General features: G+C 45.7%; 49 protein-coding genes and 5 tRNA genes (2 of these 54 running past the window's edge). 33 read left to right on the forward strand and 21 right to left on the reverse strand.

From position 1 onward, the window contains the following. On the forward strand, positions 1 to 345 hold the final stretch of the coding sequence (gltX, locus tag DWX33_RS07410) for a glutamate--tRNA ligase (protein WP_036618606.1). 1,173 nt of this gene lie to the left of the window's left edge; only the last 345 of its 1,518 coding nucleotides appear in the window; its start codon lies off the left edge, out of view; it ends in the stop codon at positions 343 to 345. A gap of 2 nt (positions 346 to 347) precedes the next feature. Beyond that, positions 348 to 1,583 (forward strand): 3-deoxy-D-manno-octulosonic acid transferase, encoded by a 1,236-nt coding sequence (locus DWX33_RS07415; protein WP_008778706.1) that lies wholly within the window; start codon positions 348 to 350, stop codon positions 1,581 to 1,583. Positions 1,584 to 1,717: 134 nt separating this feature from the next. Here DWX33_RS07415 and DWX33_RS07420 read toward each other — a convergent pair whose 3' ends face one another. The 6 genes from DWX33_RS07420 to DWX33_RS07445 form a co-directional block, all read right to left on the reverse strand. Continuing rightward, entirely contained in the window at positions 1,718 to 3,121 is a 1,404-nt protein-coding gene (locus DWX33_RS07420; RefSeq protein ID WP_057317395.1) for a C1 family peptidase, read from the reverse strand. A gap of 27 nt (positions 3,122 to 3,148) precedes the next feature. Next, positions 3,149 to 4,267 (reverse strand): carbohydrate-binding family 9-like protein, encoded by a 1,119-nt coding sequence (locus DWX33_RS07425; RefSeq protein WP_057326322.1) that lies wholly within the window; start codon positions 4,265 to 4,267, stop codon positions 3,149 to 3,151. 36 nt (positions 4,268 to 4,303) lie between these two features. Beyond that, complete coding sequence (locus tag DWX33_RS07430) at positions 4,304 to 5,497, reverse strand: serine hydrolase (RefSeq protein WP_087342498.1); 1,194 nt, start codon at positions 5,495 to 5,497, stop codon at positions 4,304 to 4,306. Between the two features lie 157 nt (positions 5,498 to 5,654). Beyond that, on the reverse strand, positions 5,655 to 6,170 hold the full coding sequence (locus DWX33_RS07435) for a gamma carbonic anhydrase family protein (RefSeq protein WP_005854163.1): 516 nt from the start codon (positions 6,168 to 6,170) through the stop codon (positions 5,655 to 5,657). A 10-nt stretch (positions 6,171 to 6,180) separates the two neighbouring features. Beyond that, on the reverse strand, positions 6,181 to 7,968 hold the full coding sequence (locus DWX33_RS07440; protein WP_122380126.1) for an aminopeptidase P family protein: 1,788 nt from the start codon (positions 7,966 to 7,968) through the stop codon (positions 6,181 to 6,183). A 44-nt stretch (positions 7,969 to 8,012) separates the two neighbouring features. Continuing rightward, complete coding sequence (locus DWX33_RS07445) at positions 8,013 to 8,648, reverse strand: HU family DNA-binding protein (RefSeq protein WP_048927694.1); 636 nt, start codon at positions 8,646 to 8,648, stop codon at positions 8,013 to 8,015. A gap of 401 nt (positions 8,649 to 9,049) precedes the next feature. Between DWX33_RS07445 and DWX33_RS07450 the strand changes: the two genes are divergently transcribed. From DWX33_RS07450 to DWX33_RS07555, 22 genes are all read left to right on the forward strand, one after another. Beyond that, on the forward strand, positions 9,050 to 9,907 hold the full coding sequence (locus DWX33_RS07450; RefSeq protein WP_008773678.1) for a hypothetical protein: 858 nt from the start codon (positions 9,050 to 9,052) through the stop codon (positions 9,905 to 9,907). 14 nt (positions 9,908 to 9,921) lie between these two features. Beyond that, the gene (gene mtnA / locus DWX33_RS07455; protein ID WP_122114761.1) at positions 9,922 to 10,959 is read left to right on the forward strand and encodes an S-methyl-5-thioribose-1-phosphate isomerase; all 1,038 of its coding nucleotides are present in this window, start codon (positions 9,922 to 9,924) and stop codon (positions 10,957 to 10,959) included. An 84-nt stretch (positions 10,960 to 11,043) separates the two neighbouring features. Continuing rightward, entirely contained in the window at positions 11,044 to 11,235 is a 192-nt protein-coding gene (gene rpsU, locus DWX33_RS07460; protein ID WP_005854174.1) for a 30S ribosomal protein S21, read from the forward strand. A gap of 73 nt (positions 11,236 to 11,308) precedes the next feature. Further along, entirely contained in the window at positions 11,309 to 12,217 is a 909-nt protein-coding gene (locus tag DWX33_RS07465; RefSeq protein ID WP_121961750.1) for a tyrosine-type recombinase/integrase, read from the forward strand. Continuing rightward, positions 12,207 to 12,506 carry a ribosome hibernation-promoting factor, HPF/YfiA family gene (gene hpf, locus DWX33_RS07470; protein WP_008778704.1) on the forward strand — a complete coding sequence of 100 codons (300 nt, stop codon included), beginning with the start codon at positions 12,207 to 12,209 and terminating at the stop codon, positions 12,504 to 12,506. Before DWX33_RS07465 ends, hpf begins: the two co-directional genes overlap by 11 nt. Positions 12,507 to 12,599: 93 nt before the next feature. Beyond that, positions 12,600 to 12,673, forward strand: a tRNA-Thr gene (locus DWX33_RS07475). A 19-nt stretch (positions 12,674 to 12,692) separates the two neighbouring features. Continuing rightward, a tRNA-Tyr gene (locus tag DWX33_RS07480) sits at positions 12,693 to 12,775 on the forward strand. Between the two features lie 44 nt (positions 12,776 to 12,819). Next, positions 12,820 to 12,892 (forward strand) — tRNA-Gly (locus tag DWX33_RS07485). 10 nt (positions 12,893 to 12,902) lie between these two features. Next, a tRNA-Thr gene (locus DWX33_RS07490) sits at positions 12,903 to 12,974 on the forward strand. Positions 12,975 to 13,023: 49 nt separating this feature from the next. Then, positions 13,024 to 14,211, forward strand: a complete 1,188-nt coding sequence (gene tuf, locus DWX33_RS07495) for an elongation factor Tu (RefSeq protein WP_048927526.1) — start codon at positions 13,024 to 13,026, stop codon at positions 14,209 to 14,211. Positions 14,212 to 14,263: 52 nt separating this feature from the next. Next, positions 14,264 to 14,336 (forward strand) — tRNA-Trp (locus tag DWX33_RS07500). Positions 14,337 to 14,354: 18 nt separating this feature from the next. Continuing rightward, positions 14,355 to 14,549, forward strand: coding sequence for a preprotein translocase subunit SecE (gene secE, locus DWX33_RS07505; RefSeq protein ID WP_005854211.1), 195 nt, complete (start codon positions 14,355 to 14,357; stop codon positions 14,547 to 14,549). Between the two features lie 11 nt (positions 14,550 to 14,560). Beyond that, positions 14,561 to 15,103, forward strand: a complete 543-nt coding sequence (gene nusG / locus DWX33_RS07510) for a transcription termination/antitermination protein NusG (RefSeq protein ID WP_005854213.1) — start codon at positions 14,561 to 14,563, stop codon at positions 15,101 to 15,103. Between the two features lie 67 nt (positions 15,104 to 15,170). After that, entirely contained in the window at positions 15,171 to 15,614 is a 444-nt protein-coding gene (gene rplK, locus DWX33_RS07515) for a 50S ribosomal protein L11 (RefSeq protein ID WP_005867244.1), read from the forward strand. Between the two features lie 15 nt (positions 15,615 to 15,629). Continuing rightward, complete coding sequence (gene rplA, locus DWX33_RS07520; RefSeq protein WP_005854218.1) at positions 15,630 to 16,328, forward strand: 50S ribosomal protein L1; 699 nt, start codon at positions 15,630 to 15,632, stop codon at positions 16,326 to 16,328. Between the two features lie 14 nt (positions 16,329 to 16,342). Beyond that, positions 16,343 to 16,873, forward strand: a complete 531-nt coding sequence (gene rplJ / locus DWX33_RS07525; RefSeq protein WP_057328200.1) for a 50S ribosomal protein L10 — start codon at positions 16,343 to 16,345, stop codon at positions 16,871 to 16,873. A 50-nt stretch (positions 16,874 to 16,923) separates the two neighbouring features. Further along, positions 16,924 to 17,301 carry a 50S ribosomal protein L7/L12 gene (rplL, locus tag DWX33_RS07530; RefSeq protein WP_005854220.1) on the forward strand — a complete coding sequence of 126 codons (378 nt, stop codon included), beginning with the start codon at positions 16,924 to 16,926 and terminating at the stop codon, positions 17,299 to 17,301. A 107-nt stretch (positions 17,302 to 17,408) separates the two neighbouring features. Continuing rightward, positions 17,409 to 21,221: a DNA-directed RNA polymerase subunit beta gene (rpoB, locus tag DWX33_RS07535; RefSeq protein WP_122380127.1), complete on the forward strand. Its 3,813-nt coding sequence runs from the start codon at positions 17,409 to 17,411 to the stop codon at positions 21,219 to 21,221. A gap of 77 nt (positions 21,222 to 21,298) precedes the next feature. Then, on the forward strand, positions 21,299 to 25,594 hold the full coding sequence (rpoC, locus tag DWX33_RS07540; protein ID WP_008779989.1) for a DNA-directed RNA polymerase subunit beta': 4,296 nt from the start codon (positions 21,299 to 21,301) through the stop codon (positions 25,592 to 25,594). Between the two features lie 160 nt (positions 25,595 to 25,754). After that, positions 25,755 to 26,618 (forward strand): endonuclease/exonuclease/phosphatase family protein, encoded by an 864-nt coding sequence (locus DWX33_RS07545; RefSeq protein ID WP_005854223.1) that lies wholly within the window; start codon positions 25,755 to 25,757, stop codon positions 26,616 to 26,618. A 15-nt stretch (positions 26,619 to 26,633) separates the two neighbouring features. Next, on the forward strand, positions 26,634 to 27,518 hold the full coding sequence (locus tag DWX33_RS07550; protein WP_122380128.1) for an AraC family transcriptional regulator: 885 nt from the start codon (positions 26,634 to 26,636) through the stop codon (positions 27,516 to 27,518). Positions 27,519 to 27,880: 362 nt separating this feature from the next. After that, complete coding sequence (locus tag DWX33_RS07555) at positions 27,881 to 28,195, forward strand: DUF3467 domain-containing protein (protein ID WP_005854225.1); 315 nt, start codon at positions 27,881 to 27,883, stop codon at positions 28,193 to 28,195. Positions 28,196 to 28,394: 199 nt separating this feature from the next. On the opposite strand, the gene DWX33_RS07560 is transcribed toward DWX33_RS07555, so the two are convergent. The 8 genes from DWX33_RS07560 to DWX33_RS07595 all read right to left on the reverse strand — a co-directional run bounded on the left by DWX33_RS07560 (position 28,395) and on the right by DWX33_RS07595 (position 36,714). Then, on the reverse strand, positions 28,395 to 29,357 hold the full coding sequence (locus DWX33_RS07560; RefSeq protein WP_122380129.1) for an N-acetylornithine carbamoyltransferase: 963 nt from the start codon (positions 29,355 to 29,357) through the stop codon (positions 28,395 to 28,397). Between the two features lie 79 nt (positions 29,358 to 29,436). Next, a complete protein-coding gene (locus DWX33_RS07565; protein ID WP_005854227.1) occupies positions 29,437 to 30,912 on the reverse strand; it encodes a HAMP domain-containing sensor histidine kinase in 1,476 nt (491 codons plus the stop codon). Between the two features lie 50 nt (positions 30,913 to 30,962). Beyond that, entirely contained in the window at positions 30,963 to 32,210 is a 1,248-nt protein-coding gene (locus DWX33_RS07570; RefSeq protein ID WP_005867252.1) for a glutamate-5-semialdehyde dehydrogenase, read from the reverse strand. Positions 32,211 to 32,215: 5 nt separating this feature from the next. Beyond that, positions 32,216 to 33,289: a glutamate 5-kinase gene (gene proB / locus DWX33_RS07575; RefSeq protein WP_005854230.1), complete on the reverse strand. Its 1,074-nt coding sequence runs from the start codon at positions 33,287 to 33,289 to the stop codon at positions 32,216 to 32,218. A 15-nt stretch (positions 33,290 to 33,304) separates the two neighbouring features. Then, positions 33,305 to 34,960 carry an AMP-binding protein gene (locus DWX33_RS07580; protein ID WP_122380130.1) on the reverse strand — a complete coding sequence of 552 codons (1,656 nt, stop codon included), beginning with the start codon at positions 34,958 to 34,960 and terminating at the stop codon, positions 33,305 to 33,307. A gap of 12 nt (positions 34,961 to 34,972) precedes the next feature. Next, positions 34,973 to 35,527 (reverse strand): helix-turn-helix domain-containing protein, encoded by a 555-nt coding sequence (locus DWX33_RS07585; protein ID WP_005854235.1) that lies wholly within the window; start codon positions 35,525 to 35,527, stop codon positions 34,973 to 34,975. Between the two features lie 183 nt (positions 35,528 to 35,710). After that, complete coding sequence (locus DWX33_RS07590; protein ID WP_005854236.1) at positions 35,711 to 36,364, reverse strand: DUF1349 domain-containing protein; 654 nt, start codon at positions 36,362 to 36,364, stop codon at positions 35,711 to 35,713. Between the two features lie 161 nt (positions 36,365 to 36,525). Continuing rightward, complete coding sequence (locus DWX33_RS07595) at positions 36,526 to 36,714, reverse strand: ferredoxin (RefSeq protein ID WP_005854237.1); 189 nt, start codon at positions 36,712 to 36,714, stop codon at positions 36,526 to 36,528. Positions 36,715 to 36,930: 216 nt separating this feature from the next. Here DWX33_RS07595 and pruA point away from each other — a divergent pair, with 216 nt between their 5' ends. Then, positions 36,931 to 38,562 carry an L-glutamate gamma-semialdehyde dehydrogenase gene (pruA, locus tag DWX33_RS07600; RefSeq protein ID WP_122380131.1) on the forward strand — a complete coding sequence of 544 codons (1,632 nt, stop codon included), beginning with the start codon at positions 36,931 to 36,933 and terminating at the stop codon, positions 38,560 to 38,562. 90 nt (positions 38,563 to 38,652) lie between these two features. Beyond that, positions 38,653 to 39,840: a proline dehydrogenase family protein gene (locus DWX33_RS07605; RefSeq protein ID WP_048927531.1), complete on the forward strand. Its 1,188-nt coding sequence runs from the start codon at positions 38,653 to 38,655 to the stop codon at positions 39,838 to 39,840. A gap of 62 nt (positions 39,841 to 39,902) precedes the next feature. Here DWX33_RS07605 and proC read toward each other — a convergent pair whose 3' ends face one another. Beyond that, on the reverse strand, positions 39,903 to 40,706 hold the full coding sequence (gene proC, locus DWX33_RS07610; RefSeq protein WP_005854240.1) for a pyrroline-5-carboxylate reductase: 804 nt from the start codon (positions 40,704 to 40,706) through the stop codon (positions 39,903 to 39,905). Positions 40,707 to 40,860: 154 nt separating this feature from the next. On the opposite strand from proC, the gene DWX33_RS07615 reads away from it, so the two are divergent. Next, positions 40,861 to 42,078 (forward strand): aminopeptidase C, encoded by a 1,218-nt coding sequence (locus DWX33_RS07615; protein WP_036618522.1) that lies wholly within the window; start codon positions 40,861 to 40,863, stop codon positions 42,076 to 42,078. Positions 42,079 to 42,183: 105 nt separating this feature from the next. Here DWX33_RS07615 and DWX33_RS07620 read toward each other — a convergent pair whose 3' ends face one another. The 3 genes from DWX33_RS07620 to DWX33_RS07630 all read right to left on the reverse strand — a co-directional run bounded on the left by DWX33_RS07620 (position 42,184) and on the right by DWX33_RS07630 (position 47,002). Further along, the gene (locus tag DWX33_RS07620; RefSeq protein WP_057328206.1) at positions 42,184 to 42,792 is read right to left on the reverse strand and encodes a hypothetical protein; all 609 of its coding nucleotides are present in this window, start codon (positions 42,790 to 42,792) and stop codon (positions 42,184 to 42,186) included. 100 nt (positions 42,793 to 42,892) lie between these two features. Further along, positions 42,893 to 44,752 (reverse strand): mechanosensitive ion channel family protein, encoded by a 1,860-nt coding sequence (locus DWX33_RS07625; protein ID WP_122380132.1) that lies wholly within the window; start codon positions 44,750 to 44,752, stop codon positions 42,893 to 42,895. Positions 44,753 to 44,767: 15 nt separating this feature from the next. Beyond that, positions 44,768 to 47,002, reverse strand: coding sequence for a S9 family peptidase (locus DWX33_RS07630; protein ID WP_122380133.1), 2,235 nt, complete (start codon positions 47,000 to 47,002; stop codon positions 44,768 to 44,770). A gap of 129 nt (positions 47,003 to 47,131) precedes the next feature. Here DWX33_RS07630 and DWX33_RS07635 point away from each other — a divergent pair, with 129 nt between their 5' ends. Both DWX33_RS07635 and DWX33_RS07640 read left to right on the forward strand, forming a co-directional pair. Then, complete coding sequence (locus DWX33_RS07635) at positions 47,132 to 47,644, forward strand: FKBP-type peptidyl-prolyl cis-trans isomerase (RefSeq protein WP_122380134.1); 513 nt, start codon at positions 47,132 to 47,134, stop codon at positions 47,642 to 47,644. A 325-nt stretch (positions 47,645 to 47,969) separates the two neighbouring features. Continuing rightward, positions 47,970 to 50,084 carry an outer membrane beta-barrel family protein gene (locus DWX33_RS07640; protein WP_122380156.1) on the forward strand — a complete coding sequence of 705 codons (2,115 nt, stop codon included), beginning with the start codon at positions 47,970 to 47,972 and terminating at the stop codon, positions 50,082 to 50,084. 5 nt (positions 50,085 to 50,089) lie between these two features. Here the strand turns inward: DWX33_RS07640 and DWX33_RS07645 are convergent, their stop codons facing one another. Both DWX33_RS07645 and DWX33_RS07650 read right to left on the reverse strand, forming a co-directional pair. Beyond that, positions 50,090 to 50,677, reverse strand: a complete 588-nt coding sequence (locus DWX33_RS07645) for a phosphoglycerate mutase family protein (protein ID WP_122380135.1) — start codon at positions 50,675 to 50,677, stop codon at positions 50,090 to 50,092. 148 nt (positions 50,678 to 50,825) lie between these two features. After that, positions 50,826 to 53,504, reverse strand: a complete 2,679-nt coding sequence (locus DWX33_RS07650; RefSeq protein WP_005867270.1) for a calcium-translocating P-type ATPase, PMCA-type — start codon at positions 53,502 to 53,504, stop codon at positions 50,826 to 50,828. Positions 53,505 to 53,626: 122 nt separating this feature from the next. Between DWX33_RS07650 and DWX33_RS07655 the strand changes: the two genes are divergently transcribed. The 3 genes from DWX33_RS07655 to DWX33_RS07665 all read left to right on the forward strand — a co-directional run bounded on the left by DWX33_RS07655 (position 53,627) and on the right by DWX33_RS07665 (position 55,565). Beyond that, positions 53,627 to 53,962 carry a DUF6565 domain-containing protein gene (locus DWX33_RS07655; protein ID WP_005867274.1) on the forward strand — a complete coding sequence of 112 codons (336 nt, stop codon included), beginning with the start codon at positions 53,627 to 53,629 and terminating at the stop codon, positions 53,960 to 53,962. Positions 53,963 to 53,981: 19 nt separating this feature from the next. Next, positions 53,982 to 54,956 (forward strand): S9 family peptidase, encoded by a 975-nt coding sequence (locus DWX33_RS07660; RefSeq protein ID WP_005867275.1) that lies wholly within the window; start codon positions 53,982 to 53,984, stop codon positions 54,954 to 54,956. A 114-nt stretch (positions 54,957 to 55,070) separates the two neighbouring features. Further along, a complete protein-coding gene (locus DWX33_RS07665) occupies positions 55,071 to 55,565 on the forward strand; it encodes a DUF4251 domain-containing protein (protein WP_122380136.1) in 495 nt (164 codons plus the stop codon). Here the strand turns inward: DWX33_RS07665 and DWX33_RS07670 are convergent. Beyond that, entirely contained in the window at positions 55,551 to 56,477 is a 927-nt protein-coding gene (locus DWX33_RS07670; RefSeq protein ID WP_009275623.1) for a TIGR01212 family radical SAM protein, read from the reverse strand. The two genes, DWX33_RS07665 and DWX33_RS07670, sit on opposite strands and share 15 nt — an antisense overlap. An 80-nt stretch (positions 56,478 to 56,557) precedes the next feature. Between DWX33_RS07670 and DWX33_RS07675 the strand changes: the two genes are divergently transcribed. Further along, positions 56,558 to 57,671: the 5' portion of a S9 family peptidase gene (locus tag DWX33_RS07675; RefSeq protein ID WP_122380137.1), read on the forward strand. The gene runs 1,061 nt beyond the window's last position; only the first 1,114 of its 2,175 coding nucleotides appear in the window; it begins with the start codon at positions 56,558 to 56,560; its stop codon lies beyond the right edge, outside the window.

The raw sequence follows: 57,671 nt of genomic DNA on the forward strand, positions 1-57,671 counted from the left end.
AATTTCGTGAGTGAGTTATGGGATCTTTGCTCTTTCTTCTTTATCGCCCCGACGGAGTACGATGAGAAAACCCGCAAGAAACGCTGGAAAGAGGATTCCGCTGTTCAATTGGGTGAGTTTATCGAACAACTGCGTGCCCGTGAGCCGTTCGACGTAGAAGGTACCGAGAACGAGTGCAAGGCTTGGATCGAGAGCAAGGGATATCATTTGGGGAATATCATGAACGCCGCCCGTCTGGCCTTGGTTGGCGAGGGTAAGGGCCCCGGTATCTTTGATATCACCGAGGCTTTGGGTAAAGAGGAGTCTATCCGCCGTATCCAACGGGCTATCGAGATATTAAAATAATCATGTACAGTTTAGCAATACATCTCTACGCTTTTGTAGTCGCTTTGATCTCGCCTTTCCATAAAAAGGCGAGACTGATGCGATTCGGGCAATGGAAAACAAATTCCATACTTCGTGAGAAGATCGACCGGAACGCTAAATACATCTGGTTCCATGCCTCCTCGCTGGGCGAGTTCGAGCAAGGGCGCCCTATGATCGAGAAGATCAAGGCGGAACATCCGGAGTATAAGGTGTTGCTGACTTTCTTTTCTCCCTCTGGCTATGAGGTACGGAAGAATTACAAGGGAGCGGACGTGATCTGCTACCTTCCTTTCGATACGCCTTTCCGGGTGAAGAAGTTCCTGAATTTGGCGAACCCGGCGATCGCCATATTTATCAAGTACGAGTTTTGGGGGAACTATTTGCGTGAGTTGCGGAAGCGGGGAATACCGGTTTATATCATTTCCGCTATATTCCGCCCCGACCAGCTATTTTTCCAATGGTTCGGAAAGCCGTACCGGAAGATGCTATCTTATTTTAATCATCTTTTTGTTCAGGACGAGCGTTCGATGAAACTCTTGAACGAGTTCGGTATCACGAATGTGACGGTGACCGGCGATACCCGTTTTGATCGGGTGTTGGATGTCCGTAAGCAAGCTCGTGAGCTTCCGTTTATCAAACGTTTCTTGGAAAGCAAGGAGGGTAAGAGGCCGATCGTGATGGTGGCCGGCAGTTCATGGCCTCAAGACGAGGCGATCTTTATCCCTTATTTCCATGAGCATCCGGAGATGAAGTTGATTATCGCCCCGCATGAGATTCACCGGGAACATCTCCTTTCTATCGAGGCGATGCTAAAACGTCCGTCCGTCCGTCTATCGGAGGCGCATGAGGATGATCTGGCCGATAAGGATTGCTTGATCATCGACAGTTTCGGACTCTTATCTTCCATTTATCGCTATGGACAGATCGCTTATATCGGTGGTGGTTTCGGAGCGGGTATCCACAACACGTTGGAAGCCGCCGTTTATGGGATGCCGGTCTTATTCGGCCCGAGATACCATAAGTTTAAGGAGGCGAAGGATCTGATCGCCGTAGGTGGTGGTTTCTCCATCACAGACGATTCCTCTTTCCGAACGAAGATGGACGAGTTATTGACCGACCCGACAGCCTTGGAAACCTCCGGGCAAGCTGCCGGTGATTTTGTGAAAAACAGTGTAGGAGCGACGGATCAAATCTTGCGGCAAATCCATATCCGTTAATAGATAAAGCCGGGTTTGCTATTCGAGTGATTGTATGCCCAGACTCTTTTGATATAGCAATGGAATACGGATGAGATAGATGTACGGATTGGTAATTGAACGATTCGCGTTGTCTATCTCATCCGTATTTTATTTTAATCCTCTTCAGCGAACATCGGGTCCCAAGCGGGAAGGCGAGTCGGTGTTTGTTTCAAGATCTCTTTTACTTGATCCGTGATGTACTTCTTGTTGACTACCAGACGGAACATATACTCATTAAACCATTGGTCTGTCATGATGAGGTGGCCGGCGTTCGCTCCGGGGCCCCAACTATTCTCAACCATCCATTTCTTCGGCTTTCCATTTGCGTCGAGGTCAACAGCCATCAAGGTCATGGCGTGTGAGGAACCGCTGGCGAATGTTTGGATACGTTGTTTCTTATCCATGCCGAAAGTCGTACCCATCAGTGAACCGTAATCGTAGAAGTTTACATCCAGAATACCTCTGTCACGATCGAAGAACTTGCCCACGTCGCAAGAGAAATACATCATGGTGCTGTCCTTGATGGAAGCGATAGCCATTTGTTTGATATCCTCGATCGGAAGGTTTACGTACGTCCAGTTCTTGCCATCGTAAGCGTGGCGGTCGTAATCGATCTCATACAGCTTATAATAATCGCGGCTCGGATCGTTCATCAACATGACATAGTTGTTTTTCAAATCGTCCCCGATATATTCTTGGAAGAAGGACTGAGGCGTATATTCCTTCGTCTCTACCGGATTCCCTTTAGCGTCTTTGCGAGTCCACGTGAATTTCGTAGGCGGCTCTCCCAAGTTCAATACGAGCATACGGTAAATCGTACCTAGCATCTCTGTTTTCTTTTTCTCCAGATCCGCTACGGTCGTGCCTTTGGTCGTAGACAGGTCGCGAAGTTGCAAGCCGTATTCTTTCAGCTTTAATCCGATCAGGTTGCTCATGCGTCCGGTACTGTTGCTACTGTTGGTCTCTACCATGACCTCGGCGGGAACCACGCCATACTTGGTCAAGATATCGGAGACACCCGTGAACTGCCCTCCGTCTCCGATCGGGTTCTTGAATAACCATTCCACCATCTTGTCGTCCATCGGTTTCAGACGAGTATCGATGATGCCCTGTAAGAAAAGGTTCGCTTTCTCCAATTGATCCCAGAAGAAAGAATAATTCTGGGAGAATTGGAATTCACCCATGTCGTATTTATGGATCGCCTGCGCACGGAATACGTTCAATCCCGTGAAAAGCCAGCAACGGCCCGAGGAACGTTGGTTGGAGATCCCTTTGCTCTCTACCTTATTGGAGAAGTAAGTATCCAAATTGTTCTTGCTCTCCCCATTAACGGCAAGCTTGTTGATATCGTTATTGGTGATCGCGTTACGGATCGCCTTATCGGTCGGCGTTCCTTGATAAGACTGTTTGATTTGCTGCAACATCGTGGGTGAGATGCCTCCACCGCTTTGTTGTCCGTGAGCCGATAGCGTGATGCCTAAAGCCAAGGCCGCTATCCATAAATTGTTTTGTTTCATGATATGTAAGTTGATTAATAAATTATGTTATTTCTTTTTAGGCCATACCAGACCGTCTTGCCGGATATTCCATACCGTACCGTCCGATGTGGGTAGCGATATCTCGTACATAGAAGGTGTCGTATGTATTTCCAGTTGATTGGCGATCTCTTGCGGGCATAGCTCGTTTGCCTTCAAGTCGTTGATGTTATTGGCATAATGCCCGAAGGTCGCGGCGAACTCATTCTGACGGTAATATAAATTACGCAAGATCCATTTCGTCTCCTCCGAAGGATGTTTTACGAAAGGAGTCTCACCTTCTCCCGCAATCTTATCCGATATTTGAACATAACCCCAGTATTCGGGCATATGGATATTGATTACCCCGGTAGGAGCCCATACCCAGTTGTACTCGCGAATCTTATCCTCTCCTTGGATAGGGACTTTCACGTATTTACCGTCTTTCACGTCCGTTGTCCATTCCACACGGGAGAAGTTCACACGGATCTGCTCGCCGATTTCCGGCTTTTCTTTTCCTCTGTCCATTTGGAATACGGAAGTCCAAGGAATGAACACCTCTACGCTCCATGATTTATCCGTGTCTTTCGGGTTATTCAGCGTACCGTCCACATAAACAGCGGATTTCATTCCGGCGAACTCCCAGTTATTCAATACTTGCGGATTATCCCGGTAGGGGCGGGTTAAGAACAAGTCCCATTCCGTACCCAAGGCGTTCACCTCGTACTCTAGATAATTATGGGTGTCGTTCGTAGGATTCAGGAAGATCTCGAAGTCGTTGTCATGGAAGATCACGGCGTCGTGTTCCGTGATGGTCGCCCATACGTGCGGCTCCTCCATAAGGACGGCGAAGTACATTCCGTTATCATCGTAAGTCATCTTGGCCCGGGTCTGGAAGTGAGGGGCCGGGCGTTTGTCTCCTTCGATATCCACGAAGTCGCTGGTCCAAGGTATTGCGTCCCATTCCCCGGGAGAAAGCTTTCCGTCGATCTTGATAGGAGCGGGGGCCTTGTAGCAAACATACGTCGGCGGATTGAACGGTGGTTGCGGCATATACGTGATGTCCGGTTTTTGCGTACTGGGTTTCTGTGCGCAAGAAAGCAATAAGAGTGCCGCCAATGGCGCTGTCGTTAAAATCGTTTTTCTCATGTGCGTTTATTTTTAGATCGTTTGATAAATAGATTCTTATTGAAGTAAGTCCATCGCCGCGTCCAACCATGTATTTATATCGTCCGGATAATGTTGGTCGGCGGTATAAGTATCGCTGCGTTTGTGCCCGAGTCTTACGATCACGGCGTTCTTTTCCGGGAGCGTGAAGACGTATTGCCCCAAGATTCCTCTCATATAAGGGATCTTCATCCCTTTGTAATCGAGAATCCAGTATTGGAATCCGTAACAATGGTTGGGTTTGCCGAGATCCTTATAGACAAGACGGGTATCGGGGCTTGTCGCTTCCGCCAGATAAGCGGGAGAGATCAATTGCTGGCCATCCCATTGACCGTTGTTGAGTAATAATTGTCCGAAGCGGGCGAAATCACGGGCGTTACTGTTGAAACAGCAATAGGCTTTTTCCATGCCGTCCTTCCGGTCGAGGCTCCAAAGGGCGCTTTCCTCGGCGTGCATCGGAGTCCATAGTTTGCGGGATACATAATCGCTGAGTTTCTCCCCGGTAGCCTTCTCCACGATAAAGCCCAGCAGTTGTGTCACGCCGCTTTGGTAGATAAAGTTTACGCCGGGCTCGTCGATCTCTTTCATCCCGAAGGCGATTTCCTGTAGGTCATCGCCATAATACAACTGGGTGGTAGGAGAGAAAGGAGAGCTGTAAGCCTCGTCGAAATCCACGCCGGCGCTCATGGTCAGCAAATGGCGAAGCGTTAGGGCTTTTCCGTCGTATCCCTTGAATTCCGGGAAAAAGTCGCTTACCGGTTGATCGACATTGCGGATAAATCCATCGTCGATAGCACAGCCGATCGCTAACGAGACGATGCTTTTCGCCATCGAGAAGGAATTGCTATGCGATTCCGGGGAATAATCTTCCCAATATTGCTCGAATAGCAGTCGATTGTCTTGGATGATTACATAGGCAACCGTACCCAGTTCCTCAAACCGGGGAAGATAACGCTCTGGAATACTTTTCGTATTGTAAGCTTCCGATAGTTCCCAAGGGCGGGGCGAACCTGCCTGTACGACCCGGTTCTCGAAAATCGGATATTGATCGATCTTGGGTAATAAATGAGTAAGCGCTCTGCGCAAATAATAATTGGAGGGTAACGCTAGATACCCTCCGATTCCTACTATAAAAATAAACACTATCCATCTCACGCTTCGAGACAAATAGTGTTTATTGTTTTGAATTCCTTTATTTGAATTATTTTTCATGTAACCACTTTTTGCCTGAAGGGGTATACGTGTAAATTAAGCCTATTAGGCAAATAATCCCGACAACTCCAAGAAAGATTACTAACTCCATATTATTGTCCCTTTTTTCATAGATACAAATATATGGTTTATAATTCAAATAATCAAATACATGCTATTATTCTTTATACCAAGAAGAATACATATGATAGTTCTTGGCTATCTTTTGGTTGATCTCCTTCGCTTGCTCGGGATCAACCTTCTTGACGAACTTAGCGGGAACTCCGGCGTAGATACTGCCCGGCTCGACGATCGTCTTGCTTAATACTACGGAACCTGCGGCGATGATCGCTCCCTCGCCTACTACGGCGTGATCCAATACCACGGAGCCCATTCCGATCAAGGCGCCATTGCAAATCTTCGCCCCGTGGATCGTTACGTTATGGCCGATGGATACATCATCGCCGATCTCGATCGTCGATTTCTCATATAAGGTGTGAAGGACGGAACCATCCTGTACGTTTACGCCGTTGCCGATGCGAATCGAGTTCACGTCGCCGCGAAGCACGGTGCCAAACCAGATACTGCAACCTTCACCGATCTCTACGTCACCTATAATCGTGGCGTTGTCTGCTAAAAAAGTGTCTTTACCGATCTTCGGGGTAAAGCCACGAACGGATTTAATTAATGCCATTTTTAGTTGTTTAAATTTCTGTTGTTTTCTCTTTCAGCCAAGCTTTCTCCTCCTCGTTCAAGAACGGGCTGATCTTGTCGTAGACCATTTGGTGGTACTTGTTCAGCCAAGCGTGCTCACGGACAGAGAGCATGGGGATGATAATCAAGCTCGTGTCGATGAAACAAAGCGTCAGCGTATCGAATCCTAGGAATTTCCCGAATTCCGTCTCGCTGTCCTCACGTACCAAGATCATGTTCTCCGTACGGATACCGTATTCGCCGGTACGATACATGGCCGGCTCGTCGCTGATCACCATTCCGGGCTTCAAGGTCACCGGGTTCTCCTCCATGCGGATGCTTTGGGGGCCTTCGTGTACGTTTAGGCAATGGCCGATACCGTGACCGGTTCCGTGCAAGTAATTGATTCCGGAATCCCATAGCGCTTTACGGGCAAGGATATCGATCTGGGAACCTCGTGTTCCGGCGGGAAACTTGCTTTTCGCCAAGCTGATCGTACCTTTCAACACACGGGTGAAATCCTTTTTCATCTGCTCCGTCGGCTCTCCAAGGGCGATCGTGCGGGTGATATCCGTCGTACCGTCCAGATATTGTGCGCCGGAATCGATCAAAAGCAATCCTTCCGGTTTCAAGGTCGCGTCCGTCTCCGGCGTAGCGGAGTAATGAACGATCGCTCCATGCTCGGCGTAGCCGCAGATCGTGCCGAAGCTATCCATGATGTATTGCGGTTGTTCCGCACGTAAGGCGGTCAGCTTCTCGGCGGCGCTGATCTCTGTAACTTGGGCTCCTTCCGCCATTTGTTTCTCCAGCCAGATATAGAATTTTGTCAAGGCGACACCATCTTTTACCACGGCGTTTTGGAAGCCCTTGATCTCGGTCTCGTTCTTGATGCTCTTCAAGTGGTTGGCGGGGGAGATCCCTTCCACGATCGTACAGCTTCCCGGGATCGCGTCGTATAAGGAGACGTTCGTCTTGTTCATATCCACGAATACCCGGCTGTTTTCCGGTAGGCGGGATAGATACCTCTGGATCATGGAGTATTCGGCCAGCGTAACCCCTTCTTTCTTCAAATGCTCGGTGATCTCGGCGGTCAGCTTCTCCGGCTTGATGAAAAGCACGCTCTCATCCTCCGATACGAAGGCGTAGCTGACTACGACCGGGTTATAGGTCACGTCCGTACCCCGGATATTGAATGTCCATGCGATCTCGTCTAAGGAGGCGAGGATCAAGCAGTCGGCGCCCTCGCTCCGCAGCTGGTTATTGATTAGGTCTAGTTTCTCGTGCACGGAGGCTCCGCTTAATGCTTCCGGCATCTCGAATATCGGGTTTCCGGGAACGGCGGGACGGTCCTTCCAGATACCCTCGATCAGGTCGGCCGAGGTATCCAGCTTGATTTCTTTACGGCTTAGTTTATTTGCCAAGGCACTCGCTTCGGCGGCGCTATAGGTTTGCCCGTCCAGCCCTACGGCCTGTCCGGCGTGCAATTCATGCAAGAGGAATTCCGTGATAGACGGTGTCTCCGGAAGCGCCAACTTATAGAGTTCGATACCGGAACCTTCCAGTTGGCTGGCCGCTTGCAGGAAATACCGGGAATCGGTCCATAAGCCCGCCTTGTCCGCGGTGACCACGATCGTTCCCGCCGAGCCGGTGAAGCCGGATATCCATTCTCTCGATTTCCAGCGATCGGCCGGATACTCGCTTAGGTGCGGGTCGGAACTGGGTATGATATAAGCGTCAACCTTCTGTTGTCTCATAGCCTCCCGTAGGGCGGCGATACGTTCAGGAATGTTTGTTTTCATCGCATTTTATTTTAGTCAACATTAATACTCGCAAAGTTAATGAATTATTTTGGATTTGTCTCGCCGGAAACCGGCTCTTCTACCTTATAATATAGATGGGAAGTGCCTAGCTTTTCCCACCGCAGTTTCCCTTCCTCTACCAGCCGCCGCAAGTCGAGGGAAGCCTTACTTCTGGAGCATCCGCAGAGCGACATATACTTCTTCTGGTGGATAAAAGGGTTCGTCTCCAGATAACGGAATACCTCTTGCTCGCATTCCTTGGCGGAGGGATACGCGGGATCGCTAACCGTGTACTCGTCACGAAACACCGGCATGGTCTTCAGTCGGTCTCTTAGTTCCTTGGACGATCTGAACTTCACGTCCTTGAAATGGATGGATTCCGCCCGGATCTCATTCTTTTCCATGACGGGCCGGCTTTTCAGTGAGACGCTGAAAGTACCGATCCCCTCTAGCTCCACGTTATAACCGTACATGAGGAAGTCCACCATCATGTCTTGGAAAAGCTGCAAGATCCCTTTCATATCCGCGGGAGAGAAAGAAGACCGGGACTTCGCTCTATTGATGAACTCACCCGTATGTATCGTCCCGCAAGAGACCAAACGAGGATGTAGGGGTAATGACTTCCCGGATTCCTCTGGATTCGGGTTGGGATTTCTGACTAACTTGTAATTTGCTGACATCTGTGCTGTGTTTAAATGGTTATAGATCTTTTGTCCGATTCTTCTAGATCGCTTACTCGTTTCTATAGGCGAGCTTAGCGGTTTCTTCAAGAAGAATTCATCTTTCAACAGCTGTTGCATGATCATGCACCAACTGTTGGACGATCATCTACCATCTGTTGGATGATTGTCCAACGGATGGTAGATGATGAATACTTCAGCTTCAAAGGTACAATATATAAAAGAGAAAAGGGTAAGGATTCCGGATAAAAGAGCTAAAGGTTATGATAAACGTGTATGGGCTCACAGCCTTGTGGTCCACAACCTTGTGAACCGATCCCTTTAAATCAAGTTAAAGATAAGGCACCCAATAGATATCAAGGAATAATTTGCTAACTTTGTAGAAACAAATAAGAAGTGCCATGAGGAATCTGCTTTATCTTTTTGTCTTTGCGGCTCTGCTTCTCGGTTTGAGCGCATGTTCTTCTTATTATTATTCGATGTTGAACTCGAATGACCCCGTCGGGGAGAAGAATGAGAGAGGTGATTTTGTGCAGGAAAACGATACGGTACGTATCTCTTATCGTTTCTGGGGAGAGAACGCCCCGGTTACTATTACCATTTATAATAAATTGGATGAACCCTTGTATGTGGATTGGGGGCGGTCGGCGCTGATTATCGATGACGTGGCTACCACCTACGATCCGAAAGTGGCCTCGGTGAGAGGCGAGAGCTCTAGCGTGGCATCCGGTAGCTCCTTTCATTGGAGCGATAGGAGCAGCAGCGGGTGGAGCTACTCGGAAGGTTCCTTCTCCGGTGATGTGAGTTTGCCGAAGGGCGTTGAGTTTATCCCGCCGCATTCCAAATTAGTCAATACGCCTTTGCAATTAGCCAACTTCCCGTTTAACGAGATCCCGAAGGAAGAGTATGTAAAGGAGCAAATGACAACGAAAGCAAACACCACCGTAAATATCCGAGTGAAGGATTTTACGGAGGAAGATTCTCCGCTGAGATTCCGTAGCTACCTGACGTTGTTCGCCGGAGGGACCAATGGGAAGCCCTTGAAGCATTCCTCTTTTGAGCGGAACTTCTATCTGGCGAAATTGATCAAGGTCGGCGACGTGGCTCCCCAGTATTTCGATGAGGGACAGCAGCAATCCGGCGATTTCTTTTACGTGAAAGAGACTCATGGAGCTACGGCAGGCCTTGTCGTAGGAGCGATAGCGGTTACCGCCGCAGGGGTGGCGATAGAAGCTACGCTGGGTCCCGTGAACTATTAATATATTCATATCGAATGATACAAACTCTATCTGATTTAAAGACCGTGCGTTTCAACGAGCAAGCGGATGGTGTGATCATTTTGGACCAAACTCTGCTGCCGGGTAAGGAAGCGTATCTGACCCTTACCACTGCCGAGGAGATATGGGACGCTATCTATAAATTAAAGGTACGTGGAGCACCTGCTATCGGGGTAGCGGCCGCTTATGGTATCTATGTCTGCGCCCGTCGGATCGATACGGCGGAGAAATCCGTTTTCGTGAATGAGTTTCGGAAGATCAAGGAGTATCTGGCCGGTTCCCGTCCGACGGCGGTGAATCTGGTGGCGGCGCTGAACCGGATGGAGCGGGTATTGGTCGCTCATCCAACCTTGTCTGTCCCGGAATGGAAAGAGCTATTATATAAGGAAGCGATCGCGATCCGGGAGGAAGACGCCGCCGCTTGCCGGCAGATCGGCGAGAACTGTCTGGAGCTACTCCGTCCCGGGATGGGAATCCTTACGCATTGCAACGCCGGACATCTGGCGGTCTCGGAGTATGGCACCGCCTTGGCGCCGATTTATCTGGGGCAGGAGAGAGGCTATGGTTTCAAGGTCTTCGCTGACGAGACCCGTCCTTTGTTGCAAGGCGCCCGGCTCACGGCCTATGAGCTAAGCAGGGCCGGCGTGGACGTGACGCTGATTTGCGATAATATGGCCTCTATCGTCATGCGGAAAGGCTGGGTGCAAGCCGTGATCGTAGGTTGCGACCGTGTAGCCGCCAATGGCGACGTGGCGAATAAGATCGGCACGTCCGGAGTGGCTATCTTGGCCCGGCATTACAAGATCCCCTTCTATGTATTAGGCCCGACATCCACCATCGATAGCTCGTGCCCGGACGGCGATTCCATTGTAATAGAGGAACGTAACCCCGATGAGGTCACCGAGATGTGGTATTCAAGGCGTATGGCCCCGAAAGACGTAAAAGTCTACAACCCCGCCTTCGACATTACTCCCCACGAGCTAATCACGGCTATAATTACGGAGAAAGGCATCTTTTATAAAAATAATCGCTGAAAGTTTTGCTAATCCCGAAACAATCAGTAATTTTGCCGCTCAATTTGAGGATATAAATAATTAAACAATATAACAATTTAAATTATGATCGTAGTTCCATTAAAAGAAGGCGAAAACATCGAGAAGGCGCTTAAGAAATTCAAGAGAAAGTTCGAGAAAACAGGTGTAGTCAAGGAATTGAGAGGCCGTCAGGCTTTCGAGAAACCGTCTGTTACGAAGAGAAAGCAGACTATGCGTGCTATCTACGTACAGCATTTGCAACAAGTAGAAGAATAATTATAGCTTCCGGGCTTGTTTTATTGAATTCTTATTCCTATTTTCGTTGCATGAATGTTGATGCAACGAGAATATGCTGATCGATGACTTTCTAAACTATCTCCGGTATGAGCGGAACTATTCCAATTATACGATTGGTGCCTATTCGAAAGATTTGGACCAATTCCAGAGGTATGTAAGAGAGCATCGAGAAGGTGTATTCGACCCCGGGGAAATCGACTCGGATTTCGTGAGAAGCTGGATCGTCAGTTTGATGGACGAGAAGCTTTCTCCCGTATCGGTAAACCGGAAATTAAGTTCTTTGAAATCTTTTTTTAAGTTTCTCATGAAACGGGGCATTGTCTCCGCGAATCCGTTGAGATTGGTGAACGGTCCGAAAACGAAGAAACCCTTACCTTATTTTATTAAGGATAGCGAGTTGGAGGCGTTGTTGGACGGGGACGGATTTGATGAGGATTTTGAAGGTGTGAGGAATCGGTTGGTCATTGAGATGCTATACGATACCGGGATGCGCCGCTCAGAGTTAATCGGCATACGAAACGTGGATGTGGATTATGAGGCGATGCAGGTCAAGGTAACCGGAAAGCGGAACAAGCAGCGGTTGATTCCTTTTGCGGAGGGTTTAAAAAACTTAATGCTTGCATACACGGAAGTCCGTGATCGTGAGGTTGAGGCAGCCGGTGAATGGTTTTTCGTTCGAAAGAACGGGAACCAGTTGTCGACGGGGATTGTTTATAATATAGTAAAAAAGCAATTGTCGGAGATACCCATGCTGGCGAAACGAAGTCCACACGTGTTACGACATTCATTTGCAACGAGTATGTTAAACAACGGAGCCGAGCTGAACGCTGTGAAAGATTTATTAGGTCATAGCAGTTTAGCGTCTACCAGTGTTTACACGCATACAACCTTTGAGGAATTAAAAAAAGTGTATCATGCTCATCCAAGAGCAAAAAAAGAAGGAGGTTATTATGGACGTTAGAATTCAAGCAATTCATTTCGACGCAACTGCACAGTTGGAGGCGTTTATTCAGAAGAAAGTTTCTAAATTGGAGCAATACTTCGATGGTATTATATTGGCAGAGGTTACATTGAAGGTGGTTAAGCCTGAGACGGTGAAGAACAAGCAGGCCAGTATAATGTTGTCCGTGAAGAACGGGGAATGTTTCGCTGATAAAATAAACGATACTTTCGAAGGGGCGATAGACGATTGTGTTGAGGCTTTGGAGAAGCAACTGGTTAAATTCAAAGAAAAAATCAGAGCCAAATAAAAAAAACGGTAGATAAATTTGGTATGTAAGAAATAATATCTAAATTTGCAGCCGTTTCGCCGTGGTGACGAAACGGCTGCTTTTAGAAGTATCGCCTCTTTAGCTCAGTTGGCCAGAGCACGTGATTTGTAATCTCGGGGTCGTTGGTTCGAATCCGACAAGAGGCTCAAAAGAATGTATTGGAATGGGCAGTTACCAGAGTGGCCAAATGGGGCTGACTGTAACTCAGCTGGCTTTCGCCTTCGGTGGTTCGAATCCATCACTGCCCACACGAATGAAACAAAGGAGAGAATTGGTTGGTTCATTCGGTCTTGCGGAAGTAGCTCAGTTGATAGAGCATTAGCCTTCCAAGCTGAGGGTCGCGGGTTTGAGCCCCGTCTTCCGCTCTTATAAGTTGCCTGTGTAGCTCAGCGGTAGAGCACTTCCTTGGTAAGGAAGAGGTCCCGAGTTCAAGTCTCGGCACCGGCTCAATTGAAAATTGAACATGATCATTAATCAAATAAAGAACAATTAAGTTATGGCAAAAGAGAAATTTGACAGATCGAAACCACATGTGAACATTGGTACGATTGGTCACGTTGACCACGGTAAAACAACTTTGACAGCTGCTATCACAACAGTATTGGCAAAGAAAGGTCTTTCAGAGTTGCGTTCATTCGATTCTATCGACAACGCTCCTGAAGAAAAAGAGAGAGGTATCACAATCAACACTTCTCACGTAGAGTATCAGACTGCAAACCGTCACTATGCTCACGTAGACTGTCCGGGTCACGCCGACTACGTAAAGAACATGGTAACTGGTGCTGCTCAGATGGACGGTGCTATCATCGTAGTTGCTGCTACTGATGGTCCTATGCCTCAAACTCGCGAGCACATCCTTTTGGCTCGTCAGGTAAACGTTCCGAGATTGGTTGTATTCATGAACAAGTGTGACATGGTTGACGACGAGGAAATGTTGGAATTGGTTGAGATGGAGATGAGAGAGTTGCTTTCATTCTATCAATTCGACGGTGACAACACTCCGATCATCCGTGGTTCTGCTCTTGGTGCATTGAACGGTGATCCTCAATGGGAAGATAAAGTAATGGAGTTGATGGAAGCTTGTGATACTTGGATTCCTCTGCCTCCGCGTGAAATCGACAAGCCGTTCTTGATGCCGGTTGAGGACGTATTCTCAATCACGGGTCGTGGTACTGTTGCTACAGGTCGTATCGAGACAGGTATTGTTAAGGTTGGTGAGGAAGTTCAGATCATCGGTCTTGGCGCTGCTGGTAAGAAATCTGTTGTTACAGGTGTTGAGATGTTCCGTAAGTTATTGGATCAAGGTGAGGCTGGTGACAACGTTGGTTTGTTGCTTCGCGGTATCGATAAGAATGAGATCAAGCGTGGTATGGTAATCTGCCACCCGGGTCAGGTTAAAGAGCATTCTAAGTTCAAGGCTGAGGTTTATATCTTGAAGAAAGAGGAAGGTGGTCGTCACACTCCGTTCCACAACAAATATCGTCCTCAGTTCTACATCCGTACATTGGATGTAACTGGTGAGATCACTTTGCCGGAAGGAACAGAAATGGTAATGCCGGGTGATAACGTAACGATCGAGGTTGAGTTGATCTATCCGGTAGCATGTAGCGTAGGTCTTCGTTTCGCTATCCGCGAGGGTGGACGTACAGTAGGTGCAGGCCAGATCACAGAATTAGAGAACTAATTCAAGCATTAGATAATGTTATAGCCAGTCTTTTTAAGGGCTGGCTATTTCTACGGAAGTAGCTCAGTTGGTAGAGCACTGGTCTCCAAAACCAGGTGTCGGGAGTTCGAGCCTCTCCTTCCGTGCTAAAATCTATAGATTCGATGAAAAAGATAATTACTTATATTAAGGAATCTTATAACGAACTTGTTTATAAAGTTTCTTGGCCTACGAGAGCAGAGCTTTCCAATAGTGCGGTTGTTGTTATGTTTGCTTCCCTTATCATCGCCGCATTGATCTTTGTTGTTGACGGGGCCTTCGAGGCTGTTATGCGTTTCTTCTACAACCAAATTTTCTAATCAGTTAAGGTATGTCTGATATCCAAAAGAAATTTTATGTTCTGCGTGCCATCAGTGGCAAGGAGAACAAGGTACGGGAATATCTAGAGGCTGAGCTGAAGAATACGGATCTGGGAGAATATGTATCTCAAGTCTTGATTCCGACTGAGAAAACCTTTACGGTACGAAACGGTAAGAAGGTCATGAAAGAAAGGGCTTACTTGCCGGGTTATGTGCTGGTCGAGGCTGCTTTGGTCGGTGAGGTTGCTCATCGATTGCGGAACATTCCAAACGTGATTGGTTTCTTGGGTGGTTCTGATACCCCCGTGCCATTACGCCCTGCGGAAGTGAATCGTATTTTGGGTACGGTTGACGAGTTGCAGGAACAACAAGAGGATCTGGATATCCAGTTCTATGTTGGCGAGAGTGTGAAGATTACTTTTGGACCGTTCAGCGGTTTCACGGGTATAATCGAAGAGGTCAACGCCGAGAAAAAGAAACTTAAGGTGATGGTTAAGGTCTTCGGACGCAAGACTCCCCTTGAGTTGGGTTATATGCAAGTTGAGAAAGAATAGTACTCTGGTTACGAAAAGTGCTACCTTTCTGTTATTGATGTTATATATCTAAAAAATTTTAGAAACAATGGCTAAAGAAGTTGCTGGACAAATCAAATTGCAGATTAAAGGAGGAGCAGCAAACCCTTCTCCCCCAGTAGGACCTGCTTTGGGTTCTAAGGGTATTAACATTATGGAGTTTTGCAAGCAATTTAATGCCAAGACCCAAGACAAGGCTGGTAAGATATTACCTGTTGTAATTACTTACTATGCCGATAAGTCTTTCGACTTTGTCGTTAAAACTCCTCCTGTGGCAATCCAGTTGTTGGAAGCTACTAAGAAGAAGAGCGGTTCCGCTCAACCTAACCGTGCTAAGATCGCTGAGATCACATGGGAGCAGGTGAAAGCTATCGCTGAAGACAAATTAGTCGATCTAAACTGCTTTACTGTCGAGTCAGCCATGAGAATGGTTGCGGGAACAGCCAGAAGTATGGGTATCACTGTTAAAGGGACATTCCCGGGTAATAATTAATAAACTTCAATTGAGATGAGTAAACTTACAAAGAATCAAAAGTTGGCTTTGGGCAAGATTGAAGCTGGGAAAGCATATACATTGAAAGAAGCTTCAGCTTTAGTGAAGGAAATTACTACAACTAAGTTTGACGCATCCGTAGATGTTGATGTCCGTTTAGGTGTTGACCCCCGTAAGGCCAATCAAATGGTGAGAGGCGTGGTTTCATTGCCTCACGGAACTGGTAAGCAGGTTAGGGTTCTCGCATTATGTACTCCGGACAAGGAAGCTGAAGCTACTGCCGCTGGAGCTGACTATGTTGGATTGGATGAGTATATTAATAAGATTAAAGGCGGTTGGACTGACATTGATGTTATCATCACTATGCCTTCTATCATGGGTAAGATCGGAGCTCTTGGTCGCGTATTAGGCCCTCGTGGTTTGATGCCTAACCCAAAGAGTGGTACGGTTACCAATGAGATCGGAAATGCGGTGAAGGAGGTTAAGCAAGGTAAGATCGACTTTAAGGTAGATAAGAGCGGTATCGTTCACACATCTGTTGGTAAGGTGTCTTTCACTCCGGAACAGATTCGTGACAATGCTAAGGAGTTTATTTCAACTTTGATCAAGTTGAAACCTACTGCGGCTAAAGGTGCGTATATAAAGAGTATTTATCTTTCTAGTACTATGAGTGCGGGTATTAAAATTGACCCCAAATCAGTTGAAGAAAACTAAAAAACAATTGAACAATGAGAAAGGAAGATAAAGGAACTGTTATAGGTCAATTAACTGAAACATTAAAGGAATATCCTAATTTCTATTTGACGGATATCGAGGCGTTGGACGCTGAGAAAACCAGCAAATTGAGAAGAGAGTGTTTCAAGCGTGAGGTTAAGTTAGTCGTTGTAAAGAATAACTTGCTTAAGAAAGCGTTGGAGAACATTGAGGGTGACTTCTCTGATCTTAACGTAGCTTTGAAAGGCAATACGGCTGTGATGTTCTCACAAGTCGCTAATGCTCCCGCTCGCCTGATTAAGGATTTTACTAAGGACGCTAAAAAAGGTGCAGTCGTTAAACCGGCTTTGAAGGCTGCTTACGTACAAGAAAGCTTCTATGTAGGTGCTGAGAATCTTGAGGCATTAGTAAATATCAAGAGCAAAAACGAACTTATTGCCGATGTTATCGCATTGTTGGAATCTCCGGCGAAGAACGTTATCTCTGCTCTTCAGTCATCAGGACAAACTATCCATGGTCTGTTGAAGACTTTGGAAGAAAGATAATTTTTCATTAAAACATTACACAGATAAATAATCATTTAAATCATACAAAAATGGCAGATTTGAAAGCTTTTGCAGAACAATTAGTAAACTTGACCGTTAAAGAAGTTAGCGAATTAGCTACTATCCTTAAAGAAGAGTACGGTATCGAACCTGCTGCTGCAGCTGTTGCTGTTGCTGGTCCTGCTGCTGGTGGTGCTGCTGCCGCTGCAGAAGAGAAGACTTCTTTCGATGTTGTATTGAAAGCAGCTGGTGCTAATAAATTAGCTATCGTTAAGTTAGTTAAAGAATTAACAGGTCTTGGCTTGAAAGAGGCTAAGGATATGGTAGATAGCGCTCCTAGTGCAATCAAGGAAGGTATCGCTAAAGCTGATGCTGAGGCATTGAAGAAACAGTTGGAAGAGGCTGGAGCTGAAGTTGAGCTTAAATAGTATTTATAACCTGGTTTCCAGGTGATTTGGTTAAGAGTCTCCGACTACGAAGACTCTTAACCTTTTTGTGTCTATAATTTCAATAAGTTCAATAAATTCCTTACTAGATGTCTTCAACAGCTGAAAACCAAAGAGTTAATTTTGCTTCGATAAAGAATCAGTTCCCGTATCCGGACTTTCTCGAAGTTCAATTGAAGTCGTTCCAAGACTTTCTTCAACTTGACACTCCTCCTGAAAAGAGAAAGAAGGAGGGATTGTATAAGGTATTTGCCGAGAATTTCCCGATTGCGGATACCCGTAACAATTTTGTGTTGGAGTTCTTAGATTACTATATAGATCCGCCTCGTTACTGTATCGATGAGTGTATCGCTCGCGGGTTAACCTATAGCGTGCCTTTAAAAGCGAAGTTAAAACTGTACTGTACGGACCCGGATCATGAGGACTTCGATACGGTGATCCAAGATGTATACTTAGGTCCGATTCCGTATATGACGGACAGAGGTACTTTCGTGATCAACGGCGCCGAGCGTGTTGTCGTGTCTCAGCTGCACCGTTCTCCGGGCGTATTCTTCGGACAAAGCACGCACGCAAACGGAACGAAGTTGTACTCCGCACGTATTATCCCGTTCAAGGGGTCATGGATCGAGTTCGCTACGGACATCAACAATGTGATGTACGCTTACATCGACCGTAAAAAGAAATTGCCTGTAACTACTCTTTTGAGAGCTATTGGTTTTGAAAGCGATAGAGATATTCTTGAAATCTTCAACCTTGCGGAAGAGGTGAAGGTAACGAAAGCAAACCTGAAGAAGTTTATCGGACGTAAGCTGGCCGCTCGTGTTTTGAAGACTTGGGTGGAGGATTTCGTAGATGAGGATACTGGTGAGGTGGTTTCTATTGAACGTAACGATGTAATCATCGACCGTGAGTCTGTATTGGATAGTGACAATATCGAGGCTATCTTGGATTCAGGCACGCAAAATATCTTGTTGCATCGTGAGGACCAGAATCTGTCCGACTATGCTATCATATATAATACGCTCCAGAAAGACCCGAGTAACTCCGAGAAGGAAGCTGTGTTGTATATCTACAGACAGTTGAGAAATGCGGAACCGGCTGATGAGGCTAGCGCACGCGAGGTTATCACGAACCTGTTCTTCTCAGAGAAACGTTATGATCTGGGTGAGGTGGGACGTTACAGGATCAACAAGAAGTTAGGCCTTACTACAAGCGCTGATGTTAAGGTCTTGACTAAAGAAGATATTATCGAGATCATCAAGTACCTGATCGAGTTGATCAACTCGAAGGCTATCGTGGATGATATCGACCACTTAAGCAACCGTCGTGTACGTACGGTTGGCGAGCAATTGTATAACCAGTTCGGTATTGGTTTGGCTCGTATGTCACGTACAGTTCGTGAACGTATGAACGTTCGCGATAATGAGGTGTTTACTCCGATTGATTTGATCAACGCGAAGACGATTTCTTCCGTGGTTAACTCTTTCTTCGGAACGAATGCCTTGTCTCAGTTCATGGACCAGACGAACCCGTTGGCGGAGATCACGCACAAGCGTCGTTTATCAGCCCTAGGTCCGGGAGGTTTGTCTAGAGAGCGTGCCGGATTCGAGGTTCGTGACGTTCACTATACGCACTATGGTCGTCTTTGTCCGATTGAGACCCCGGAAGGTCCGAACATCGGTTTGATCTCTTCTTTATGTGTATACGCTAAGATCAACGATCTTGGTTTCATCTCGACTCCGTACCGTAAGGTGGTAGATGGAAAGGTCGACTTCTCTGAGGAAGGCTTGCAATACTACACGGCGGAGGAAGAGGAAGAGTTGACAATCGCTCAAGGTAACGCTCCATTGGATGATAACGGTAAGTTTATTCGTGATAAGGTGAAGGCTCGTTTCGAGGCTGACTTCCCTGTTGTCCCTCCTTCTGAGATTGACTTGATGGACGTGGCTCCGCAGCAGATCGCTTCTATCGCGGCTTCACTGATCCCGTTCTTGGAACATGATGACGCTAACCGTGCGTTGATGGGATCTAACATGATGCGTCAGGCAGTTCCTTTGTTGCGAACGGACGCTCCGATCGTTGGTACCGGTATCGAGGCGCAGGTTGCCCGTGACTCCCGTACTCAGATCATGGCTGAGCGTGAGGGCGAGGTTGTGTTCGTTGATGCTACTTGTATCAAGATTAAATATGACCGCACGGAGGACGAGGAATTCGTTAGCTTCGAGGATGCGGTTAAGACATATAATATCCCGAAATGGCGTAAGACCAACCAGAGCACGACGGTCGATTTGAAACCGATCTGTCATCGCGGACAACGTGTGAAAGCCGGCGATATCCTTACCGAGGGTTACTCAACCCAGAAAGGCGAGCTTGCTTTGGGACGTAACGTGAAGGTGGCTTACATGCCTTGGAAGGGTTATAACTATGAGGATGCTATCGTGTTGAACGAGCGTATGGTTCGCGAGGACTTCTTTACGTCTGTTCACGTTGACGAGTATATCCTTGAGGTACGTGAGACAAAGCGTGGTATGGAGGAATTGACTTCCGATATCCCTAACGTCAGCGAAGAGGCTACCAAGGATTTGGATGAGAGAGGTATTGTTCGTGTTGGTGCTCGTATCGAGCCGGGTGATATCTTGATTGGTAAGATCACTCCGAAAGGTGAGTCTGATCCATCTCCGGAGGAAAAGTTGTTGCGTGCTATCTTCGGTGATAAGGCGGGTGATGTGAAGGATGCTTCCTTGAAGGCTACTCCGTCTTTGCGTGGTGTGGTTATTGAGACCGCTTTGTTCTCGAAGGCTGTCAAGAAACGTAAATCCAGATTGACTGATAAGGCGATCTTGCCGAAGTTGGACGAGGAATACGAAGAAAAGATGGCTAGCTTGAAGACTTTGTTAGTTGATAAGTTGTTAGTGCTTACAAACGGCAAGGTTTCTCAAGGTGTTAAAGACTATATGAATACGGAGATTATCGCTAAGGGTGCTAAGTTTACCCGCAAATCTCTGGAAGAATTGGATTATAACTCCATCCAAGTAAGCAAGTGGACGGCAGACGCTCAGAAGAATGAGTTGATCAAGCAGGTTATCTTGAATTATTTGAAGAAGTACAAGGAGCTTGACGCTGAGTTGAGACGTAAGAAGTTCGACTTGACGATCGGTGATGAGCTGCCGACAGGTATCGTACAGATGGCTAAGGTTTATATCGCCAAGAAACGTAAGATTCAGGTAGGTGATAAGATGGCCGGTCGCCACGGTAACAAGGGTATCGTATCAAAGATCGTTCGTCAGGAGGATATGCCGTTCTTGGAAGACGGTACTCCGGTGGATATCTGCTTGAACCCGCTGGGTGTGCCTTCTCGTATGAACTTGGGACAGATTTTCGAGGCCGTGTTGGGTTGGGCCGGACGTGAGTTGGACGTTAAGTTCGCTACTCCGATCTTCGATGGCGCGACTTTGGATGATTTGAATGAATGGACAGACAAGGCTGGTATTCCTCGCTACGGTAAGTCTTACTTGTATGATGGTGGTACTGGTGAGCGTTTCGACCAACCTGCTACGGTGGGTGTGACTTACTTCTTGAAGTTGGGCCACATGGTTGACGATAAGATGCATGCCCGTTCAATCGGTCCGTACTCTTTGATTACGCAACAGCCGTTAGGTGGTAAGGCACAGTTCGGTGGTCAGCGTTTCGGAGAGATGGAGGTTTGGGCACTGGAAGCCTTCGGTGCCGCTCATGTTCTTCAGGAAATTCTTACGATTAAGTCTGATGACGTTGTAGGACGTTCGAAGGCTTATGAGGCGATCGTGAAGGGTGATCCGATGCCACAGCCGGGTATCCCTGAATCTCTGAATGTATTATTGCACGAGTTGAGAGGACTTGGTTTGAGTTTCACTCTGGATTAATTCAATAACAATAAAGAAGTAGGTGGGCTACGGCCCGTCCTACTTTATCTATTGATAACTCTTTATAAATAAATAATATGGCCTTTAGAAAAGAAAACAAGATAAAGAGTAACTTTTCAAAAATAACCATCGGTCTGGCATCCCCTGAGGAGATCCTAGAGAACTCCAGCGGTGAGGTTTTGAAACCGGAAACAATTAACTATCGTACGTATAAGCCTGAGCGTGACGGTTTGTTCTGTGAGCGTATCTTTGGTCCGATCAAGGACTATGAGTGCCATTGCGGTAAGTACAAGCGTATCCGTTACAAAGGTATTGTCTGCGATCGTTGTGGAGTGGAAGTTACGGAAAAGAAAGTTCGTCGTGAACGTATGGGACACATCCATTTGGTGGTTCCTGTTGCCCATATTTGGTATTTCCGTTCTTTGCCTAATAAAATCGGTTACTTGCTAGGTCTTCCTACCAAGAAACTGGATTCCATCATCTATTACGAACGCTACGTCGTGATCCAGCCGGGTTGCGTAGACACGGTCGGTGAGTTAGACCTATTATCTGAGGAGGAATATCTGGATATTTTGGATAGCCTTCCAAGAGAAAATCAATTGCTAGAGGATACGGATCCGAATAAGTTCATCGCTAAGATCGGCGCTGAGGCTGTTTATGATCTGTTGGCTCGCTTGGACTTGGATTCTCTTTCTTATGAGTTGCGTCACCGTGCGAACACGGACACATCTCAACAGAGAAAGAACGAGGCCTTGAAACGCCTTCAGGTGGTTGAGTCTTTTCGTGCGTCCAGAGGTCGTAACAAACCGGAATGGATGATCATGAAGGTGATCCCGGTGATCCCTCCTGAACTGCGTCCGTTGGTTCCGTTGGACGGTGGCCGTTTCGCTACTTCTGACTTGAATGATTTATATCGTCGTGTTATTATCCGTAATAACCGTTTGAAACGATTGATCGATATTAAGGCTCCGGAAGTGATCTTACGTAATGAGAAACGTATGCTTCAGGAGGCCGTGGACTCTTTGTTTGACAACTCTCGTAAATCGAGCGCTGTTAAGACAGACGCCAATCGTCCGTTGAAGTCCTTGTCCGACAGTTTGAAAGGTAAACAAGGTCGTTTCCGTCAGAACTTGTTGGGTAAGCGTGTTGACTACTCCGCTCGTTCGGTTATTGTCGTAGGTCCGGAATTAAAGATGCACGAGTGCGGTTTGCCGAAGAATATGGCTGCCGAGCTTTATAAGCCTTTCGTTATCCGTAAATTGATCGAACGCGGTATCGTGAAGACGGTGAAATCCGCCAAGAAGATCGTTGACCGTAAGGAACCGGTTGTTTGGGATATTTTGGAGTACGTAATGAAGGGCCACCCGGTATTGTTGAACCGTGCCCCGACATTGCACCGTTTGGGTATCCAAGCGTTCCAGCCGAAATTGATCGAGGGTAAGGCTATCCAGTTGCACCCGTTGGCATGTACGGCATTCAACGCCGACTTCGACGGTGACCAGATGGCTGTTCACTTGCCGTTAGGTAATGAGGCTGTTTTGGAAGCTCAAATGTTGATGTTGGCTTCCCACAATATCTTGAACCCTGCGAATGGTGCTCCTATTACCGTACCTTCTCAGGATATGGTGCTTGGTTTGTATTATATTACCAAGTTGCGCAAGGGTACACAAGGCGAAGGTTTGACTTTCTATGGTCCGGAAGAGGCTACGATCGCTTACAATGAGAAGAAGTTGGATATCCATGCTCCGATCCATGTTTACGTGGAGGATTTGGATGCGAACGGTAACTTGGTGAAGACGATGGTAGAGACTTCTGTAGGACGTTTGATGGTAAATGAGTTCGTTCCGAAAGAGATTGGTTATGTAAACGAGGTGTTGGGCAAGAAGTCTCTTCGTGACATCATCGGTCGGGTAATCAAGGCTTGTGGTGTGGCTCGTACCGCTCAGTTCTTGGACGATATCAAGAACTTGGGTTACTATATGGCATTCAAGGGTGGTTTGTCCTTCAACTTAGCGGACGTTCTGATCCCGCCTGAAAAGGATGAGTTGGTTCAGAAGGGATACGATGAGGTTGAGCAGATCATGGCTAACTATAATATGGGTTTCATTACCAACAACGAGCGTTATAACCAGATCATCGATACGTGGACACACGTTAATAGTAACTTGTCTAATATCTTGATTAAGCAATTGACAGCGGATAACGATGGATTCAACTCAATCTACATGATGATGGATTCCGGTGCCCGTGGTTCTAAGGAGCAGATTCGTCAGTTGTCCGGTATGCGTGGTTTGATGGCGAAACCGCAGAAGAGTGGTGCTGAAGGTGGTCAGATTATCGAGAACCCGATCCTTTCTAACTTTAAGGAAGGTTTGTCCGTGTTGGAGTACTTTATCTCTACTCACGGTGCTCGTAAAGGTTTGGCCGATACCGCTTTGAAGACTGCCGATGCCGGTTACTTGACTCGTCGTTTGGTTGACGTCTCTCACGACGTGATCGTAAACGAGGAAGACTGTGGTACATTGCGTGGCTTGGTTTGTACGGAATTGAAGAATAACGAGGAGGTGATCGCTTCCTTGTATGAGAGAATCTTAGGTCGTGTATCTGTTCACGATGTGATCCATCCGATTACGGGCGAGGTTATCGTTCGTTCCGGTGAGGAAATCCGTGAGGATGCCGCTAAGGCAATCCAAGACTCTCCGATCGAGAGCGTCGAGATTCGTTCCGTATTGACTTGTGAGTCTAAGAAGGGTGTCTGCGCTAAGTGCTATGGACGTAACTTGGCTACGAACCGCATGGTTCAGAAGGGTGAGGTTGTCGGTGTAATCGCCGCGCAGTCTATCGGTGAGCCGGGTACACAGTTGACGTTGCGTACATTCCACGTCGGTGGTATCGCATCCAACATCGCAACAGAGAATAGTATTACATCTAAATATGATGGTATTTTAGAGATCGATGAGCTTCGTGCTGTTGAGGCGGTAGACGAGGTGAGCGGAAAGAAACATTTGGTAGTAGTAAGCCGTTTGGCTGAAATGCGCATTGTTGATCCGAACACGAAGATCGTGTTGTTGACTCATAATATACCTTATGGTTCTAAGTTGTTCTTCAACAACGGTGACTCAATTAAGAAGGGTGACGTGATCATCGAGTGGGACCCGTTCAATGCCGTAATCGTATCAGAGGTTTCCGGTAAGATCGAGTTCGAGAGTTTGGTAGAGAACGTAACTTACAAGGTTGAGAGTGATGAGACTACCGGTTTGAAGGAGAAGATCATCATCGAGTCTAAGGATAAGACGAAGGCTCCGGCCGCTCATATCGTGGATGAGAATGGTAATTACTTGAAGAACTACTCTTTGCCATTGGGTGCTCACGTCGTGAAAGACAATGGTGATGTAGTGAAAGCTGGTGAGGTTTTGGTTAAGATCCCTCGTGCCGTAGGTAAGGCCGGTGATATCACCGGTGGTCTTCCTCGTGTAACCGAGTTGTTCGAGGCTCGTAACCCGTCTAACCCTGCTGTCGTATCTGAGATCGACGGAGAGGTAGGATTCGGTAAGATCAAACGTGGTAACCGTGAGATCACTGTAACGTCTAAGTTGGGTGAGGTTAAGAAATATATGGTTCCTCTGTCTAAACAATTATTGGTTCAGGAAAACGACTATATCCGTGCGGGTATGCCGCTATCAGACGGTGCTACCACTCCTTCGGATATCTTGGCGATCAAAGGTCCGACGGCTGTGCAGGAATATATCGTGAATGAGGTTCAGGATGTATACCGTCTACAGGGTGTGAAGATCAACGATAAGCACTTCGAGGTTATCGTTCGTCAGATGATGCGTAAGGTAGAGGTGGTTGATCCGGGAGATACTCGCTTCTTGGAGCAGCAGATTGTTGATAAGTTGGAGGTAATGGACGAGAACGATCGTATCTGGGGCAAGAAAGTTGTTACCGATCCGGGAGATTCTCAGACATTGCAGGCCGGACAGATCGTGACTGCACGTAAGTTGAGAGATGAGAATAGTATGTTGAAACGCCGTGACCTTAAGTTGGTCGAGGTACGTGACGCTATTCCGGCTACAGCCAACCAGATCCTTCAAGGTATCACACGTGCCGCTTTGCAGACGAACAGCTTTATGTCCGCCGCATCTTTCCAAGAGACGACGAAAGTATTGAACGAGGCTGCTATCAACGGAAAGGTAGACCGTTTGGAAGGTTTGAAAGAGAACGTTATCTGTGGTCACTTGATTCCTGCCGGTACCGGTCAGCGTGAGTTTGATAAGCTGATCGTAGGCGCAAAGGATGAGTTCGATCGTATCTTCGCTAATCGCAAGAACGTGGTTGATTTCAATGCCATGGACAAAGATGATGAAGAATAGGAACGTTTAATAAACTATAAAGAAAGGCCGGCAGAGCAATCTGTCGGCCTTTTTTGTTCTTCCTTATTTGCTTAATAAATGGATAAACTTTATTTTTGCGAGGTAACAAAGACCATAGATAAATACTGAGACATATAAGAAACATATAATAATCAATATCATGAAGAGAATTTTACTTTGTTTAATGGTGGCTTTATTTGCCACTGGTTGCTTATTCGCTAAAAACAACGATGAGAAAATGAATGTAATGTCTTATAACATCCGTTACGATAATTCGGGTGATAAGGATAATCAATGGAAATTCAGAAGAGATTTCGCTGCTGATTTAGTGAAATTCTATGAGGCAGATGTGTTCGGTGCGCAAGAGGTCTTGAATAATCAGCTGAATGATTTGCTTAATCGTTTACCGGAATACGCTTATGTGGGTGTTGGTCGTGAGGATGGCAAGACGAAAGGGGAGTACGCTCCGATTTTCTATCGTAAGGATCGTTTCTCCGTTGAGAAAAGCGGTAATTTCTGGTTAGCCGAAGATATAAATGCCATTGGTAAGAAAGGTTGGGACGCCGCATGCGAGCGTGTAGCTACTTGGGCGATCTTGAAAGATAAGAATACGGGAAAGAAATTCTTCTTCTTGAATACGCACTTGGATCATATGGGGAAAGTGGCTCGTCATGAAGGAGCTTCTTTGGTGCTGGAGCAAGCGAAGAAATTATCCGAGAATTTACCTATAATCGTGACTGGCGATTTCAATGCCGTGCCTTCTGATGAGCCGATACAAGTATTGACTAATCCGAGTGATCCTCGTCATTTGACTCATTCCCGCACGATCGCAGGGTTTATTTACGGCCCGGAATGGACATTCCATGATTTTGGAAAGATCCCTTACGACAAGCGTGAATGGATCGATTATATCTTCGTGAAAGGGAATATCAAGGTATTGCGTCATGGTGTATTGACTGAAACGTTGAATAACCTGTTCCCATCCGACCATTGTCCGGTAATCAGTACGTTGATACTCGAATAAAAAAGCTTTGTGTGTATGGGGAAAGTAGACGTATTGAAGGAAACTACCCCGCTTTCATCAGAAGATTGCTTCTTGGTCATGCAACGCCCGAAATCGGGGTTTAATTTTCCGTTACATGTACACATGGAATTTGAGTTGAACTATCTGGAGAATGCCGCTGGTGCTATCCGGATAGTTGGCGATTCGGTCGAGGAAATCGATGATCTGGATTTGGTGTTGATCGCGGGAGGAACGAAGCATGCTTACTCGAACCATAAGTGTCCGTGTAATGGGATCTTTGAGATAACGATACAATTTCATAAATCGTTATTTGATAGCTTAATCAATAGACGGCATTTCAAGACCATGAAGGATATGTTTGATAACGCTTCCAGTGGTCTTGTTTTCAGCCGGGAAATGATACTTGGCATTCAAGATAAATTAAGAATGTTGTCGAACGATAACAAGCCGGATTCTTTCAAGAACCTGTTGTGTTTGGTCGAGATTCTTAAGATTCTATCTTTGGATAAAGCAGCCCGTCGGTTGAATGCCGTGAACACGGTAAAGAACTATAATAATAACGATACCGATCGTTTAGATAGTATCATGTTATATTTACACGAAAATTATCAAAAACGTATCACCTTGTCGGAAGTGGCTAAGTTAACAAATATGAGCGATGCCTCATTGATGCGTTTCTTGAAGAAGTGGACGGGAAAGACATTTATCGATAACTTGAATGAGATCCGGGTAGCTGAGGCGGTATGCCGTTTGACCGATACAAGTGACAGTATTTCTGAAATATGTTACAGGTGCGGTTTTAATAATCTATCGAATTTCAACCGGGTATTCAAACGGCGTAGGGGGAATACCCCTACAGAGTACAGGGAGAAATATTCCCGTTCGAGGTTTATAATTTAAAACATGATTTAAAGCATGTTTACATTGATTTGTGTCAAGTGTTGATGATATAGTATTATTTATTGCACATATAGTATTTGGTGGTCTTTGCTAAAGCCCTTACTTTTGTAAAGTTCAAGTGAAAGAGATTAGCACTTAGACAAGACAAACCTTAACTAAAACGCCAAAACCAATTATATCAAACACAAAAGGTATTTTTACATTGGTCTAAAGAATTGAGAATTAAAAACACAACTAGAAAACGACTGCCTGAGAAGGTAGTCGTTTTTGCATTTATAGTCTTCAACCCCTTTGTAACCCGGAATAAATATGTATATTTGTCTTCGCAATTTTTAATCACCATAAATTTAAAAGAAGAAAGTATGGAAAACAACAAACCTGCCAATAACGAGATTCAGATCGAGTTATCTGAAGAGATGGCACAAGGAACTTACGCCAATTTGGCTATTATATCTCATTCAAGCTCTGAATTTATCCTAGATTTCATCCGGGTGGTTCCGGGAGCTCCTAAGGCACAAGTAAAAAGCCGCGTAATCTTAACTCCGGATAACGCTCAACGTTTGTTATTCGCTTTGCAAGACAATATCAAGAAATTTGGGGAGCAACTTCAAGCAGGAAATAATAATAACAAAACAGCTAATTTTGAGGACTTCGCAGGTCCGACAGGAGAGGCTTAATAGATTTGTTTTCAGCCATAGAAAGAGTACTTTTCTACAAGAGTAGGGGAGTACTCTTTTATTGTTGGGATGGCTCGTTTACATTGAAAAACCTTGATGCCTATTCTTAGATGCTTACAATGGGCATTCTAAGGTGTTAAGAATGCCTGTTATAAACACCTAAGAATGCCCATCGTAAAGAATACCCTATCTCTCTATCCTAAAGATTAGATAATCCCATCAATATTTTTTTCAATACGGTTTGTGCGGAGATCTCACGGTTTGCCGCCTCGGGGATTACGATACTTTGCGGGCTCTCTATCACATCATCGGAAACGATCATATTGCGGCGAACCGGCAAGCAATGCATGAAATAAGCGTTATTCGTAAGCGCCATTTTCTCTGCGTCTACGGTCCAGCTACGATCAGTGCTGATTACTTGTCCGTAATTCGGATCTTTATAAGCGGACCAGTTCTTTGCGTAAATGAAATCCGCTCCTTCAAAAGCTTTCTTCTGATCGTATTCCACTTTAGCGTTGCCTACGAATCTAGGATCAAGCTCATAACCTTCCGGATGAGTGATAACAAACTCATAATCTGTAGCGTTCATCCATTCGGCAAAGCTGTTTGGAACGGCTTGCGGCAATGATTTCGGATGAGGAGCCCAAGTCATGACTACCTTCGGACGAGCTGTTTTCTTATATTCCTCTATCGTGATCAAGTCGGCGAAACTTTGCAACGGATGGCGTGTCGCCGCTTCCATGCTAAATACCGGCCGGCCGGAATGCTCTATGAACTGACTCAATATCTTTTCGTTATAATCATCTTCTTTATTCTCAAAGCGTGCGAAAGAACGGACCCCGATCACATCGCAGTAACAGCCCATTACAGGAACAGCTTCCAGCAAATGCTCCGGTTTATCACCATCCATGATAACACCTCGCTCTGTTTCCAGCTTCCATGCACCTTGGTTAACGTCCAAAACGATCGTGTTCATACCTAAGTTCATGGCAGCCTTTTGGGTGCTTAAGCGGGTACGTAGGCTTGAGTTGAAAAATATCATCAACAACGTCTTGTTTTTTCCCAGTTCATTAAACTGGAAACGATCTTTCTTGATCTCGAAAGCTTCATTAAGCGCTTGTTTCAAGTCACCTAAATCCTTTACGCAAGTGAAATGTCTCATATCTGTTACAATAATATTTTGTTAAAGGCAAAGATAATGACTACTTGTCAATTATCCTTTAGAAAGACCAAGGAATTGTTTAAGAGATCGTATCCGGAGGTGTTATGGGTAGTTTGAAACTGAAGGTAGAACCTTTCCCTTCCTCCGAGTTCACCCAAATGGTACCTCCCATGGCGGTGACCAGACCTTTACAGATTGAAAGTCCCAATCCGGTACCCGGTTCAAATTCGTTCAATTGCAGGAATCGCTCGAAGATGTGCCCTAGTTTGTCCTTCGGGATGCCGTTGCCTGTATCGGACACGTAAAATTGCACGCTGACCGGATACAACGATTGGTATCCGAAATGAATTTCTCCTTTCTCCGTATATCGGAGGGCGTTAGAAAGTAGTTTTTTCAAGATAAGCATAAGCTTATGTTTATCCGTGTGAAGAGATACGTTTGGAGAATCATCCAAGATTAACCGTACGTTTTCGGATATGCGGGGAGAGGCGTATTCGTATACATCGTGCATGATAGCGAGCGGATTTACATCCTCATATGACCAATTGATCGTATTGGACTCGATTCTGGACATCTCGAGCGTGTCATTGATTAATTCGAGCAAAGCCGTGTTATTTTCTTTAATCATGGAAATATACTGTTCACGCATTTCCGGATCATCTTCCAGTCCTAACATATCGGAGAAGCCGACGATGGCATTTAGCGGAGTCCGGATCTCGTGCGTCATATTTGCCAGAAACGTAGATTTCAATAGGGAAAGATCCTTGGATTTCTGATGATCTGCGATAGCTAGCTCGTCGTTTTCCTTTTCGATAATGCTACCTATAATGACATGTGGGGTGCCGCTTTCATCAATATCCATGCTTTTACCCGATATTTCATACATCTTATAAGTCCCGTCTTGATTCCTCAGGTGGAAGGTGACGTTGTGAGACGATAATTTCTCGTCCCGGATTTTATTGAACAGATAGAAGAAATCCAAACTATCCTCGGGCTTACGTACGGATGATAAAGCCCTGCATATAAACCTGTTTTTATCTAATAGAGTATTGGTCGTGCCGTAGAATTGAAAACAGCGGTTACAATGCTTTTTGTCGCAAGTGGAGAAACGGTCGAAGCTGAATGAGTAAGCGGCTAATTTACCGTCTTCCAACGCTTGTCGCATCAATATCCGGCTCTCGTTCAATTGTCCCATCAATAGTTTATTTTCCCTGTCAGTTTCTTTTTCTCCCTGCTGCGTAAGCCAAAGCGTATACCCGCTAAGCCCCTGTTCATCGGTATAGATGGGTTCTACTTTAAACGTGACGGGCTCTTCGCATATAATTGCGTCACCTTTTCTTAAAGATGACTTCAAGGAATCGGTTAGTACGATGTTATTAAATAGATGTTCTATAATAAAGTCATGCTTATCCGCCAAGGAAAAATGAGCGAACATCGCCTTATTCAAGTCTATCAGATTTCCTTCCGTATCATAGATAGCCCCTCCTAAAGGACAGGAATAGAATGTATTTGAAACTAAAGTATTGAAAATATTTGAATCTATTACTGTTGACATTATTCGTTTAGATTTAAGTGTTGTTCTAGAAGAAAGAGACAGGCGAGTTCCTATATTCTCGTCTGCCCGTCTCCTTCTATGATGTATTTATAAGTCGTTAATTCAGGAAGCGCCATCGGTCCCCGGGCATGTAGCTTTTGGGTACTGATTCCGATCTCCGCCCCGAATCCGAATTGGGCCCCATCAGTAAAGGCGGTAGATACATTTGCGTATACGCAAGCGGCATCTACCAATTGCTGGAAGCGCCGGATAGTTTCCGGATCTTCGCTGATTATGCTTTCGCTATGTTTTGAACTGTACCGGGCGATATGTGATAGAGCCTCGTCTAAAGAGGATACGGTACGGATACTCATTTTGTAATCGAGGAACTCGGTACCGAAACTGTTTTCGTTAGCCTGTTGTAAAAGCGTCTCCGGATAATGTTCGGATAGAGCGGCATAAGCCGGTTCGTCCGCATAAATGATTACGTTGCTGTCCGGAAGCTTTCCACAGATATACGGAAGATCAGATAGACGTTCTCGGTGGATGATTAAGCAATCCAAGGCATTACATACGCTGACCCTCCGTGTCTTTGCGTTATTTACGATCTCACGTCCCTTGCCTTTATCTCCGGAGCGATCAAAATAGGTATGACAGATACCAGCGCCAGTCTCGATCACCGGAACTTTCGCGTGTTCCCGGACGAAGTGAATCAAGGAACTGCTTCCACGAGGAATGATTAAGTCAACCAAGCCGACCGCTCCCAGTAATTCCGCCGTAGCCTCTCGATCCGGAGGTAGTAAAGTGCATACCGCCGGATTTATACCCTGACGCTCTAATACAGAATGGATGATGCGTACCAAGGCTCGGTTAGAGAAGTCCGCATCCGATCCACCCTTTAGCACGCAAACATTACCGCTTCGGAAACATAAGGAAAAAACATCGAAGGTAACATTCGGACGAGCCTCATAGATCACACCGATCACCCCGAAAGGCACGGTTACTTTTCGGATAACCATTCCGTTCGGGCGGGTAGTCTCGCTCAAGACCTTATTTAATGGAGAAGGTAATGTCGATACATTCTCCATATCGGCGGCGATACCTTGTAGCCTTTCCTCTGTCAATTTCAGCCGGTCGTATTTCGGGTTCGCTGGGTCCATACGTTCCAGATCTTGGCGATTCGCGGCGAGTACCTCCTCCGTATGAGTCCGTAGAACCTGCGCTGTCTCCTTTAAGATCCCGATAATCGTTTGATCCGATAGCGTTATCAATTGTTTAGCCGCATCCGATGCCTGTCGCAGCATATCTTTTACATTCATACTTTTTAATCCAAATATAGATAATCATAATGTATAAGCGGTTTTAAATCCCGTTGCCCTATTTGCTTACGTGCTTCCTCGCTGTCATAGGCGGTACAGCCTACGCCGATTTGCACGCCTTCCTCATTCATTATCTTTACGATATCATCTTTTTCGAAATCACCCTCGATGCGGGTTACTCCAACCAATAATACGCTAGTCGCTTTCGGGGCGGTCAATGCCTCCTCGGCTCCTTTATTGATATGTATTTCCCCTTTGGCGAAACCCTCGGAGTGGGCGATCCATTTCTTTACGCTGCTGACGGGTTTCGAGGCCGGAATGAAACGGGTGCAGACCGTGTCGCTATCCACCGCCAATAACATCGGAAGGATATTATCCTTTTTGCCGTTGGCGATGATAACCGCAATACCTTCGTCTGCCACTTTTTGGGCGATATGACATTTCGTCAACATACCTCCCCGTCCAAAGGATGATTTGCTAGTCTGTACATATTCCGACAAATCTGTTTTCCCACATTCGATTTCCCGGATCACGGAACTATCCGGGTCCGACGGATTTCCATTGTAAATCCCGTCTATATTACTAAGAATCACCAAGGCATCCATTCCCATCATCGTAGCGATCAAGCCGGATAACTCATCATTATCCGTGAACATCAGCTCGGTTACGGATATCGTATCATTCTCATTCACGATGGGGATCACCTTGTTTTCAAGCATTACCTCCATGCAATGCTTCTGGTTTAGGTAATGCGTACGACTCCCGAAATTCTCTTTTGTAGTAAGCACTTGCCCGCAAGTCATGCCATGCTCCCGGAATAACTCGTAATACCGGTTGATCAACTTGGCCTGTCCTACCGCCGAATACAGTTGCCGGGCTGATACGGGATCCAGCTTTTTGCCGGCCTTTATCTCGCTTCGTCCGGAAGCCACGGCACCGGAGGAGATCAAGACGATCTCCATACCTTGCCGATGCAAGTCCGCTACTTGGTCAACCAACGCGGACATGCGGGTGATATCTAGCGTCCCATCCTTGCGGGTCAGGACATTACTTCCTATTTTTACAGCGATCCTTTTCAAGAAAGTTATGATTTATTATTTATTATCTTTATCCCGGATCTCTACCCGTCGGATCTTTCCGCTGATTGTTTTCGGCAGTTCGTCCACGAATTCGACAACACGGGGATATTTGTAAGGAGCGGTGACACGTTTCACGTGATTTTGCAATTCTTTGATCAAGGCATCATCCGCTTTATCCTTATAATCCTTCGCCAATACGATCGTGGCCTTTACTACCTGTCCGCGGATCTCGTCGGGGACACCGGTGATAGCACATTCCACTACCGCCGGGTGAGTCATCAAGGCACTTTCCACCTCGAACGGCCCGATACGATAGCCGGAACTCTTGATCACGTCGTCTGCGCGGCCAACGAACCATAAGTAACCATCCTCGTCACGCCAAGCCACGTCTCCCGTGTAATACAGGCCATCGTGCCAAGCTTCCCGGGTACGTTCCGCGTCTCGGTAATATTCCTTGAATAACCCGATAGGCTTGCCATTTGTTGTGTGGATCACGATCTGTCCTTGCTCGCCATCCTCCGCACGGCTTCCGTCCGGACGCAATAAATCGACATCGTACTGCGGGTTGGGAACACCCATAGAGCCCGGTTTCGGCTCCATCCACGGGAAAGTGGCGACTGTTAGCGTAGTCTCTGTCTGGCCGAAGCCTTCCATCAATTTAATGCCGGTCAACTTATAGAACGTGTCGAACACGGCGGGGTTCAAGGCCTCGCCGGCGATCGTACAATATTGTAAAGATGATAAATCGTATTTAGTCATATCCTCACGAATTAAGAAACGGAAGATCGTAGGAGGAGCGCAAAGCGAGGTGATCCGGTAATCCTGTATCATCTGCAACATATCAGCAGGCGTGAATTTCTCGTGGTCGTAAACAAATATGGTCGCTCCGGCGATCCATTGCCCATATAGCTTACCCCAAACCGCCTTGCCCCAGCCCGTATCCGCTATCGTCAGATGAAGGCTGTCTTTATGCAAGTTGTGCCAGAAACTACCGGTCACGATATGCCCCAGCGGATACGTAAAGTCGTGGGCAACCATTTTCGGGTTTCCAGTCGTACCGGAGGTGAAATACATCAAAGAGATATCGTCATTGCTATTTGGGTGAGAGGGGCGGACGAAAGGAGCGGCGTTTTGGATACCCTGTTGGAAATCCTCGAAACCTTCCGGTATTTCCGGCCCTACGGATACGACTCTTTTTACGGTCGGTGAGTCCGGCAAAGCCTCTATGATATGTTTCGTTATCACTTCCTCTCCGGCGCAAACGATCATCTTGATATCGGCGGCATTCGCACGATAAACGATATCTTTCTTGGTCAGTAAGTGTGTAGCCGGTATCACGACAGCCCCTAATTTATGCAATGCGATGATAGAAAACCAGAACTCATAACGGCGTTTGAGTATCAGCATCACCATATCGCCATGTCCGATCCCCAAGGATTGGAAATAAGAAGCCGTCTGGTCCGTATACCGTTTCAAGTCGGCAAACGTAAAATCAATATGCTCTCCATGATCGTTTGTCCAACATAACGCTTTCTTATCAGGTTCTTCCTCCGCCCAAGCGTCTACCACATCATATCCGAAGTTGAAGTTCTCCGGAACCTTGATCTTGAAGTTTTTAATAAAATCTTCTTGCGACTCAAACGTCGTTTTATCTATAAATCTTTCTAACATGCTGTTGATCGTTTATAAAATGACGGCCAAGAAACTGACCTTTTCCCCATCCAGCGCTTTCATACCGTGAGGAAGCTCTGAGTTAAAATAAATACTATCACCTTCTTCTAAGATAAGATCTTTATTGTTGATCTGTAGTAACAGACGTCCTTTTAATACCATATTGTATTCTTGCCCCGGATGGGAATTGAGATACATCGGCTCATCCTCTGGTTTGGGATGTACGGTTACCAAGAAGGGGTCCGCTTTACGTCCGACGAAACCGGCGGCCAATGATTGGTACTTATAGGCTTTCGTACGCTCTACGGCAACACCTTTTCCGTTACGAGTAATAAAGTACGTACTCATTTTAGGCTCGTCGCCAAACATCAACGTGGTTAATTCTACGCCATAAGCCTGTGAGATCTGGTGCAATACGCTAACGGAAATATCAACCGTGCCGCTTTCCAGCAGCAAATATTGCTCAGTCGTGAGGTTGCAGACCTTTGCCATTTCTTCCGGCGTAATCTCCAGTGCGTCCCGTAATCCGGCCAGACGCTCCGCGATTTGTTGTATCTGTTCGTTCATTTTGCTGAAGTTATTGTATTATGTCGCTCCAAAGATAGGAATAAAAAGCAAAAAGAAGGTGAAAGCCCTTGTTTTCTTTTCTAATTAACAGGTATGGCTTGTTTTTAATACAAATGACGCAGATAATACGGATAAGAATAGTAAATCCGTGTCATCTGCGTCTGAAAAATAAGCATCTAATACTTATTCAGCATTTTTCTTTAGCCATTCTAACCGGCGCTGATCCGGGAGGTGTTTTACCTTGAAATGCTCGAATGTCACATTAAATCCTTTCCCGTCGGGACAAGCGGCCATAAACCCGACTTGTACGGGGATATTGTCTTGTAGCCAAGCGTTACGCATAAGGGTGTATTCCTTATCATCGAATGAGTAGAAGATCTCCACGGCGTCCAATCTCCGGACTGCTTTTATCCATACATAAGGGATCGCTTTGTCTAAGGTGATAACGCTCCAGTCGGAGGTCTTATGCGTAACGACCGCGCTTAGGTTGTATTTACCATCCACGAACTCTATACCGGCTTTTATATAATTTTCATGATTGATACGAAGCATCAGGCCGGCTTGGTCAAAACGCTGCTTGTAATCGCCGGTTATCTTGACTTTCACTTCGAATTCACCCCCATAAGTAGCATAATAAAAAGGAGCGTCATCTACCGTAAACCCGTAATGGGAAATCCTCCAATAGTCACTTTGGGGAGTGACCTGCATGGAAAGCGACTTGTCTTTAATCTCCCATTGCTCCGGCTCGTTGAACCATTGCATCTTATCCAATGATTGCGCCCCGCAAAATTGCAAAGAGGCGACAATAACAAAACTCAGTAACACTAATTTTCTCATTTTACTTCTTATTTCTTATTTCTTATTTCGATTCTTTCTATTCCCGTAAGAGGTTAATGTTATTAACCTTACCTCTGGCAAAGGTAACGTGTTATTATAGATTGCGCAATGATTCTGAGATTTTATCTAGGAAGGAAAAGTAAGGGTTAATGTGTTTTTGTCTATTCGTATTTGATAACCTCGACCGGACAGCTTTCGGCAGCCTCTTTAATACCCGCCTCGAAATCATCGAAATTAACTCCTTCGTTTACACGTGAGCGATCTGTAACTGTGAATACTTCCGGGCAAATGCCCTCGCATGTACCGCAAGCGATGCAATCCTCCTCAATCCAAACTCTTTTAATTGCCATAATTTTATTCCTTTAAGATGATTAATATGTTAATGTAACAAACAACTTTCGCGGATTGTTTTCGGGAGAGGCCTTTTAGATCATTGTATAGACCGTGGAATGAGCTTATCTTTGGTTGATATATATTAACGTTTATACGCCACTGTTTTAAAATAAATTTGCTACGTTTACAGCAGAAAGTTTCATTGAATAACCATTTAAAAAATCTGAAGTATTATGGATAATGCTATTTTTAGATTTCCTAAACCCATTAATGAGCCGGTAAAAGCGTATGCTCCCGGATCAAGTGAAAAAGCATCCTTAAAGAAAGCGTTAGCGCAGATAAGTTCCGAGGAATGGGATATTCCTCTGGTAATTGGCGGAAAAGAGATCCGTACGGGTAATACCGGTAAGGTCGTTATGCCTCATGATCATCATCATGTATTGGCTACTTATCATAAGGCGGGCGAGAAAGAAGTACAAATGGCTATCGACGCCGCCATGAAAGCGCATAAGGAATGGTCAGAACTTCCATGGGTGGAACGTGCGTCTATTATGCTTCGTGTAGCTGAGTTGTTGGCTACGAAATATCGTTATATCCTGAACGCTTCGGTTATGTTGGGACAGAGCAAGAATCCGTTCCAAGCGGAGATCGACGCTCCCTGCGAATTGATCGATTTCTTGCGTTTCAGTACCTTCTACGCTAGTCAAGTATATGCCGATCAACCCTATTCCGAGACGGGTATATTGAATCGTATGGAATACCGAGCCTTGGAAGGTTTCGTGTTCTCGCTCACGCCGTTTAACTTTACGTCGATCGCTTCCAACTTGAATATGGCTCCGGCTATGATGGGTAACGTGGCGGTATGGAAACCGTCTACTACGGCGATCCATTCGAACTATTTCTTGATGAAGGTTTTCCAAGAGGCCGGCTTGCCCGATGGCGTAGTGAATTTCATCCCGGGACAGGGTAGCGTGATCGGTAAGGTGATTACGGGCAGCCGTGATTTGGCGGGGTTCCATTTTACGGGCTCTACCTCTACGTTCAATACTTTGTGGCGTCAGATCGGAGAGAACTTGGGGCATTATAAATCTTATCCAAAAATCGTAGGCGAGACAGGTGGCAAGAACTTTATCTTCGCTCATCCTTCCGCTCCGGCGTTGGATGTGGCTACCGCTATCGTACGCGGTGCGTTCGAGTATCAAGGGCAGAAGTGCTCAGCGGGTTCTCGGGCCTATATCCCGGCTTCTCTCTGGAAAGAGGTGAAAGATTATGTGGGCGATATGCTGAAAGAGATCAAGATGGGTGACGTGCAGGATTTCACGAACTTTGTCAATGCCGTGATCGATGAGGCTTCGTTCGATAACATCATGAGTTATATCGATTACGCAAAACAGTCTCCGGACGCAGAGGTTCTTTTTGGTGGTAACGGGGACAAATCGGTTGGTTATTTCGTGGAGCCAACGGTTATCCAGACCACGGACCCGATGTTCAAGAGCATGGTAGAGGAAATCTTCGGGCCGGTGATTACGATCTACGTATATGACGACGCTAAATATGAGGAGACTTTGGAACTTTGTGATCGTACTTCTCCGTACGGATTGACGGGTTCTATTTTCGCCCGTGATCGCTATGCGATTGATAAGGCATTCAATACCTTGCGCTATTCGGCCGGTAATTTCTATATCAATGATAAACCGACCGGCGCCGTGATCGCCCAGCAACCGTTCGGCGGTTCCCGTGCGTCCGGAACGAATGACAAGGCCGGTGGCTCGTTGAACTTGATTCGCTGGACGAATCCTCGTTGTATCAAGGAATGCTTGGTTCCTCCGACGAGCTACGGGTATCCGTTCTTAGGTGAGAAATAATTGTCATAATTAAGAAAACCAACTGATTATGGGGGGAGACGGGGCACGCCCCGTCTCTACGCCATGACGTTACCTTTATCTATATACGATATGTTAGACTTTAATAATACCGAGATCGCTTTCTCGTCGAAGTCGCGGGGAGAACTACAAAATGCTTATTGGCTTTTTAATACGATAAAATATCCTTGGTTGGTAAAATGCGCTAAAGTAGCCACGAGTATAGCCTTGAAAATACATTTCCCGCTGGCTTGGGCGGTGAAGCCTACCTTATATAAACAGTTCGTAGGGGGGGAGACCTTGCAGGACTGCTCCGCTGCCATCAACCACTTGATGAAATACAACGTGAAATCGACGCTCGATTATTCGGCGGAGAGCGAGCAGACCCCGGAGGGCATACAAGCGACTTTCGAGGAAACCTTGCGCTCGATAGATTTTGCGAAAGGAAATACGAATCTGGCCTATGCCGTATTCAAACCATCCACGATCACGACCGATGAGTTACTGGCCAAAGCTTCCGAGAAACGGGAAGAGCTTACGATAGACGATGTCCGGCATTTCCGCGAGTTCCGCGAGCGTTTTATGGCGCTTTGCCAACGGGCTTACGATAACGACGTACGTATTTTAGTGGATGCGGAGGATTATTGTTTCCAAGATGCCATTGATGCGTTGACCGATGAGGCGATGCGTAAGTTCAACAAGAAACGTGCGATCGTATTCGCCACCTTGCAAATGTATCGTCATGACCGGATGCCTTATCTGCGTCGTATCTACGATGACGCCGTGGCGAAAGGTTATATTGCGGGCGTGAAATTCGTGCGCGGGGCTTATATGGAAGCGGAGCGTGCCCGTGCGGCGGCGTTGGATTATCCCGATCCGATTTGTAAGGATAAGCAGGCCACGGACGAGAATTATGATGCGGCGGTTCGTTTCACCATGGATCATTTAGATCGTTTTGAGATGTTTATGGGAACGCATAATGAGGAGAGTAATTATAAGTTGGCGAAATTGATGGACGAGAAGGGGATCGCCCGCGATGACTCCCGTGTTTTCTTTGCGCAGCTATTGGGAATGAGCGATAATATTTCCTTCAATTTAGCCCATGCGGGATATAACGTAACCAAATACGTACCGTACGCCTCGGTAAGGGATGTACTGCCGTATTTGATCCGGCGTGCGGAAGAGAATACTTCTGTCGCGGGGCAGACCAGCCGGGAACTCCGGATGTTGGAGATGGAAATGGCTAGGCGGAAAGAACATAAACCCGCCGAGGGCAGGTAAAGTAGTTTGTCAGCATATTTCGGGGCGTATTGGTGCTGGCAAACTACTTTGTCTGCCTATTTTTATTTACTGGCCTTCAGTCCCCGGATCACGGAAGAGGTAAAACCGGAAAGTTCCATCTCATTTAGACCCTTGATCGTGATTCCGCCCGGAGTCGTTACCTTATCGATTTCCATCTCCGGGTTACTTTTGTTCTCGAGCAATAAATCAACGGCGCCTTTCACGGTATGCACCACGATCTCTTGCGCTTGTTTCGGATAGAAACCCAATTCCACGCCGCCTTCTATCGCCGCACGGATATAACGCAAGGCGAAAGCGATGCCGCTGGAAGCCAATGCTGTTCCTGCGCCCATCAACCGTTCTTCTACCAACATGGCGTTGCCAAGCTCGTTGAAGATATGGATGATTAGATCCGTTTGCTCCTTGGAGGCGTTGCGGGCGGAAACGAAAGTCATGCTGCTCATCACCTCGATAGCCGTGTTGGGCATGATCCGGAAGATCGTGGGAGTAGCCAGACAATCGAAGTCCGTGTTCTTGGTCAAATAAGTATTTAACAGGTCGAAAGTCACGCCAGCCGCTACGGATACGATGATTTGTTTCTCGAAGTCGAGCACCGACTTAATCTCATCTATAATCATTTCTACACGCCAAGGTTTAACGGCGATTATAATGATATCAGCGTTTCGTGCCGCTTCCACGTTATCATGGGTCAAGATAAAGTCCGGATCGATCTTTCTCATCTTCTCCAAGGTCTCATCCGATTGGGCGGTACAAGTGATATCAGAGGCTTTGAACATGGTTCCTTTCGCTAAACCTCGGGCGATCGCTCCACCGATATTACCCGAACCGATAATAGATATTCTCATTTTGCAGATAATTAGTTATATATTATGTTTCCTGAGGAGGCAAACTTAGATAAAATATCTCAAATACGTACGACTTTGTAGAGTTAGCTACGGATAAAAAACTTACATTTGCGGTCGATACGGACTTAATACTAATATAAATATATAAAATTACATGAAAAAGACAATTCTAGTTTCAAGCATGCTATTCGCTCTGACTATGTCCGCTACGATCCAAGCGCAAGACACGGAGAAGAAGGAGAGTGAGGAGGGATTCGTGTTCACGACCGTGAAAGAGAACCCCATTACATCTGTTAAGAACCAAAATCGTGCGGGTACGTGCTGGTGCTACTCCTCGTACTCTTTCTTGGAGTCGGAGTTGCTTCGTATGGGAAAGGGCGAGTATGACTTATCCGAGATGTTTACGGTATATAACACCTATCTGGATCGTGCCGACGCTGCTGTGCGTACGCATGGGGATGTTTCGTTCTCGCAAGGTGGATCTTTCTATGATGCGCTTTATGGAATGGAAACATTCGGCTTGGTTCCGGAAGAGGAGATGCGCCCGGGCGTGATGTATGCCGATACGTTGAGTAACCATACCGAGCTTTCCGCCTTGACGGATGCTATGGTGGCCGCTATCGCCAAGGGAAAGTTACGCAAATTGCAGTCTGATGAGAATAACGCCATGTTATGGAAGAAGGCGGTCGCTGCGGTACATCAGATCTACTTGGGAGTTCCTCCTGAGAAATTCACGTATAAAGGGAAGGAATATACACCGAAATCTTTCTTCGAGTCTACAGGTTTGAAGGCTTCGGATTATGTATCATTGACTTCTTATACGCATCATCCGTTCTATACCCAGTTCCCGCTAGAGATTCAGGATAACTGGCGTCACGGTATGTCGTATAACTTGCCGCTGGATGAGTTTATGGAGGTCTTTGATAACGCGATTAATACGGGGTATACGATCGCTTGGGGTTCCGACGTGAGCGAATCTGGTTTTACTCGTGACGGAGTGGCCGTTATGCCTGATGATGAGAAGGTACAGGAGTTGAGCGGTTCCGATATGGCTCATTGGTTGAAATTGAAACCGGAGGAAAAGAAGCTGAACACAAAACCGCAACCTCAGAAATGGTGTACGCAAGCAGAGCGCCAGTTGGCTTATGATAATTATGAGACGACCGACGACCATGGTATGCAGATCTACGGTATCGCCAAAGATCAAGAAGGTAACGAGTATTATATGGTGAAGAACTCGTGGGGAACCAACAACAAGTATAACGGTATTTGGTATGCTTCCAAAGCATTTGTCCGTTATAAGACCATGAATATCGTGGTTCATAAAGATGCCCTGCCTAAAGCGATCAAAGCCAAGTTAGGTATCAAATAACCGATCCGCCAAGGAGGGTTTAAATAAAAACTAAACCCCGATAGCTTCCGGCGATCCGGTAAGACTATCGGGGTGATCTATATATACAAAGATGTGCTGCCTATATTATTGAACAAGTTTTAGTGTGTAGTTAAGATCTGCCGCCGCTTTTTGCAACGCATCGTTCATCAAGGTCAAGTTATCCCCTTCTACTAGGAAATAAATGACGGGTTCGCCATCACTAGGAATCAACTCGTAGATTACTGCGCTAGCGTCATCGGGAGCTCCGTGTTTTACTTTTTGTTTACCGGTTGTAATGGCTTTCTGAGGAGCTTTCTTCGCCGCTCCGGTGCTTGAGGCTACTGCTTCCGGTACGGTATAAAGAGCATCCAACTCGAATACGCCTTCCTCGTCTGCGTTATCTTGTTGATAATACAAGGTTAAGTCATAATCTACATTCACGCTATCCGGAGAAGTCAGGGTTCCCTTATACTTTTTTTGGATAACCGGTCCCTTTTTAGGATCAGCCTTCAAGGAATCTCTCATATTCACGGGTTTTGCCGGTTGAGTCGCCTTAACAGAATGGATCAGTGGCAGAGACGGAGCGTCCGGAGCCGCCGACATTATGGCGAATTCTTCTTCCTCTACTTCTACGGGTACATCCTTTTGGGCTTGTTTCCCGCTACATGCGGCCAAAAATGCCATAGCCGCTACTGCGATAAAATACTTTTTCATTACCATTATTTATTTTATTAGTGACGTTTGGACATATAACATAAAATCCCCCACGATTTGTTTCGTGAGGGATCATTTTTAACTATTTACCGTGAAATATTTATTTCTTTGAAGGCTCTACCCTGTCATCCAGATAGGGAGAGGCCGGGATCGTGGAAGCGCTTCCGTCTCGTCCGGCGAAATAGTGCGGTGACATGATCTCTACGCCTGCCTCATTGAATACGTCCTGTATGTTTTGATGCAGGTCGGAATAGATATCCCCGAGTTTATCGGCGTCCTTTATATAAGCGTTGATTTGATAACAGGGATAGTAATCGCTTAGTTCGGTCTCCAATACGAAAGGCTTCGGCTCTGGCAATACCCCGGTGGTCTGGCGGGCGGCATTGATCAATAATTGATGAACTTGCCGCCAAGGTACGTCGTAGCCGATCGTAACCGTGCTGTGGATGATTAATCCGTATTGCCGTGCGGATACGCTATAATTTGTTGTATGGGAGGACATGATAAAGGAGTTCGGGATGGTCACTACCTCATTCTTAGGGGTACGTAAACGGGTGACAAACGGAGTCTTCTCGATAACGTTGCCAGTCGTCTCGTTTAGTTGGATACGGTCACCCAATTTAAAGGGCCTCATATAAGTAATGACCAGCCCTGCGATGATATTTCCGATCACCGTACTGGAACCCAACGATATGATCAAACCGACAAATACGGATATGCCTTGAAATACCCCCGAGTCCGATCCCGGCAGATAAGGATAGATCATGGCGATCATAAAGGCGTATAGCAGGAAACGGATGATATTAAACGTCGGTTGCGCCCAATCCGGGTAAAAACCTGATATTTTCAGGTTCTCGCTCTCTATCTCGTTGGCTATGTATTGGATTCCTTTTACGATGTATTTGATACAGTAATAGATCACCAAGATGATAAACAAGTTCGGAATATAGGAAGCTACCGATTTAAAGATCATCTTTACCGGCTCCAACAAGTAGGAGAATATCTTCAAGGCTAGATCTTCTGTTTGCGGGAAGATAGCGAAAAGGATCGGTACACTGATGGTTAATTGGATTAGTAACACGATCCATCGTATTACGTTGGTGAAAAACATCAATACGCGTCCTTGGCGATGTGTGTTGAGAAATTCATAATCCCGAATGGTAATAGATCTGAGTCGGTTCTGCTTTAACCAGATAATTTTCCTGCGTAGTTTCTTAAACAGATAGTTGGTCAGCTTAAACAGGAAATATTGGATGATAATTACGAGGATGAACAATAATACCCGTTTCGCTATCTGCAAGATACTATGTTGCTCCATTAGCTCTTGTATCTTGTTTTGGATAATCGGTTGATATTGTTCTGCGAGGGCTATACGACTGAGATTTTGCCATAGGGCATCTTGATCGGTGATACTTAGGATAACCTTATCTCCGTACATGATATCCGTTACGTATTCGCTGTCATAGATATAGATGGAATCCTTCTTCAAGGAATGCGAGGTCCCGATCTTTACCATGATATTGAGAATGTCCTCAGCCCGGTCAACCGGGGTGCGGCCTCCGCGCTTGGCGTAAAGGTGAAATAAGGTATCCCCCTCCACGACTACAGGTACGCCGGGAGTCAGTGCCCGAAGGGAATCGATACGGTTTCGTTGCTCGGCCCTTTTTAGGGAGTCGGCGGTAGCGTTGCTGTTTTTCGTGCTTTCCAGCTCGTCTTTCAGTAAGATCTCGTTTAGTTTCATCTCTTGCAACTGGAGGGCTAGCTCCTGCATCTTGATGGAATCCTGCCGATGCTGCTCATCGAGCGAAAGCGTATCGGTTGGGGTAACTGGTTCCTCCGGATCATTGCCTAATGTCGTAGACAATAGTTCTTCGGCCTTTTCCCTTAATTGGGCGTTGGATACCGTTGGCAGGAAACTGATTCCTGCCAAGATCACTAATCGCAATAAAAATTGTTTCATTGAATCGTGGATTAACTATTTACCACCGGCCGGAAGATGCTCCAGCCAGTATTTAGCCATTGTCTTACGTAGGTGAAGAGTCGTTCCTTCCCTTTCGTTGATGCTATGGCTACGCATCGGGTAACTGATTTGCGTAAACATCTTTCCGTTCTTGATCAACTTGTTCACCAGCATCTCGCAATTTTGGTAATGCACGTTATCATCTCCCGTACCATGAATAAGCAGCAGATTGCCTTCCAGTCCCTCGGCATAGGTAATCGGGGAACCTTTGCGGTAGCCTTCCGGATTGTTCTGCGGAGTATTCATGTAACGTTCTTGGTAGATCGTGTCGTATAGGCGCTGGTCAGCGACAAAAGCGATCGCTATACCGGTATGGAATACTTTCGGATAACGGAACATGCAGTTCAAGGTTTGACTGCCGCCGCCGCTCCATCCGGTAATGCCGATCCGGCTGGCATCGATAAACGGATATTGACGGGCCATATCTAAAATACCCCTGCTTTGATCCTCGGAGGAGAAAGTGCCCACTTCCCCGTAAATACATTTACGCCATTCACGCCCACGAGGAGTATTTGCGCCCCGGTTCTCTATACTCACCACGATATAGCCTTGGTTCGCCATATATTGTTGCCATAAATCTCCGTTACCCCATACATCTTGTACGGTGGCGCTCGCCGGCTCGCCGTATACCTCTATGATAACCGGGTATTTCTTGGATGCGTCGAAATCGACAGGTTTTATCATCCATGCGTCCAAGGTTAGATTGCCGGACTTGACCTTGATAAATTCTTTCGGGTTTAATCCTAAGGCGGCGTATTGGTCCTTGGCTTGGGCATTATCCTCAAGCATGCGTACGGATTGATGTTTCGGGAAAGAAACCATGTCGATAACGGATGGGGTAGAGGCGTTGCTATACGTATGTACGGCCCATTTGCCGGTGGGTGACATATTGTAGCGGTGCTGTCCGGATTGTTCCATGGGGCTTACACGCTCCACTTCTCCATTGCCGAATGCTTTAGCCCGGTACAAGTAGCGTTGGGTGAAATTGTCCGGGGAGGCTATGAAATAGACCCAGCCCTTTTGTAGATCGGTCCCGACCGGCGAGATATAATCAAAATCACCTTTGGTGATGGGTTGTATCTCTTTTCCGTCACGGCTTATCCGGTATAAATGCCGCCAGCCACTACGCTCGCTTTCCCATGTGAAATAGCGGTTGTCCTTTAACCATTGTATGTTATCATTCGTGTCCAGCCATGCGGCATCCGTATCGGTGAAGATATTATTCAGCGAGTTATCGGATATCTTGGCGATCCATACCTTATTTGTATTCTGCGGGCGGTTTAGTTGCTGTATGAACAACTCGTCGCTTTCGGGGATGAATTCCATACGGGGCAGGTAGTTGTTCCGGGGATCTCCGGGTATGGCGATCCAAGTGGTGTTCCCGCCGGTAGAGGAAACGTAGCCTACTTTTACGGCTGAATTGGTGGTTCCTGCCTTGGGGTATGGGAAATGGATTACCTTTGCGTAGATGGAGTCTACATTATTAATAATGTCGAACACTCCCGTTCCTTTCGTATCGCTTTGCCAATAGGCGATATGCTTTCCGTCCGGGCTCCAGTGGAAACCATCCCGGCAACTGAACTCCTCCTCATATACCCAATCGAAGGTTCCGTTGACAATCGTATCGCTTCCGTCTTTTGTTAGCTGCGTGATTTTCCCGGAGTCTATATCTTCTACATATATATTATTGTTGGAAACGTAGGCTACACGTGTGCCATCCGGAGAGAATTTAGCGAACATCATGGAGGATTCCGGCATTCCTTTTCCCAATTGACGTAAAGCGCCGTCCTTTAGGTTTAATACCCAATAGTCACCCCGGGTATCATAACGCCATACCCGTTGGGTATTGTTATAAATCAAGACTTTCTCATTATCCGCACTCCAAGAGATGCTACGTACGGGAATAGGCTTTCCGGTAGATTTGTCCGTCAATAGGGATGAGGGGATAATGACTTCACGGGAGTTATCTTTCGCTTGATAGGCGACGATATCCGTGCCTCCGGTTTGCTTATTATTTTCCAAGCGGCTATAACGTTCACCGTCTTTTAGCCAAGTCATGCTTCCGATGCCTTTCGTTTGTATGACGTTACCGGCAACGATATCTTCAAGATTCAACGCTTTTTGTGCCATGCTTATACCTCCCGACAGAAGGCTGATCGTGGCGATCGCTATTAATTTATTTAGTTTCATGTTGTATTAGTTGGTTACTACTATATTTATGCAAAGAACGGAAAGTTAGTTGATATAACAAAATGGATTTGTATATTCGCGCCTCGGAAATCAAGAATAATCATAATTTAATTTTATATAGAAATCGGAATGAAAGCACTTTCAATGTATGTATGGTCACTTTTAGTGATCATGATGATGGGATTTACTTCTTGTGGGGATGATGAGCTTCAATTCTCGGAAGAGCAATTGGCTTTTATCAACAAAAACAAGGAATACATCTGGGAGAAGAAAGCGGAGAAAGACGAGAACGGTGAATTGAAATATAAGCAAGTTGTTATAGGAGGTGATACTGCCTTATATCGGATCATTCAGAAAGAAAATGAGTGGACAACGACACCCACGATGACTTCCGTGGTCTATTTGCTAGGTCTGGAAGGGAAGTTTATAGATGGACAGGTCTTTCAAAACAAGTTGGAGGAATCTAATTTTCCTATGAACAATATTATCCCGGGCTTAAGTGGTATCTTATTGAATATCCATCTGGATGAGACTGTGGAGGCTATTATCCCGGCTTCGCTAGGTTATGGATATAGAGATGATCGAGGTATCCCCGGAGGTTCTACTTTAATCTTTACTTTTACCTTGGATAAGGTAGAATGAATAATGCCTTGATGGATAAGCCTATCTTCTATATTCGTCGCCGCCGAACGAACATTCAGCGGCGACGAATTAAAGAAGATATCGAGTTGTGGGAGGTTTTATATAGTACTCGGAGAATATTTTATTTGGTTTGATCTGATTTTTATCTTTATAAGATTTGGCACGGTTACTTAATTCCGCCAAGGGGTTAGATAGTATAAGTGGGTGTGGTGTAATTGCTTTATTTTAAACATGCATACGATTTATTCGTAAATATTCGATAGTCTCGTTGCTTATCTCCTTTTTTCTTTTTAATTTGGCGGATTATAAACATAATCTTGATATTATGAAGACTGCCATTGTTCCTTTCTTGTTGCTTCTGAATGTTCTTGTCGCTGTAAATGCACAGACTAAGGATTCTGTTATCTTGGTGAAAGATAGTATTACGGTAAAATTGCCGGATGTCTACGTTACTTCCGAGCGTCCTTTGGTTACGGTTACGGACGATGCCTTATCTTTCGACGTGCCTAACTTGATCAGGGCCAAACCGGTGAATACTGCATTTGATATTTTAGGAGAGATTCCCGGATTGGTGAAAGAAGGGGACAACGTTAGTATCATCGGCGTCCCTACTACGAACATTATTATTAACGGACGTAGAAGCTCAATGTCATTGTCCCAGATTGTAGAGCTTCTGAAATCTACCTCGGCCAGCAAAGTAAAGAGTATAGAGCTTTTGTATAGCTCTCCTCCAAAATATGGCGTAAAAGGAGGTAGTATAAATATCATTATGGAGAAGAAAGTGAATGAGGATTTAAGTGCCGATATCTCTTTGACCGGAAAGCAAGCTTTCTACTTCTCGCCAACCGGATTAGTGAATTTATCCTACTCCAAAAAGAAATATAGTCTGGATCTATCTTATTCCGCTAATTATAACCATTCCCGTTCAACCGAGGATATGAACGCCTATCCCATCGTGAAGGATCGTCCTTATGAGATCCTGCAAGAAAATATGGCGGTAGGTCGTTCCATGAACCATACGATTGGGGCAAGTGCCAGTTGGTTTATGGATAAGGGGCGTGAGGTGGATATTTCTTATTATGCCAAGATAACGGATTCTAATTCCAAACGATATTCGAACACTCTATTTGTGGGTATTGAGAATGCGGAAAGTAATAATAAGTTATCGGGCCCGAAGAATCTTCAAAATGTACGGTTGAATTATGCACATTCCAAGAACTTGAACGCAGGGGTGGATTATACCTATTATAAGGATCGCAGGGATCAATATATGATCTCGGATTATCCCGATACGAAACAAGAGGTGGAGGCTACCTCCCGGCAAAATATCCATTTGGCGAATGTATTCGTTAACTTCGAACGGGTATTTGGAAAAGGATGGAAAATTAACGCGGGCACGAATGTGCAGTTATCCTTTACGGATAATAGCTCCTTTACCTACCAAGATAAACAGGAGGATCTGTCAGCTACGTTTGCCCAAAAAGAAAAAGAGTATACGGCGGGATTGTATGCCGGTTTCTCTAAGCGTTTTGGCAAGAAACTGGTGTTGAGCGCTTCTCTTTCGGCGGAGTATAATAAGGCGGTGATTGATTCGGTGGGCCGGAAATGGACTTTATGGTCTGGGGTAAATCTCTATCCACAATTGAACTTGAGTTATACGATCGATCCATCGAATATGCTTCAAGTCAATTTCTCCAGCGATAAGAAGTATCCGGCGTATTGGGCCATGAGCTCGAATGTTTCTTATTTGAATGTGTATAGTCAGGTACGGGGAAATCCTTATTTGGAACCGGAACGTATTTATATGGCTAGGGCTAATTATATCTTGAAAAAGAAATATGTTTTTGGACTATTCGCCAATCATCATGTGAATTATATTCGCCAATTGTATTATCAAGATACGAAAGCGTTGAGAGCCTATTACCAATCGGTTAATTTCGATAAGCATAATACTTTCGGGGCGATGGCAGTTATCCCGTTTCGGATCGGTGGGGCGGTTAGCTCACGGTTCGTGGCATCAGGCTTGTTGATTCAAGATGAGGGAATATTTATCGACATTCCGTTTGATCGGAAAAAGTTGTTCGGGCAGTTGATGTTGTTCAATACGTTTACTTTATCAAAGAAGAAGAACTTATCGCTGGAAGTGAATGCTCGCTATAGTGCGCCTTCGATACAAGGTATCTATGATGTGGATGGTATTTATAATGTATCGGCAGGGCTTGTCTGGAACCCGATACCGAAAAAATTAAGCGTAATGCTACGAGGTGAGGACTTATTAAAGGGCTTACGTGCGAAAACGCATATTGATTATCCCAGCCAGAAGAGTGATATGACGATCTATTCGGATACTCGTTCTGTATCGCTCACCTTAAAGTATACATTGGGCAAGATGAACCGGAAGAATAAGAAAGAGATCGATTCTTCACGGTTTGGCCAATAATGTTCTTATGGAATCCATTCGATAACGCCTGTGACTGGATGTTGTTTTTTCCAGTCCTCTAATTCCGCATATGTACGCACGCCGTCTTGAATGACTGCTTGGTAATATTCCACGCCCATGATTTTCACTGTATCCGGTGTCTCATATTTCAGTTTTAAGATGGCCTGCCGGGTCTCGTCAGTCAGTACGGCGGTTATACGTTCGGCCATTTTCTCGAAATAACCGTCATAACGGGAACCTTTTACGATATGGATCATATCAATTTGCCAGAGTTCGTTATCCGGATTTTGGAACCATGCGTGCCACTCTACGCATTGTTCTTCCGTATCGAGCGAGTTTCCGTATTCGATTCGTTTAATGAGCGGGTTCTCCGCTAGTCGGGCCATCGCTTGGAAGCTGTCGGATATACGGAAGGGAGAGGTGTAAATATGGAAGTCGATATCCTTATGTTTCATGAGTAGTCCCATATTTAAGGAGCCTACTAAGTTTATTTCCGCCCCGACAGATTTCCAGATATTTATAATGTCGGTTTGCCGGATCACTTCCCAAGCTCTTTCTTGGTTTCTTTTCGCTAATTCTAATAGATGTTCCATGATTTAAATAATTTGAGATGCGAAGTTAAAAAACGAAATGGAATAAGGAAATAGCTATTTATAGCTAGGTTGATATATCATATAGGTGTACTATTTTCAGTTGTAGAGACGGAGCGTGTCCCGTCTCTACAAGTTGTACAATATATATTTATCTTTTGAATAACCTGAATAACTCACCGATCCATAAAACCAGAGAGGAAGATCCGATAATGATCGCCCAATCTTTCAAGGACAAAGGTATTACGCTGAACATCTCGCCTCCAAAAGTGACGATCAAGTATTGACCAATCAAAATCAGTAAAGCGACCAGCAAGAAACTTTTACTATCCTTTAAATTGGCAAAAGCGGAACGTCCTTCCATAAATGCCTTTGCGTTAAACATATTCCAGAACTGTAGCATCACGAAGAAGCTGAAGAACCACGATAAATCATGCGGCGTTAAACCGTCTTGCGCATGGAAATAGAACAACAAGCCCATCAAGATTACGACAAAAGCGAATCCGACGCCGAAAATATTATAGGCCATCGGGCGGGTGATAATGAAATCTCCATCCTTACCGCTCCGGCGAGGTTTATCTTTCATCACTCGCTCATTCGGTGGGAGAGAGGCCAACGCCCCGGCAGCGAATGTATCCATGATCAAGTTTACCCATAACATCTGCGTGATAGTCAAAGGAGATTCCGTACCTAATAAAGAACCCAATAGCACGATCAAACAAGCGGCTACATTGATGGTCAATTGGAATAACAAGAATTTCTGGATATTCCGGTACAAGGAACGTCCCCACATCACCGCACGGGTAATGCTACTGAACGAGTTGTCGATAATCGTAATGTCGCTGGCTTCCTTGGCAACTGAAGTACCGTCACCCATGGAGAGGCCTACTTGTGCCGCTTTCAAGGCGGGGGCATCGTTTGTCCCGTCGCCGGTAACCGCTACCACGGCGCCTTTCTGCTGTAATAATTGTACCAAACGCTGTTTGTCCGTAGGACGGGCACGGCACATGATCTTCAAGTCTAAGACACGATCCAAGGCCTCTTGGTCGCTAAGCGTCTCGAATGCGGGACCCGTGATAATGTTCCGGTCGGTATCATTCGCTTTCCACGTACCGATCTGTCGTCCGATTTCTTTAGCCGTACCCGGTGTATCTCCGGTGACGATCTTCACGTCGATACCTGCGTCCAAGCAACTTTGAACAGCGGGGGGCACATCCGCACGTACCGGATCGGAGATAGCGACGATACCTAGGTACGTTAAATCCGTATCATGTAAACGACCCTCAACGAAGAAGGTCTCATCCATTCCATCCTCGATTATCTGGTAAGCGAAGCCAAGCGTACGCATCGCTTGGTTCTGGTAATCCAATAATTGTTTTTCGATGCCGGCTTTACATTCCGCCACCGGTTTGTAAGTTCCGTCTATCGCCACCCGGTTACTGTTGGCCAGTACGATTTCGGGAGCACCTTTCACGTAAAGTACCTTCTTGCCGAGTAACGGTGATTGTACGATTGTAGCCATATATTTCCGTTCCGTAGAGAAGGTCAATTGATCTAGGATCGTAGCGTTCTCTCTTAATTCCAGATAATTTTGGTGTTGTCCGTTCAACCAGAGTAAAAGGGCGGCCTCCGTCGGGTTTCCAAGGGTTTTTACCTTTTCTTCCGAGAAATCGAGGAATGCCGTGGAGTTCGTGGAGATACCTTCTTTGATCAGGTTACTTAACTCATCCTCCCCAAGCTTTTGGTCTTTCAGGTTGTAGAAATTCGTTTGGTAGACTTGCATTTGGTTCTGCGTCAACGTTCCGGTCTTGTCCGTACAAATTACGGTAGTCGCTCCCATGGTCTCACAGGCGTGCATTTTGCGGACAAGATTATTCGTCTTCAACATACGGTTCATGCTGAGGGCCAAACTTAACGTGACACTCATCGGTAATCCTTCCGGAACGGATACCACGATCAACGTAACCGCTACCATAAAGTAGTTGAGGATATGGGCGATGATGTCCATCGCCGGCATCCCGGGGAAACTATCTGATAAAAGGAATTTTACGGTCAAGGCGATGAACGTCACTCCGGCGATCGTGTATCCGGCTTTACTGATCACGCTAGCCAAGCCTTTCAACTGTATTTGTAAAGGAGTCTCTACATCGCTCTCGATTTGCGAGCCTTCGTACACTTTGCCGTATCCGGTAGCATCACCCACTTTTTCCACTTGCATGACGCCATGTCCGTCCACGACCGTCGTTCCTCGCATGACCACATTGGACGGATAAGTCGCTTCCGTATCGAAATCCGCCTCATTCGTTGTCTTGCTGATAATCGGTTCACCGGTTAGTGTGGATTCGTTGATCTGTAGGGAGATGGCTTCAAGCAAATGTCCATCTGCGGGAATTTCCTCACCTGTCTCCAAAACAACGATATCGCCTACGACGACCTCTTTTTTCGGTATTTGGCAGATATTCCCGTCACGGATTACCTTCACTAAAATATCATCATTGACTGTATTCAAGATATCGAATGCCTTGTTCGCTTTCACCTCGAAGAAAAAGCCCACGCAACTGGCAAGCATGATTGCGAAGAAAATGCCGATCGGCTCCAAGAAGGCCGTAAAACCTTTCGCCTCAGGTCCCCAGCAATGTACGCCAGCGATTATCATGGACAAGAGCCATGCCACTAATAATATACGAATAATAGGATCTTCGAATTTCTCCAAGAATTGGCTCCATAACGAAGCTTTCTTGGGCGGGGTAAGTACATTCTCGCCGTGAAGGCGCCTGCTCTCTTCTACTTCTTGTTTGGTTAATCCTCGGTACTGATGTTTTTTCTCCATAAATTTATTAATCTGATTAAGAAAATAGGATAGCAAATTACGTAAAGTTATACGACATATACAAGGGTTTAACCTTTTTGCATATATTTGTGTTGTATAACAAATTAATTTTTAATTAAAAGATGAAGAAAGTACTATTCATGTTATTGGTTATGTTCGCTTTGAGCGCCTGCCAATCAAAGGATTCATATGTGAAGGAGTTTAGTGATTTTGTAGATAAGGTGGAAATGGAGGCCGCTGATTATACCGATAAGGACTGGAAGAAGGCGGATCTGAAATTCTCGGATCTATCCACGGATATTTACGCCAAGTTCGAGGAAGAGTTAAACGCTGATGAGAAAGCGGAGATCATTAAATTGCAAGCGACATACGCCGGATTGAAAATGAAAGCGGGCGTGAAAGACGCTGCCAAAAAAGTGGATAAGTTCTTGGATGGTTTGAAGGAAGGAACAAAATAACCTCTAATACGAAAATAAGATGAACAGAAATTGGGTGTATTCGCTATTTGCTTTATGGATCGTCTGTTCGTTCGCCTGTATGCAGCCTAAACCTGTGGCGAATGTGGAAGTTCAAAAAGAGAATTTCGTATTCTCTATAAAAGGGACAGATACATTGTCCTTGGACAAGTATGAGTTGACTTCTATGTCGCCCGCCTCAAAAAAGCCTGTGATGATTTTTGCTTTTGGCGGTGGGTTTAAAGGGGGAGATAAGGCGGATAAAGGATATATTCCCTATTTCGAGTTCCTCGCCCGAAACGGATTTGTGGTCGTTTCTACGGATTATCGTACCACCTTGAAGAATCTGGATCCTTCTAAAGTCTCTTCTCCGATGGACTTTATCGCGGCCTTGCAGCATGCGATCGATACGGCGGTAGAGGATTTTTATGATGCTACCGGTTTCGTGATCAACCAAAGCTCGGATTGGAACATCGATGTGGAGCAGATCGTAGCGAGCGGTTCGAGTGCCGGGGCGATTACGGTATTGCAGGCAGAGTATGATTTATGTAACGGACATGAGTTGGCGAAAAGGCTACCGGCAGGTTTCAACTATGCCGGTGTGATCTCATATGCCGGTGCGGTTTCTGGTGTGCTTCCTCCACATTGGGAAAAGATGCCTTGTCCGATTATGCTATTCCATGGCGATGCGGATAAAACCGTTCCTTTTGAACAAGCCGCTATGGAGAACCTCGGCGGTTTATGGGGATCATCCGCTGTAGCGAAAAGTCTGGAAAATCTTCAAGCTTCCTATTATTTTTATAAGGTAGAGAATGCGGGGCACGAGATCTCTGGGCTTCCTATGTCCCGGAACCAATACGATATCATGAGCTTCTTGAGCCGTCAAGTCTTAGGCGATGAGAATTTAGCGATCACGACAGACGAACGTGTTCCCGGTGATACGATCGTACGGAAAGATTTTACCGTACAGGATTATATCTTGGATAATTTGCGTTAATATGATAATGAAATATAAACAGCCTTAATTTGACCTTTTTAGATTAAACTATTCACCCGAAGGATTGTCTTTACTATATAGAGTGATTAATAGTGTGTTTAGTTTATTAAGGTTATGAGATTAACAAGGTTAGTTGGATTTTTAGGGATTGTCCTTTTTTGTGCGGGGCAATCCCTTTTTGCTCAAAGTAAGCAAGAGCGGAAGGAGCAAAAAGAGAGAGTAGTGAGGGAGATCGTGGATAGCGGTCGTATTAAGATCGATGTGGATCGTGCCGTACCGATGGCCGGGAGATCCGTCAATCTTACTTCCCCCTACTCATTGGAAATACATGGTGACTCGATCCTGTCTTATCTTCCTTACTTTGGACGTGCTTACTCTGCTCCTTATGGTGGTGGAGAGGGCTTGACGTTTAAAGAAGTGGCGACAGAGAAGGAGCAAACCTCTAAAAAGAAAGGCAGTTACGAAATCAAGTTCCGTGTAAAGACCAAAGAGGATGTATACATGTTTCGGGTGGAAGTCTATCCGAATGGCTCGGTAACAATCAATGTGACACCCGTGAATAAACAGGCTATTACCTTTTATGGTGATGTCGCCTTAGACTTGAAATAGTCGTCCTTGCCGTGTATCTCTTTCCTCGATCCGCTTATTTACCTTAGCGGTAAATTCGAAATTCTTTAAACCCCAATCCGGTGCGATCAGTAGCTCTTTGGGGGATTGTGATACGAACCTCTCTACTACGATAGAGGGGTTCAGTCGTTCTATGAAGTCAATCACTAATTCGATATATTCATCAGCCGTATATAAATGGAAATCAGAAGGATCTTCCTTGAACTCTTTCGCCATGCGGGTATTCTTGATTAGCTGCAATTGGTGCAGTTTAAGTGTTGTGATCGGGAGGCGTGATAAGACATCCGCATGGTGTAATATTTCATCCCTACTTTCTCCCGGTAGTCCGAGTATCAGGTGTGCCCCGGTGTAAATACCTTTTGCCGCCGTACGACGGATAGCGGATTCCGATTCTTCATGGGTATGCCCTCTGTTTATGCGGACTAAGGTCTTATCAAGCGTACTTTCCAATCCATATTCAATCATGACGAATTTTCGCTGGGAAAGCTCTGCGAAATAATCCAATAAACCTTCCGGCATACAGTCCGGACGAGTGCCGACAATCAATCCTTCCACTCCGGGATAGGCAAGCGCTTCCTCATATTTGCGAATAAGAGAGTCTAATCGGTCGTATGTATTTGTGTAGGCTTGGAAGTAGGCCAGATACCGCATATCCGGATATTTGCGGGAAAAAAAACGTACGCCTTCCTCTAATTGCTCGGTAACGCTTTTCTCCGTATGACAGTATTCTGGACTGAATGTTTGGTTATTACAATAGGTGCAACCGCCCCATCCTTTAGACCCGTCTCGGTTCGGGCAGGTGAAGCCTGCGTTTATGGAAATCTTCTGAACCTTGAATTTGAATAGATCCCGTAGAAAATCCCCAAATTCATAATATCGTTTAGTTTTTTTCATAAGACAAAGATACGATTTCTCGCAATTTGAATCACTTTTTTATGCTAACTTCGCGTTTCAATCTGAAATAAAGAGTATAAATGAAACGATTAGGTTTTAGTTTATTGCTTTCGTTGGCCGTATTCGGATGTGTGGCCGCACAAACCGGAAGCAAGCATGTTGACTTAAAAGAAATAACCGATGGGAAATTTCGTCAAGTGACGGCTATCGGAGAGATGCGATCCCTGCCGGATGGAGAACACTACACAGCCATGAACGCCGATAAGAGTATGATCATTAAATATTCCTATCGTACGGGAAATCCTGTGGATACATTGTTTAATGCCCGTAAAGCTCGTGAATGTACCTTTACGGATTTTGATGGATATACAATCAGCAGTACCGGGCATCATATCTTGGTTTGGAGGGATACGGAGTCTATTTATCGTCGCTCTACTAAGGCGGTAGTTTATGATTATGACGTGCGTCGTAATTATGTGAAGCCTATTTCCGATGCCAAGGGGAAGCAAATGATCCCGACTTTCTCGCCGGATGGTCGTATGTGCGCTTATGTACGGGATAATAATATTTGGATACGTAAGTTTGATTTCGACACGGAGGTACAAGTCACCAAGGATGGTGAGTTGAATAAGATATTGAATGGCATCACGGATTGGGTGTATGAGGAAGAATTTGCGGTGACAAATCTAATGGCGTGGTCTCCCGATAGCGAGTATCTGGCCTTTGTCCGTTTTGACGAGTCCGAGGTGCCCGAATATTCTATGCAGATGTATGGTGAGGGACTTTATCCGGGGTATTACGAATATAAATATCCAAAGGCCGGGCAGAAGAATTCAAAGGTTTCCGTACATTCTTATAGCGTAGTTACCAAAGACACGAAGGAGATGAAGGTCCCGGTAGAAGGAGACTTCTATATTCCCCGCATTACTTTCACGCAGAATCCGGATCAGTTGGCTATCATGACATTGAACCGCCAGCAGAATGTATTCAATATGTATTATGCAAATCCGAAGAGCGGTGTGTTCCGTTTGATCTTGCGTGAGGAAAATAAATGCTACGTGGATTCTGATTGGTTGACTTCTATCCAGTTCTTGAACAATGGGTTTACCTATGTGAGTGAACAAGATGGCTATTCCCATATTTATTTGTATTCCCCGACAGGTGTTATGCAACGTCAGGTAACTCAAGGGAACT

Origin of the sequence: Parabacteroides sp. AF19-14, from assembly GCF_003635485.1 — a bacterium.
Taxonomy (GTDB): domain Bacteria; phylum Bacteroidota; class Bacteroidia; order Bacteroidales; family Tannerellaceae; genus Parabacteroides; species Parabacteroides distasonis.

Coding starts and splice junctions, on each gene's coding strand:
- tuf (WP_048927526.1), top strand. CDS start 13,024: ATGGCAAAAGAGAAATTTGACAGATCGAAACCACATGTGAACATTGGT.
- DWX33_RS07420 (WP_057317395.1), bottom strand. CDS start 3,121: ATGAAACAAAACAATTTATGGATAGCGGCCTTGGCTTTAGGCATCACG.
- DWX33_RS07415 (WP_008778706.1), top strand. CDS start 348: ATGTACAGTTTAGCAATACATCTCTACGCTTTTGTAGTCGCTTTGATC.
- rplK (WP_005867244.1), top strand. CDS start 15,171: ATGGCTAAAGAAGTTGCTGGACAAATCAAATTGCAGATTAAAGGAGGA.
- DWX33_RS07645 (WP_122380135.1), bottom strand. CDS start 50,677: ATGGAACATCTATTAGAATTAGCGAAAAGAAACCAAGAAAGAGCTTGG.
- DWX33_RS07450 (WP_008773678.1), top strand. CDS start 9,050: ATGAGGAATCTGCTTTATCTTTTTGTCTTTGCGGCTCTGCTTCTCGGT.
- DWX33_RS07615 (WP_036618522.1), top strand. CDS start 40,861: ATGAAAAAGACAATTCTAGTTTCAAGCATGCTATTCGCTCTGACTATG.
- DWX33_RS07595 (WP_005854237.1), bottom strand. CDS start 36,714: ATGGCAATTAAAAGAGTTTGGATTGAGGAGGATTGCATCGCTTGCGGT.
- DWX33_RS07630 (WP_122380133.1), bottom strand. CDS start 47,002: ATGAAACTAAATAAATTAATAGCGATCGCCACGATCAGCCTTCTGTCG.
- DWX33_RS07430 (WP_087342498.1), bottom strand. CDS start 5,497: ATGAAAAATAATTCAAATAAAGGAATTCAAAACAATAAACACTATTTG.
- DWX33_RS07465 (WP_121961750.1), top strand. CDS start 11,309: ATGCTGATCGATGACTTTCTAAACTATCTCCGGTATGAGCGGAACTAT.
- rpoB (WP_122380127.1), top strand. CDS start 17,409: ATGTCTTCAACAGCTGAAAACCAAAGAGTTAATTTTGCTTCGATAAAG.
- DWX33_RS07550 (WP_122380128.1), top strand. CDS start 26,634: ATGGGGAAAGTAGACGTATTGAAGGAAACTACCCCGCTTTCATCAGAA.
- DWX33_RS07435 (WP_005854163.1), bottom strand. CDS start 6,170: ATGGCATTAATTAAATCCGTTCGTGGCTTTACCCCGAAGATCGGTAAA.
- DWX33_RS07620 (WP_057328206.1), bottom strand. CDS start 42,792: ATGAAAAAGTATTTTATCGCAGTAGCGGCTATGGCATTTTTGGCCGCA.
- DWX33_RS07650 (WP_005867270.1), bottom strand. CDS start 53,504: ATGGAGAAAAAACATCAGTACCGAGGATTAACCAAACAAGAAGTAGAA.
- DWX33_RS07555 (WP_005854225.1), top strand. CDS start 27,881: ATGGAAAACAACAAACCTGCCAATAACGAGATTCAGATCGAGTTATCT.
- DWX33_RS07655 (WP_005867274.1), top strand. CDS start 53,627: ATGAAGAAAGTACTATTCATGTTATTGGTTATGTTCGCTTTGAGCGCC.
- proC (WP_005854240.1), bottom strand. CDS start 40,706: ATGAGAATATCTATTATCGGTTCGGGTAATATCGGTGGAGCGATCGCC.
- DWX33_RS07585 (WP_005854235.1), bottom strand. CDS start 35,527: ATGAACGAACAGATACAACAAATCGCGGAGCGTCTGGCCGGATTACGG.
- DWX33_RS07640 (WP_122380156.1), top strand. CDS start 47,970: ATGAAGACTGCCATTGTTCCTTTCTTGTTGCTTCTGAATGTTCTTGTC.
- DWX33_RS07625 (WP_122380132.1), bottom strand. CDS start 44,752: ATGAAACAATTTTTATTGCGATTAGTGATCTTGGCAGGAATCAGTTTC.
- DWX33_RS07440 (WP_122380126.1), bottom strand. CDS start 7,968: ATGAAAACAAACATTCCTGAACGTATCGCCGCCCTACGGGAGGCTATG.
- rplJ (WP_057328200.1), top strand. CDS start 16,343: ATGAGAAAGGAAGATAAAGGAACTGTTATAGGTCAATTAACTGAAACA.
- DWX33_RS07545 (WP_005854223.1), top strand. CDS start 25,755: ATGAAGAGAATTTTACTTTGTTTAATGGTGGCTTTATTTGCCACTGGT.
- DWX33_RS07425 (WP_057326322.1), bottom strand. CDS start 4,267: ATGAGAAAAACGATTTTAACGACAGCGCCATTGGCGGCACTCTTATTG.
- DWX33_RS07570 (WP_005867252.1), bottom strand. CDS start 32,210: ATGAATGTAAAAGATATGCTGCGACAGGCATCGGATGCGGCTAAACAA.
- DWX33_RS07445 (WP_048927694.1), bottom strand. CDS start 8,648: ATGTCAGCAAATTACAAGTTAGTCAGAAATCCCAACCCGAATCCAGAG.
- pruA (WP_122380131.1), top strand. CDS start 36,931: ATGGATAATGCTATTTTTAGATTTCCTAAACCCATTAATGAGCCGGTA.
- secE (WP_005854211.1), top strand. CDS start 14,355: ATGAAAAAGATAATTACTTATATTAAGGAATCTTATAACGAACTTGTT.
- rplL (WP_005854220.1), top strand. CDS start 16,924: ATGGCAGATTTGAAAGCTTTTGCAGAACAATTAGTAAACTTGACCGTT.
- DWX33_RS07660 (WP_005867275.1), top strand. CDS start 53,982: ATGAACAGAAATTGGGTGTATTCGCTATTTGCTTTATGGATCGTCTGT.
- DWX33_RS07590 (WP_005854236.1), bottom strand. CDS start 36,364: ATGAGAAAATTAGTGTTACTGAGTTTTGTTATTGTCGCCTCTTTGCAA.
- DWX33_RS07560 (WP_122380129.1), bottom strand. CDS start 29,357: ATGAGACATTTCACTTGCGTAAAGGATTTAGGTGACTTGAAACAAGCG.
- DWX33_RS07665 (WP_122380136.1), top strand. CDS start 55,071: ATGAGATTAACAAGGTTAGTTGGATTTTTAGGGATTGTCCTTTTTTGT.
- rpsU (WP_005854174.1), top strand. CDS start 11,044: ATGATCGTAGTTCCATTAAAAGAAGGCGAAAACATCGAGAAGGCGCTT.
- mtnA (WP_122114761.1), top strand. CDS start 9,922: ATGATACAAACTCTATCTGATTTAAAGACCGTGCGTTTCAACGAGCAA.
- rpoC (WP_008779989.1), top strand. CDS start 21,299: ATGGCCTTTAGAAAAGAAAACAAGATAAAGAGTAACTTTTCAAAAATA.
- DWX33_RS07605 (WP_048927531.1), top strand. CDS start 38,653: ATGTTAGACTTTAATAATACCGAGATCGCTTTCTCGTCGAAGTCGCGG.
- rplA (WP_005854218.1), top strand. CDS start 15,630: ATGAGTAAACTTACAAAGAATCAAAAGTTGGCTTTGGGCAAGATTGAA.
- DWX33_RS07580 (WP_122380130.1), bottom strand. CDS start 34,960: ATGTTAGAAAGATTTATAGATAAAACGACGTTTGAGTCGCAAGAAGAT.
- hpf (WP_008778704.1), top strand. CDS start 12,207: ATGGACGTTAGAATTCAAGCAATTCATTTCGACGCAACTGCACAGTTG.
- DWX33_RS07635 (WP_122380134.1), top strand. CDS start 47,132: ATGAAAGCACTTTCAATGTATGTATGGTCACTTTTAGTGATCATGATG.
- nusG (WP_005854213.1), top strand. CDS start 14,561: ATGTCTGATATCCAAAAGAAATTTTATGTTCTGCGTGCCATCAGTGGC.
- DWX33_RS07670 (WP_009275623.1), bottom strand. CDS start 56,477: ATGAAAAAAACTAAACGATATTATGAATTTGGGGATTTTCTACGGGAT.
- DWX33_RS07565 (WP_005854227.1), bottom strand. CDS start 30,912: ATGTCAACAGTAATAGATTCAAATATTTTCAATACTTTAGTTTCAAAT.